Origin of the sequence: Mycobacterium basiliense (assembly GCF_900292015.1) — a bacterium.
Classification (GTDB): Bacteria; Actinomycetota; Actinomycetes; order Mycobacteriales; family Mycobacteriaceae; genus Mycobacterium; species Mycobacterium basiliense.
The window spans coordinates 748584-805805 of sequence record NZ_LR130759.1 but is presented as its reverse complement, the minus strand read 5'-3'; the positions used below and the strand labels follow the sequence as shown (position 1 = coordinate 805805).

At 64.5% G+C, this 57222-nt stretch carries 60 protein-coding genes (3 of these 60 only partly in view); 19 read left to right on the top strand and 41 right to left on the bottom strand.

Annotated features, from left to right (window positions below; genetic code table 11):
- The 3 genes in view from MB901379_RS03485 to MB901379_RS03475 are tightly spaced (at most 3 nt apart) and all read right to left on the bottom strand, a layout consistent with a single transcriptional unit that may run on beyond the window.
- On the bottom strand, positions 1-1658 hold the 5' portion of the coding sequence (locus tag MB901379_RS03485) for a xanthine dehydrogenase family protein molybdopterin-binding subunit (protein ID WP_158015383.1). It extends 520 nt beyond the left edge of the window; only the first 1658 of its 2178 coding nucleotides appear in the window; the start codon lies at positions 1656-1658; the stop codon falls past the left edge of the window.
- Positions 1655-2632: an FAD binding domain-containing protein gene (locus tag MB901379_RS03480; protein WP_158015382.1), complete on the bottom strand. Its 978-nt coding sequence runs from the start codon at positions 2630-2632 to the stop codon at positions 1655-1657. Before MB901379_RS03480 ends, MB901379_RS03485 begins: the two co-directional genes overlap by 4 nt.
- A 3-nt stretch (positions 2633-2635) precedes the next feature.
- Positions 2636-3223 carry a (2Fe-2S)-binding protein gene (locus MB901379_RS03475; RefSeq protein WP_158015381.1) on the bottom strand — a complete coding sequence of 196 codons (588 nt, stop codon included), beginning with the start codon at positions 3221-3223 and terminating at the stop codon, positions 2636-2638.
- Positions 3224-3622: 399 nt separating this feature from the next.
- Between MB901379_RS03475 and MB901379_RS03470 the strand changes: the two genes are divergently transcribed.
- Genes MB901379_RS03470 through cmaA2 form a run of 3 tightly spaced genes read left to right on the top strand, consistent with a single transcriptional unit; the run spans position 3623 to position 6020 of the window.
- Entirely contained in the window at positions 3623-4543 is a 921-nt protein-coding gene (locus MB901379_RS03470; RefSeq protein ID WP_158015380.1) for an HAD family hydrolase, read from the top strand.
- 45 nt (positions 4544-4588) lie between these two features.
- Entirely contained in the window at positions 4589-5089 is a 501-nt protein-coding gene (locus MB901379_RS03465) for an FAS1-like dehydratase domain-containing protein (protein ID WP_158015379.1), read from the top strand.
- A gap of 22 nt (positions 5090-5111) precedes the next feature.
- Complete coding sequence (gene cmaA2, locus MB901379_RS03460) at positions 5112-6020, top strand: cyclopropane mycolic acid synthase CmaA2 (protein ID WP_158015378.1); 909 nt, start codon at positions 5112-5114, stop codon at positions 6018-6020.
- A gap of 96 nt (positions 6021-6116) precedes the next feature.
- On the opposite strand, the gene MB901379_RS03455 is transcribed toward cmaA2, so the two are convergent.
- The 9 genes from MB901379_RS03455 to MB901379_RS03415 form a co-directional block, all read right to left on the bottom strand.
- Positions 6117-7199, bottom strand: a complete 1083-nt coding sequence (locus MB901379_RS03455) for a lysophospholipid acyltransferase family protein (RefSeq protein ID WP_158018912.1) — start codon at positions 7197-7199, stop codon at positions 6117-6119.
- A complete protein-coding gene (locus tag MB901379_RS03450; RefSeq protein ID WP_158018911.1) occupies positions 7200-8339 on the bottom strand; it encodes an SDR family oxidoreductase in 1140 nt (379 codons plus the stop codon).
- A gap of 83 nt (positions 8340-8422) precedes the next feature.
- Complete coding sequence (locus MB901379_RS03445; RefSeq protein ID WP_003402602.1) at positions 8423-8524, bottom strand: 30S ribosomal protein bS22; 102 nt, start codon at positions 8522-8524, stop codon at positions 8423-8425.
- A 198-nt stretch (positions 8525-8722) separates the two neighbouring features.
- Positions 8723-8956: a cell division/environmental response transcriptional regulator gene (locus MB901379_RS03440; RefSeq protein ID WP_158018910.1), complete on the bottom strand. Its 234-nt coding sequence runs from the start codon at positions 8954-8956 to the stop codon at positions 8723-8725.
- A 141-nt stretch (positions 8957-9097) separates the two neighbouring features.
- Positions 9098-9970 (bottom strand): pyrroline-5-carboxylate reductase, encoded by an 873-nt coding sequence (proC, locus tag MB901379_RS03435; RefSeq protein ID WP_174236972.1) that lies wholly within the window; start codon positions 9968-9970, stop codon positions 9098-9100.
- Between the two features lie 36 nt (positions 9971-10006).
- Positions 10007-10846 carry a thioesterase family protein gene (locus tag MB901379_RS03430; protein WP_158015376.1) on the bottom strand — a complete coding sequence of 280 codons (840 nt, stop codon included), beginning with the start codon at positions 10844-10846 and terminating at the stop codon, positions 10007-10009.
- Position 10847: 1 nt separating this feature from the next.
- Positions 10848-11690 carry a sugar phosphate isomerase/epimerase family protein gene (locus MB901379_RS03425; RefSeq protein ID WP_158018909.1) on the bottom strand — a complete coding sequence of 281 codons (843 nt, stop codon included), beginning with the start codon at positions 11688-11690 and terminating at the stop codon, positions 10848-10850.
- 15 nt (positions 11691-11705) lie between these two features.
- Complete coding sequence (locus tag MB901379_RS03420; protein ID WP_158015375.1) at positions 11706-12710, bottom strand: hypothetical protein; 1005 nt, start codon at positions 12708-12710, stop codon at positions 11706-11708.
- Entirely contained in the window at positions 12707-13741 is a 1035-nt protein-coding gene (locus MB901379_RS03415) for a Ppx/GppA phosphatase family protein (protein ID WP_174236971.1), read from the bottom strand. Before MB901379_RS03415 ends, MB901379_RS03420 begins: the two co-directional genes overlap by 4 nt.
- A 125-nt stretch (positions 13742-13866) precedes the next feature.
- Between MB901379_RS03415 and MB901379_RS03410 the strand changes: the two genes are divergently transcribed.
- Positions 13867-14661, top strand: coding sequence for a hypothetical protein (locus MB901379_RS03410; RefSeq protein ID WP_158015374.1), 795 nt, complete (start codon positions 13867-13869; stop codon positions 14659-14661).
- 11 nt (positions 14662-14672) lie between these two features.
- Here MB901379_RS03410 and MB901379_RS03405 read toward each other — a convergent pair whose 3' ends face one another.
- Positions 14673-15413: a FadR/GntR family transcriptional regulator gene (locus MB901379_RS03405; RefSeq protein WP_197717855.1), complete on the bottom strand. Its 741-nt coding sequence runs from the start codon at positions 15411-15413 to the stop codon at positions 14673-14675.
- Between the two features lie 94 nt (positions 15414-15507).
- Between MB901379_RS03405 and MB901379_RS03400 the strand changes: the two genes are divergently transcribed.
- From MB901379_RS03400 to MB901379_RS03390, 3 genes are read left to right on the top strand one after another with little or no spacing between them, the layout of a single operon-like run.
- Positions 15508-16497 carry a hypothetical protein gene (locus tag MB901379_RS03400; protein WP_158015372.1) on the top strand — a complete coding sequence of 330 codons (990 nt, stop codon included), beginning with the start codon at positions 15508-15510 and terminating at the stop codon, positions 16495-16497.
- On the top strand, positions 16494-16835 hold the full coding sequence (locus tag MB901379_RS03395) for a hypothetical protein (RefSeq protein ID WP_158015371.1): 342 nt from the start codon (positions 16494-16496) through the stop codon (positions 16833-16835). The genes MB901379_RS03400 and MB901379_RS03395 overlap by 4 nt, the downstream gene beginning before the upstream one ends.
- Positions 16832-18709, top strand: a complete 1878-nt coding sequence (locus tag MB901379_RS03390; protein ID WP_158015370.1) for a GMC family oxidoreductase — start codon at positions 16832-16834, stop codon at positions 18707-18709. The genes MB901379_RS03395 and MB901379_RS03390 overlap by 4 nt, the downstream gene beginning before the upstream one ends.
- A gap of 2 nt (positions 18710-18711) precedes the next feature.
- Here MB901379_RS03390 and regX read toward each other — a convergent pair whose 3' ends face one another.
- From regX to MB901379_RS03360, 6 genes are all read right to left on the bottom strand, one after another.
- A complete protein-coding gene (regX, locus tag MB901379_RS03385) occupies positions 18712-19395 on the bottom strand; it encodes a two-component sensory transduction protein RegX (protein ID WP_158015369.1) in 684 nt (227 codons plus the stop codon).
- 249 nt (positions 19396-19644) lie between these two features.
- Positions 19645-20883: a sensor histidine kinase gene (locus MB901379_RS03380; protein ID WP_158015368.1), complete on the bottom strand. Its 1239-nt coding sequence runs from the start codon at positions 20881-20883 to the stop codon at positions 19645-19647.
- 135 nt (positions 20884-21018) lie between these two features.
- Positions 21019-21774, bottom strand: coding sequence for a phosphoglyceromutase (locus MB901379_RS03375; RefSeq protein ID WP_158015367.1), 756 nt, complete (start codon positions 21772-21774; stop codon positions 21019-21021).
- A 13-nt stretch (positions 21775-21787) separates the two neighbouring features.
- Positions 21788-22321, bottom strand: coding sequence for a type III secretion system chaperone family protein (locus MB901379_RS03370; RefSeq protein ID WP_158015366.1), 534 nt, complete (start codon positions 22319-22321; stop codon positions 21788-21790).
- The gene (mshA, locus tag MB901379_RS03365) at positions 22321-23676 is read right to left on the bottom strand and encodes a D-inositol-3-phosphate glycosyltransferase (RefSeq protein WP_232021973.1); all 1356 of its coding nucleotides are present in this window, start codon (positions 23674-23676) and stop codon (positions 22321-22323) included. The genes MB901379_RS03370 and mshA overlap by 1 nt, the downstream gene beginning before the upstream one ends.
- 68 nt (positions 23677-23744) lie before the next feature.
- Complete coding sequence (locus tag MB901379_RS03360; protein ID WP_408632331.1) at positions 23745-25046, bottom strand: ROK family transcriptional regulator; 1302 nt, start codon at positions 25044-25046, stop codon at positions 23745-23747.
- A gap of 197 nt (positions 25047-25243) precedes the next feature.
- Between MB901379_RS03360 and MB901379_RS03355 the strand changes: the two genes are divergently transcribed.
- Positions 25244-26008: an SDR family NAD(P)-dependent oxidoreductase gene (locus MB901379_RS03355; RefSeq protein WP_158015365.1), complete on the top strand. Its 765-nt coding sequence runs from the start codon at positions 25244-25246 to the stop codon at positions 26006-26008.
- Here the strand turns inward: MB901379_RS03355 and MB901379_RS03350 are convergent.
- Both MB901379_RS03350 and MB901379_RS03345 read right to left on the bottom strand, forming a co-directional pair.
- The gene (locus MB901379_RS03350; RefSeq protein ID WP_197717854.1) at positions 25980-27317 is read right to left on the bottom strand and encodes a L,D-transpeptidase; all 1338 of its coding nucleotides are present in this window, start codon (positions 27315-27317) and stop codon (positions 25980-25982) included. The genes MB901379_RS03355 and MB901379_RS03350 overlap by 29 nt on opposite strands.
- 94 nt (positions 27318-27411) lie before the next feature.
- Positions 27412-28524 (bottom strand): UDP-N-acetylmuramate dehydrogenase, encoded by a 1113-nt coding sequence (locus tag MB901379_RS03345; RefSeq protein WP_158015363.1) that lies wholly within the window; start codon positions 28522-28524, stop codon positions 27412-27414.
- Between the two features lie 26 nt (positions 28525-28550).
- Between MB901379_RS03345 and MB901379_RS03340 the strand changes: the two genes are divergently transcribed.
- From MB901379_RS03340 to MB901379_RS03330, 3 genes are all read left to right on the top strand, one after another.
- Positions 28551-29075, top strand: a complete 525-nt coding sequence (locus MB901379_RS03340) for a DUF2505 domain-containing protein (protein ID WP_158015362.1) — start codon at positions 28551-28553, stop codon at positions 29073-29075.
- Positions 29076-29138: 63 nt separating this feature from the next.
- Positions 29139-29993 (top strand): carbon-nitrogen hydrolase family protein, encoded by an 855-nt coding sequence (locus tag MB901379_RS03335; protein WP_158015361.1) that lies wholly within the window; start codon positions 29139-29141, stop codon positions 29991-29993.
- Complete coding sequence (locus MB901379_RS03330) at positions 29990-31078, top strand: LmeA family phospholipid-binding protein (protein ID WP_174236970.1); 1089 nt, start codon at positions 29990-29992, stop codon at positions 31076-31078. Before MB901379_RS03335 ends, MB901379_RS03330 begins: the two co-directional genes overlap by 4 nt.
- An 18-nt stretch (positions 31079-31096) precedes the next feature.
- Here the strand turns inward: MB901379_RS03330 and deoC are convergent, their stop codons facing one another.
- The 6 genes from deoC to MB901379_RS03300 form a co-directional block, all read right to left on the bottom strand.
- Positions 31097-31780, bottom strand: coding sequence for a deoxyribose-phosphate aldolase (gene deoC / locus MB901379_RS03325; RefSeq protein WP_158015359.1), 684 nt, complete (start codon positions 31778-31780; stop codon positions 31097-31099).
- Complete coding sequence (locus MB901379_RS03320) at positions 31777-32259, bottom strand: DUF2599 domain-containing protein (protein WP_158015358.1); 483 nt, start codon at positions 32257-32259, stop codon at positions 31777-31779. The genes deoC and MB901379_RS03320 overlap by 4 nt, the downstream gene beginning before the upstream one ends.
- A gap of 4 nt (positions 32260-32263) precedes the next feature.
- Entirely contained in the window at positions 32264-32551 is a 288-nt protein-coding gene (locus tag MB901379_RS03315) for a DUF2516 family protein (protein ID WP_158015357.1), read from the bottom strand.
- A 144-nt stretch (positions 32552-32695) separates the two neighbouring features.
- The gene (hbhA, locus tag MB901379_RS03310) at positions 32696-33292 is read right to left on the bottom strand and encodes a heparin-binding hemagglutinin HbhA (RefSeq protein WP_158015356.1); all 597 of its coding nucleotides are present in this window, start codon (positions 33290-33292) and stop codon (positions 32696-32698) included.
- Positions 33293-33529: 237 nt separating this feature from the next.
- On the bottom strand, positions 33530-33955 hold the full coding sequence (locus MB901379_RS03305) for a helix-turn-helix domain-containing protein (RefSeq protein ID WP_158015355.1): 426 nt from the start codon (positions 33953-33955) through the stop codon (positions 33530-33532).
- A gap of 86 nt (positions 33956-34041) precedes the next feature.
- The gene (locus MB901379_RS03300; RefSeq protein ID WP_158015354.1) at positions 34042-35403 is read right to left on the bottom strand and encodes a DUF445 domain-containing protein; all 1362 of its coding nucleotides are present in this window, start codon (positions 35401-35403) and stop codon (positions 34042-34044) included.
- 149 nt (positions 35404-35552) lie between these two features.
- Between MB901379_RS03300 and MB901379_RS03295 the strand changes: the two genes are divergently transcribed.
- A complete protein-coding gene (locus MB901379_RS03295) occupies positions 35553-36257 on the top strand; it encodes a TetR/AcrR family transcriptional regulator (protein WP_158015353.1) in 705 nt (234 codons plus the stop codon).
- 124 nt (positions 36258-36381) lie between these two features.
- Positions 36382-37245 (top strand): cyclopropane mycolic acid synthase PcaA, encoded by an 864-nt coding sequence (gene pcaA / locus MB901379_RS03290; protein WP_158015352.1) that lies wholly within the window; start codon positions 36382-36384, stop codon positions 37243-37245.
- 26 nt (positions 37246-37271) lie between these two features.
- Here the strand turns inward: pcaA and MB901379_RS03285 are convergent, their stop codons facing one another.
- The 4 genes from MB901379_RS03285 to MB901379_RS03270 form a co-directional block, all read right to left on the bottom strand.
- Positions 37272-38132, bottom strand: coding sequence for a cyclopropane mycolic acid synthase family methyltransferase (locus tag MB901379_RS03285; protein WP_158015351.1), 861 nt, complete (start codon positions 38130-38132; stop codon positions 37272-37274).
- A gap of 127 nt (positions 38133-38259) precedes the next feature.
- Positions 38260-39123: a 3-hydroxybutyryl-CoA dehydrogenase gene (locus MB901379_RS03280; RefSeq protein WP_158015350.1), complete on the bottom strand. Its 864-nt coding sequence runs from the start codon at positions 39121-39123 to the stop codon at positions 38260-38262.
- A gap of 165 nt (positions 39124-39288) precedes the next feature.
- The gene (gene aceA, locus MB901379_RS03275; protein ID WP_158015349.1) at positions 39289-40575 is read right to left on the bottom strand and encodes an isocitrate lyase; all 1287 of its coding nucleotides are present in this window, start codon (positions 40573-40575) and stop codon (positions 39289-39291) included.
- 284 nt (positions 40576-40859) lie between these two features.
- Positions 40860-41654, bottom strand: coding sequence for an acyl-[acyl-carrier-protein] thioesterase (locus MB901379_RS03270; protein ID WP_158015348.1), 795 nt, complete (start codon positions 41652-41654; stop codon positions 40860-40862).
- A 161-nt stretch (positions 41655-41815) separates the two neighbouring features.
- On the opposite strand from MB901379_RS03270, the gene ramB reads away from it, so the two are divergent.
- Together ramB and MB901379_RS03260 are read left to right on the top strand one after the other, a co-directional pair.
- Complete coding sequence (ramB, locus tag MB901379_RS03265) at positions 41816-43240, top strand: acetate metabolism transcriptional regulator RamB (protein WP_158015347.1); 1425 nt, start codon at positions 41816-41818, stop codon at positions 43238-43240.
- Entirely contained in the window at positions 43237-43812 is a 576-nt protein-coding gene (locus MB901379_RS03260; protein WP_158015346.1) for a carboxymuconolactone decarboxylase family protein, read from the top strand. Before ramB ends, MB901379_RS03260 begins: the two co-directional genes overlap by 4 nt.
- Before the next feature lie 15 nt (positions 43813-43827).
- Here the strand turns inward: MB901379_RS03260 and MB901379_RS03255 are convergent, their stop codons facing one another.
- The 6 genes from MB901379_RS03255 to exaC all read right to left on the bottom strand — a co-directional run bounded on the left by MB901379_RS03255 (position 43828) and on the right by exaC (position 48490).
- The gene (locus MB901379_RS03255; protein ID WP_158015345.1) at positions 43828-44103 is read right to left on the bottom strand and encodes a hypothetical protein; all 276 of its coding nucleotides are present in this window, start codon (positions 44101-44103) and stop codon (positions 43828-43830) included.
- An 8-nt stretch (positions 44104-44111) separates the two neighbouring features.
- Positions 44112-45506, bottom strand: a complete 1395-nt coding sequence (lpdA, locus tag MB901379_RS03250) for a dihydrolipoyl dehydrogenase (RefSeq protein WP_158015344.1) — start codon at positions 45504-45506, stop codon at positions 44112-44114.
- A 72-nt stretch (positions 45507-45578) separates the two neighbouring features.
- Positions 45579-46172 carry a hypothetical protein gene (locus MB901379_RS03245; protein WP_158015343.1) on the bottom strand — a complete coding sequence of 198 codons (594 nt, stop codon included), beginning with the start codon at positions 46170-46172 and terminating at the stop codon, positions 45579-45581.
- Positions 46165-46443 (bottom strand): putative holin, encoded by a 279-nt coding sequence (locus tag MB901379_RS03240; protein ID WP_174236969.1) that lies wholly within the window; start codon positions 46441-46443, stop codon positions 46165-46167. The genes MB901379_RS03245 and MB901379_RS03240 overlap by 8 nt, the downstream gene beginning before the upstream one ends.
- Positions 46444-46463: 20 nt before the next feature.
- Complete coding sequence (locus MB901379_RS03235; RefSeq protein WP_158015342.1) at positions 46464-46967, bottom strand: DUF779 domain-containing protein; 504 nt, start codon at positions 46965-46967, stop codon at positions 46464-46466.
- Positions 46967-48490, bottom strand: a complete 1524-nt coding sequence (gene exaC / locus MB901379_RS03230; protein ID WP_158015341.1) for an acetaldehyde dehydrogenase ExaC — start codon at positions 48488-48490, stop codon at positions 46967-46969. The genes MB901379_RS03235 and exaC overlap by 1 nt, the downstream gene beginning before the upstream one ends.
- 211 nt (positions 48491-48701) lie before the next feature.
- Here exaC and MB901379_RS03225 point away from each other — a divergent pair, with 211 nt between their 5' ends.
- From MB901379_RS03225 to MB901379_RS03215, 3 genes are all read left to right on the top strand, one after another.
- On the top strand, positions 48702-50702 hold the full coding sequence (locus MB901379_RS03225) for a prolyl oligopeptidase family serine peptidase (RefSeq protein ID WP_158015340.1): 2001 nt from the start codon (positions 48702-48704) through the stop codon (positions 50700-50702).
- Positions 50703-50762: 60 nt separating this feature from the next.
- Positions 50763-51677, top strand: a complete 915-nt coding sequence (locus MB901379_RS03220) for a crotonase/enoyl-CoA hydratase family protein (RefSeq protein ID WP_158015339.1) — start codon at positions 50763-50765, stop codon at positions 51675-51677.
- A 66-nt stretch (positions 51678-51743) separates the two neighbouring features.
- Positions 51744-52205 carry a DUF5078 domain-containing protein gene (locus tag MB901379_RS03215; protein WP_158015338.1) on the top strand — a complete coding sequence of 154 codons (462 nt, stop codon included), beginning with the start codon at positions 51744-51746 and terminating at the stop codon, positions 52203-52205.
- A gap of 348 nt (positions 52206-52553) precedes the next feature.
- On the opposite strand, the gene MB901379_RS03210 is transcribed toward MB901379_RS03215, so the two are convergent.
- The 4 genes from MB901379_RS03210 to MB901379_RS24360 all read right to left on the bottom strand — a co-directional run.
- Complete coding sequence (locus MB901379_RS03210) at positions 52554-55448, bottom strand: MMPL/RND family transporter (protein WP_232022071.1); 2895 nt, start codon at positions 55446-55448, stop codon at positions 52554-52556.
- A 77-nt stretch (positions 55449-55525) separates the two neighbouring features.
- The gene (locus MB901379_RS03205) at positions 55526-55972 is read right to left on the bottom strand and encodes an MmpS family transport accessory protein (RefSeq protein WP_158015336.1); all 447 of its coding nucleotides are present in this window, start codon (positions 55970-55972) and stop codon (positions 55526-55528) included.
- Positions 55973-56227: 255 nt separating this feature from the next.
- Positions 56228-56914: a TetR family transcriptional regulator gene (locus tag MB901379_RS03200; RefSeq protein WP_158015335.1), complete on the bottom strand. Its 687-nt coding sequence runs from the start codon at positions 56912-56914 to the stop codon at positions 56228-56230.
- A 170-nt stretch (positions 56915-57084) separates the two neighbouring features.
- Positions 57085-57222, bottom strand: partial view of a hypothetical protein gene (locus MB901379_RS24360; RefSeq protein WP_232022180.1) — the 3' portion only. Its footprint extends 33 nt past the window's final position; the window shows 138 of its 171 coding nt (coding positions 34-171); its start codon lies off the right edge, out of view; the stop codon is at positions 57085-57087.
- A protein-coding gene (locus tag MB901379_RS03195) for an MmpS family protein (RefSeq protein ID WP_158018904.1) crosses the window boundary here: on the top strand, positions 57209-57222 show its start. The gene runs 406 nt beyond the window's last position; the window shows 14 of its 420 coding nt (coding positions 1-14); it begins with the start codon at positions 57209-57211; its stop codon lies beyond the right edge, outside the window. The two genes, MB901379_RS24360 and MB901379_RS03195, sit on opposite strands and share 47 nt — an antisense overlap.

Genomic DNA, 57222 nt, shown 5'->3' with positions numbered 1-57222 from the left:
GACTCGCCGCGCTCGGGCCCGGCCCCCGCCAGCGTGGAAAACATGTAGCCATCGGCGACCGCCACATTCTCCGGCCGCAGCCCGTTGAGTGGCGATCCCGGGTCGGTCACCGCGGCGCGAATGAACTTGTCGCGCAGCATATTTGCCGCGGTGAACACCGAAGAACCCACACTTGCCATGGTCCGCGATGCCGAGTGCGGCGGCGCCGGAGGGAAGTTGCTATCACCCAGGGCGAATCGCACCCGGCTCAACGGCATACCGAGGGCATCCGCTGCGACCTGCGTCATCGACGTGTAGGTGCCAGGCCCCATATCACTGGTTCCACTTTGCACCTCTGCAGTGCCGTCAGCGAAAACCCGTGCGATGGATGAGCATTCAGTCCGATAGGAGTAGTACGCCGCAGCCGCCACACCCATCCCGACCAGGGATTCGCCGTCGCGGGTGGCCCCGGCAACCGGATTGCGGCGGCCCCAACCGAAGTCCGCCGCCCCTCGGGTGAGACAGTCGGTGAGCCGCCTGGTGGAAAATGGTATTCCGTTGATCTGGTCAATATCGGTTTCGTTGCGCAGGCGCAACTCGATCGGGTCGATGGCCAGCCGATTCGCAAGATCGTCCATGCAGCACTCGAGGGCAAAGGCTCCGGTAACCGCGCCCGGCCCCCGCATGAACCATGGCTGGTTGATGTCCAGCGGCACAACGTGATACGTAGAACGCATGTTGGCCGAGCGGTAGACGAGCTGCGGGCTGCGGACCAATCCGTCCTCATAGGCGGCGTACCTGGCCGATTCCGTACGTCCCTCGTGGATGATGACATCGATGCGTCCGGATTGGTCCGCCCCGATCGTCAGCCGCTGCCGGCTGGCCGGTCGAAAACCGATTCCGCTGTGCATCTGCTGACGGGTCAGCACCAACTTGACGGGTCGTCGGATGCGCCGGGCGGCGAATGCGGTCAGCAATTGATGCGGCCAGGTCCGGGCGGCGCTGCCGAAGGCGCCACCAACGAACGGCGAGATCACGCGCACATTCTCGCGCGGCACCCCCATCGCGTCCGCATAGGACTGCTGCGCCGCGCTGATGTCTTGAACCTTGTCCCAAACAGTGAGCCGGTCGCCGTCCCACTTCGCGATGGTGGCTGGCAGTTCGACGGGTTCGTGATTGTTGCGGGCAATGCTGAACTCGAGGTCGGTCACCACCGAAGCACGACGAATCGCCGCATCCGGGGCACCGCGGACGTAGTCGCGGATATGACGCCCGGGCCGCGCAACCGCCTGCGGCGAATCGATGTCCGTCAGGTGCGCCCGAGGCGAATACCGGACATCGACCAGCGTCACCCCGTGGGCCGCCGCCTCGAGGGTCCTGGCAACCACCACGGCGACCGGCTGGCCAAAGAAGGCAACCTGGCGGATATCGAACGACAACTTGATCCCGGCGAAGTCGGTAAACACCGCAAGCACATCACCGTGTCGAAGTGCGGCACCGGTATCCACCCGCACCACGTCGCCGCACGCGACGGTGCTGCAGACCAGCGCGGCGTACACCATTCCGGGTAGCTGGTTGTCTGCGGCGTAACGAGCGTTGCCGGTGACCTTCAACGGGCCGTCCACCCGGCTAATCGGCTGGCCGCAGGCGGCCTGCGGGGCGGGAATCGCGTGCGTCATGGCATCGCCGCCACGGCTGCCAATTGTCGTTCGACAATCCGCTTGAGCAGGTCGACCTTGAATCCGTTCTCACTCAGCGGCTTTGCACCAGCGGCGGCCAGCGCGGCCACCCTGCGGAACAGGCCAGCACTGGGTGGCTGGCCCCGCAACGCCACCTCGATGGCCGGCAACCGCCACGGCACGGTCGCGACCCCACCAACGGCCACGCGGGCGCCACGTATTACATCGTCGGCCATGTCGAGTACCACCGCCGCCGAGGCCAGAGCGAACTGATAGGACTCGCGGTCACGAACCTTCAGATACCCCGACCGCCGCGCCTCGGACCCGATCGGCACCTCGACGGCGACGATCAGCTCGCCCGGGCCCAGGTTGTGCTCCCGGTGAGGTGATCGTCCCGGCTGGCGGAACAAATCCGCGAGCGCGAATCGCCGCTCCCCCGAGCGATCGCGGGTGACCACCACGGCGTCCAGCGCCAGCAACGCGACGGCGAGGTCTGAGGGGTGAGTCGCACAGCAGTGCTGGCTAGTGCCCAGTATCGCGTGCATGCGGTTTCTGCCCTCGATCGCCGCACAACCGGCATCGGGAGCCCGGCGGTTACATGCGGACGACATGTCGCGGAAGTAGAGGCATCTCGGGCGCTGCAGGAGATTGCCACCGATGGATGCCATATTGCGCAGCTGGGCCGACGCACTAAGTTCAAGGGCTTCACTGATCACGGGAACCCGTTGCCGGACAATTGGATGAGCGGCGAGGTCGGACATGCGAACGAGTGATCCGACGCGGATCATTCCCGGCTGCAGGTCGATGGAGTCGTACGGCAGGGCGTTGATGTCCACCAGTACATCGGGGCGTTCCACCGTTTCACGCATCAGGTCGACCAGCATGGTGCCGCCGGCGATGTAGCGGGCACCGGCGGCCCCAGCCCGCAACGCCGACTGCTCATCGACTGCCTTGATGTATCGAAAAGGAAACACGTGCTAGTGATTTCGCGCTGCGGCCGCAATCGCGTTGACGATGTTGGTGTATGCACCACAACGACAAATATTGCCGCTCATCCACTCTCGTATCTCGGCAGCAGAACCCGTGTGCCCTTCGGCGATACATCCGACGCCGGAGATGATCTGGCCCGACGTGCAATAGCCGCACTGAAACGCGTCCTCATCGATGAACGCCTGCTGCAGCGGATGGAGTCTGCCGTGTTCGGCGAGGCCTTCGATCGTGGTGATCTGCGCGCCGTCGTGCATGACCGCCAACGCAAGACAGGAGTTGATTCGGCGACCGTCGACCAGCACCGTACACGCGCCGCACGCGCCGTGGTCACAACCCTTCTTTGTGCCGGGCAATCCCGCTCGCTCTCTGAGCATGTCCAGCAGCGTGGTGCGGTTGTCGACCGCGATTTCTTGATGTTCACCGTTGATCTCCGCGCGCACGACGGCGGTGCGGCCGTGGTGATCGATGCGGCCGGAACCGGCAACGGTGGTAACCGCCGCCGCGGTGCCCCCGAGGGCAACGGAAGCTCCTACGAATGTCCTGCGGTTGACGCGCAACCGGGAGAAATCATCCACGAAATCACTGTAAGACGGCGGGTTGGCAATATGTCCGCCAATCCGCAATCCAAGCTCCCTCGTGGTGCGCGCCGGGCTCGCACCAGGGCTATGCCCTCGCCACGGTCCTGGTGTTTCACCGGCGCTTTCCTACCGGGTCTTCGTCGAATTGGCATTGACTCGATTGCACATGACCGTTATCCCGCTTTTCGCAGCCGCGCGATGGGCGCGTGATGGTTTGTATGGGCTGTGTTCGGTGGATCGGCGGCCAAGTGGCCTGCCCCGGTGGGTCGGCTTCTCACCAATGGATATCGAGTCCATACCGGGCGCGGCAGGTAAACCTCCCTAGCGCATTGCCAGATAGTGTTGATACCGGCCGCAGCACCGGCCACCGGCAGGCACCGCGATTAGGAGTTCGTGATGGTTTCCTCCGACCCGGCCAGTGCAGATCAGGCCGGTCGCGTCTCCCCGGCGGCGCCGGCCGACCAGCCGCTATCCAATCCCAGCGCTAGCCGGGCGCTCGATGACTTGGGGGCGAACGTCGCCGCCGGCCACGGCCGACAACCGCCCATCGACCTGACCGCCGCCGCATTTTTCGATGTGGACAACACGTTGGTGCAGGGTTCCTCTGCGGTGCACTTCGGCCGCGGTCTGGCCGCCCGCCACTACTTCACCTACCGCGACGTCCTTGGCTTCGTCTACGCCCAGGCCAAGTTCCAGCTGCTGGGCACCGAGAACAGCGAGGACGTGGCCGCGGGCCGGCGCAAGGCGCTGGCCTTCATCGAGGGCCGACCGGTCGACGAACTAGTCAGCTTGGGCGAAGAAATATACGACGAGATCATCGCCGATAAGATCTGGCCGGGAACTCGTGAACTCACCCAGATGCACCTCGATGCCGGCCAACAGGTCTGGCTGATCACCGCCACCCCCTACGAGCTCGCCGAGACCATAGCCCGCCGGCTCGGCCTGACCGGAGCCCTGGGCACCGTCGCCGAATCGGTTGACGGGGTATTCACCGGGCGGTTGGTGGGCGAGATCCTGCATGGCAGCGGCAAAGCGCACGCGGTGCGCTCGTTGGCCATCCGGGAAGGGCTCAACCTCAAACGTTGCACCGCCTATTCCGACAGCTACAACGACGTGCCCATGCTCTCGCTGGTAGGTACCGCGGTCGCCATCAACCCCGATGCCCGCCTACGTAGCCTGGCCCGCGAGCGGGGCTGGGAAATTCGGGATTTCCGAACCGCCCGTAAAGCCGCTCGGATCGGCGTTCCGTCGGCCCTGGCGCTGGGTGCGGCCGGCGGAGCATTGGCGGCTCTGGCGTCTCGGCGCCAATCACGCTGATAAGCTGCGCCGCTAGCGACTATTCGAGCGGAGAACGACAGCGGCATGACAACTCCTAAAGAAGCCCAAGGCCTAATCGGTAAGAACTACCGGGCACCGGACTACTTCGAGGTTGGGCGTGAGAAGATCCGGGAGTTCGCGGCGTCGATCAAAGATGAACACCCGTCGCACTACGAGGAGGCCGATGCCGTCGAAGCCGGCTACTCCGCGATAGTTGCCCCGCTGACGTTCCTGGCGGTCGCAGGCCGGCGCGTGCAATTGGAGATCTTCACCAAGTTCAACATCCCGATCAACATTGCCCGGGTCTTCCACCGCGACCAGAAGTTCCGCTTCTACCGGCCGATCGTGGCCGGGGACAGGTTGTATTTCCACACCTATCTGGATTCCGTCATCCAGTCCCACGGCACGGTGATCGCCGAGATCCGCAGCGAAGTTACAGACGCCGACGGCGAGCCCGTGGTCACCAGCACCGTCACTATGCTGGGTGAAGCAGCCCATCACGAGGCCGAAACCGATGCCACTGTGGCGGCGATTGCATCCATTTGAGTGGGAAAGTAGGGTCCGGTTAATGACGTCACGGGGTGAAACTTCTCTTCCGGAACAGCTCTCGCCGCCCGTCGAAGCTGTCCAGTCGCACTACGACCGTTCGAACGAGTTCTTCAAGCTCTTCCTCGACCCGTCGATGACCTACAGCTGCGCCTACTTCGAACGTCCGGACATGACGCTGGAGGAAGCTCAGTACGCAAAACGCAAGCTGGCACTCGACAAGCTCAACCTCGAACCCGGCATGACGCTGCTCGACATCGGCTGCGGCTGGGGTTCGACCATGCGCCACGCCGTCGCTGAGTACGACGTCAACGTAATCGGATTGACGCTGAGCGAGAATCAGCTCGCCCACGATCAGCAGAAGTTCGCCGAGATGGACAGCCCCCGTCGCAAAGAGGTCCGCTTGCAGGGCTGGGAGCAGTTCGATGAGCCGGTGGACCGCATCGTGTCCCTCGGCGCGTTCGAACACTTCGCCGACGGCGCCGGCGACGCCAGCTGGGACCGCTACGACCGGTTCTTCAAGATGTGCTACAACGTGATGCCCGCAGACGGCAGGATGCTGCTGCACACGATCATCGTTCCGGACGCCAAGGAAGCCCGAGAGCTTGGGTTGAAGGCGCCGATGAGCCTGTTGCGCTTCATCAAGTTCATCTTGACCGAGATTTTCCCCGGGGGTCGGTTGCCGCAGATACCTCAGGTCGACGAGTACTCGTCGCGGGCCGGTTTCAAGGTTGAGCGCTACCACCGGATCGGTGAGAACTACGTTCCGACGTTGAACGCTTGGGCGCACGCGCTGGAGGCCCAAAAGGAAAAGGCAATCGAGCTGCAGGGCCAGGAGATCTACGATATCTACATGCATTACCTGACTGGTTGCTCGGATCTGTTCCGCGACCACTACACCGACGTCTGCCAGTTCACGCTGGTGAAGTAGTCGCTTTTCGGGAACGTAACGCCGCTGCGAGTCCACCAAGGAATTCGCGGCGGCGTTACGCTGTCGACGCCCACTCGGTCAAGGTCAGCCGAAAAGTCAGCCGAAAAAGATGTTTCGCCGCCCGGCCAACAGCCGGTACAGCGTCTGCTGAATGGTCTCGCGCACCTGATCGGTCAACTCGAAGGTGACCATGGGGTCGTCAGCGTCGCTGGGCGAATATTCGGCGGTGTAAATCGGCTCGCCGAAGGCGATCCGCCATTTCGACGGCAGCGGCACCAGGCCGGCCGGCCCGGCCAACGGGAACAGCGGAGTGACTGGGAAGTACGGCAAGCCGAACAGGCGGGCCAGCAATTTAACATCGGTGAGCATCGGATATATCTCTTCCGAACCGATGATCGAGCACGGCACGATCGGCGCCTTGGTACGCAACGCCGCCGACACGAATCCGCCGCGGCCGAATCGCTGCAGCCGGTAACGGTCCTCGAAGCGCTTGCCCAGGCCCTTGTAACCCTCCGGGAAAACGGCGGTGAGCTCGCCGGAAGCGAGCAGTCGGTGGGCGTCGGTTGTACACGCCATGGTGTGCCCGGCCTTGCGAGCGGCCTCGCCGATCACGGGCAGATCGAACACCATGTCGGCGGCCAGCAGCCGCAGGTCCCGCTCGGCCGGATGCTCGTCGTGCACGGCCACCGACAACATCAACCCGTCGAACGGCAGCACCCCGGCGTGGTTGGCCACCACCAGCGCGGCACCCTCGCTTGGGATGTTTTCGATCCCGCTCACTTCGACGCGGAACCACGACTTGAAGAAAAATCTCAACAGGGGCCGAACAATTGCGTCATTGAAGTGCGGATCGAATCCGAATTCGTCAACGCTGTAGTCACCGATCAGCCGCTGACGCAGGAATCCGGCGACCGCGGCGACGCGCTGCGCAAGATCGTTGAGGGGCGGTTCGGCTGAAGAAGTCCCACCCGCTGCGCGCCGATGGTCATCGATCTCGCGGACAACCGCAGCAATCTGTTCGGCCGATGCTCGGCCATTCGGATCCGACAGCAGCGAGGGGTGTTGACGCGAGGCATCCGCACGCTGGCCGGCGCGGCGACGCGCCGTGGCACGGCCTCGATTAGCATGCAGGGGAATAACATTCGCTCTGGTCTCACCCGCCACGTGATCTACCCAAATCTATCTGCCCCCGGACCATGGAATTGGATTTCGGCTACCCCAACGCTGCGCTAGCGCTATGGCTCGACCCTCCCAGGAGCGTACCCGATGCGGGTCGATTATGGGAGTCAAGCCTCTACCACGAACGTAGTCATCGAACGCCTCGGCCGTCGACCACTTGGGCTGATAGCCCAACTCGTTGCACATCCTGGTGGTGTCCATGACGCGGCCGTAACTTAGGTAAGCAAATTGCTCGCGATTGATCTCGGTATAACGGTTAGCCCGTCTCAATGAATCGAGCGCCCATACTCCAAACCCCGGTACCGGCAACGGAATTCGGCCGGACCGACGTATCGCTTGGGACAACATAATGATGCCCTCGGCGCCAACGTTGAATGTCCCGGCCTTGCCGGCCAATGCCGCGCGCTCCAGCGCACCCAGCGCATCTTGCTCGTGCAACAACTGCAGTCGCGCATCGCGACCCAACATCGTGGGGACCAACGGTCCGGCCAAATAACGTGACAGCGTGGTATCCATCGCCGGGCCAATCATGTTGGCCAGCCGCAGAATGGTCACCGCAATATCGGACCGACGCCGACCCAGCCCGCGCGCATAGCCCTCGATATCGAGGCTGTCTTTGGCGAAACCCTCGCGAAACGGTCGACGGCTACTGCTGTCCTCGGTGAACACCACCGGATCATGCGGGCTCGACCCGTAGACCTCAGAGGTCGACTTCAACACGACGCGGCGCACCGACGGCGCCTTCTGGCACGCAGCGAACAGCTGCATGGCACCCATCACGTTGATTTCCTTCAGCGCCGCGCTGCCGCCCGAGCGTGGCGCGTAGGAGGCCGCCGCTGCGTGCACCACAGTGTCTACCCCGCCGTTGCGGATGACCTTTGCGATAAAAGGGTTACGAATGTCGGCGCGAACGAACTCGGCCCGCCCCATCCGACGCAGCATGTCTTTGCTCGGAGCGATCGCGTCCACCGCGATGACCGAGTCGATCGTCGGGTTCTGCGCCAGCCGGGCTGTCAAATAGCCGCCCAGAAAGCGGCATGCACCGGTGACCAGCACCACCTTGGGATCCTGCGCGCCATTGGCACCGCCGGCTCCGCCCCCACCGATGCCTCCAGCGCCGCCGCCGCGGCCGCTCGACAAATTCACCCCGATAGCCTAGCGGCGACGAGAGACGGAAGCGTTACAGCCTGGTGACGGTGGTTGGCGGCGAACTTCTCGGCGGCCTACTTGCCAAGTTTTCTGCGCTGCACCCGGGTGCGGCGAAGCAGCTTACGGTGCTTCTTCTTCGACATGCGCTTGCGCCGCTTCTTGATTACTGAACCCATGAACTCCGCTATCTGACCGTGACCGGCTTTAACAAATGACCCGGCCACTCTACCCAGCCCGCGGCATCGAACACCAAACCGGCGCCATACGAGCACTTCGTGACCGACTGACACCGTCCGATGCGCGCGCTCCAGCGGGGACGCCGGGCATACCGATGCCGGCCCGCCGTGGTCCGTGCGGACCGGGCGCCTTCTCGGTTAGCCAGCGAAGTACGAGGTCTGCAGCATGTCGTGCACGGCCTTGGCATGCACCCGGAAAGACCGCCCGACTCGAACCGCAGGCAGCTCCCCATTGTGCACCAGCCGGTACACGGTCATCTTCGAAACCCTCATCAGCGAGGCCACCTCGGCGACGGTGAGAAATTGTGTGCCGGCCTGCGGGCCTTCACTTGAACCGCTATCCCGCGCTGATGGCCCGTTGGTAGACGTCATCGCAAACCCAATCATGTCAGGCACGCGCAGTCCCAGCGGCTTCCCCTCCGCTGGCACCAACACGTGCATACAAAGAGGAGAATAGCGGGACTACTGGGGTTATTGGTACTGGTGGGGGACAATCAGTTCAAATTTTTTGAATTATTCCGATGTAATTCTTAGCTGCTCAGAGCGGCTTTTGGCGGCCTGAACTGCCGTGTCGACCGCCGCCCGGAAACCTTCCTTTTCGAGTTCGCGCAGCGCAGCGGCGGTCGTCCCGCCGGGTGAGGTAACCGACGCCCGCAGCTGCAACGCGGAGGTGTCCACCCGCGACCCCAACGGTCCACCGACGGGCCGCCGGTCTTCATCCATCCGCTCCAGCAGCATTGCCGCGGACCCAGCCATCGTCTGCGCCGCCAGTTCGGTAGCCACCTGACGACTCAAGCCCGCGGCGACACCGGCGTCGACCAGCGCCTCGACCAGCAGGAAGAAATACGCCGGACCCGAGCCGGACAACGCCGTCACCGCATCCATTTGCTGCTCGGGGACGGTCAACACAACACCGACCGACTCGAACAGCGCGGAAACCTCGGCCAGCTGTTCCGGGTTGACGAAACGGCCTTTGGCCAGCGCGGTAACTCCCGCACCCACCAACGCCGCCGCGTTGGGCATCGCTCGAATCACCGGGGTGCCCGCCGGCAGCTTGGCTTCGAAATACGAGGTGGTGACGCCCGCGGCAACCGTGACGTACACCTGCTCGCTGCTGTCACTTTCCGCCGCAGCGACCATCGCCGCCAGATCGCCCATCACGGCATCGACGTCGCCGGGTTTCACCGCGACAACGACAAACGCGGCGTTCTCCGCGGCATCACCGGCCGAGGTCACCAAGACCGAGTAGGTGCTAGCCAGGTACTTGGCGCGATCCGGCAGCCGCTCGGCCACCACCAGATCTTTAACCTGCCGCCCCGCCCGCAGCAGTCCCGACAGCAATGCCTCACCCATGCTGCCGCCCCCGATGATCGCAATTCTGGCCATGCCGGACAGCATCGCAGACGTCGCGAGGTCCCCGCGCTACCGGGCGGGCACCATCGCCAGCTGCCGTGACTGCACCACCAGGCGGCCCGCCTGATCCACGACGATGTGGTCCTCATCGAACCAGTCGTGCCCAATTTCGACACAGGTGCAGATGACCCGTAGCCATCCGTCCACCGGAACGGCCCTGAGGAAGGCCGTGAGCTGAACGGTGGGCGCCCAGCCGGTGCGGTCCACCGCCAACGTCACCGGCGCCGAGAGATCCCCACACATCAACGCAAACAGCGGGTCCGGAGCGACGCCGCGCGGGCGCGCCCACATCTGCAGGACCGGCGGCCGCCCATCGCCGGCCGGCCCCATGCTCGACAGCAACGGCCGGACATCGCAGCCTTCGCCCAGGTGCACCAGCCCGGCCAACGCATGGCCGGGGCCAATCGGCGCGACGTGCTCGTCGGGGTCAGGCGCCATCAGATCAACCACCGGATTGGCCGACAACAGCGGCGCGGTCGCGCCGGCAACATGGTGTTCTGGCTCGCCCAGCGTGACGACGGCGTGCACCGCGGTACGGTCACCCTGGGTCAGCTCGACATCGACCACACTGATTCGGCGCCCCCGCTTGCGCATCGACGTCACCAGCCGCATCGCTCCCGGATCCGGCGCCCACAGGAAGTTCGCCGACACGGCAACCGGCTGCACCACGGCCCCGCCGTGGGCGGTTCGTGCCGCATTGGCACACAGCGCCACCATCGCCCCACCATGAACCTTGGGCCCGATGGTCCAGTGCTCATTCAGCTCACCCTGAAAAACTCGGCATGCCGGACCAGCCGCACCGGGGTCGAGTTCGTGCAGCGTCATCGCGTCGGTAAATAGCGCGGCCATGTCAGCGCAACAGGTGGGTGCGGGCGAACTGCAGGGACTCCGCGAGCATGGCTTCGCGCTCACTGGCCGAACCCGCCGAGGACGTCGACACCTCGAGCACCGCCTGCCCGCTGAAACCGCCACCGGCCAGCATCTGACACACTTCGGCGGTGGGCTGCGTGCCGCGGCCAGGCACCAAGTGTTCGTCGGCGGGCAATCCGCTGCCGTCACACAAGTGCAGGTGCACCAACCCCGAGCCCATCCTGCGGGCCATGTCCAGCGCGTCCGTCCCTGCGGTCGAGGTGTGCGAGAGATCCAGCGTGTAGTGCGCGTGCTTGCCGTCCAGTGGGTCGTAGGACGGCGAAAACGCCGAAATCGCCGGACCAGGCCCACCACCACGCCGACGCATTCGTTCACGTGACTGACCCGCGCCAAAGAAGCGATCCGCACGAAACGGAAACATGTTTTCGACAGCCACCATCACCTCGCTGTTCGCCTCCAAGGCGGCAACCTGCTCGCTGAATCCCTCGGCATAGCGCCGTTGCCACCGAAACGGTGGATGCACCACCACCGTCTGGGCGCCCAGCTGTTCGGCGGCCTGCACGCTGCGATCCAGCTTTGTGATCGGATTGGCGCCCCACACCCGCTGCGAAATCAACAGGCAGGGCGCGTGCACAGACAACACCGGGACGCGGTAGCGGCGGGACAATCTCTTGACGGCGTCGATGTCTTGACTAACGGACTCGCTCCAGACCATTAGTTCGACACCGTCGTAGCCGAGCCTGGCCGCGTACTCGAACGCAGCCTCGGCCCGCAGTGGGTAGACCGAGGCAGTCGACAAACCGACTTTGATTGCTGGGCGCACTGTGGGTGGGGACACCTAGCCCGATTGCAACAGGGCCAGCGGCCCCAAGGTGATCAGCGCCCCCACCGCAACCGCAATCAACGTACTGGCGATGTCCTCCGTCTTGCGAACCACCCGCACCGCAACAACCAGGCCCAGGATCACCAACACTGACAGCACCAGCGCGACGATGCTGTTCCACCGCCATAGCTGGTCGAACGCGACGAAAAGGCCGGCGCCAAACACGACGGCCAGCAGCGACTGCAGCGCTACCAGCGTGGCCCGCCACAGCGCCGCGAGCTTGCCCGAGAGACCGCGCGCCCGCTGGGCTTTCGCGCCGTGCTCGCTATCGACGTCGTCCTCGTCGAACAACGTCGGGATCGCCTCGCCGCGCCGGCGAGCTACCTCGTCGGCGAGGGACTGCCCGCCGAACAGGGCCCGCTCCGAGGCCCCCTCGTCGGCCAGCAGGTAGGAACGCACGTACGCGGAGTCCTCTACGACCGCTTCCGCCTCGACCTCTTCAGCGTCCGCGGCATCGACGGAGGCATCGCCGTAGTGGCCCACCGGATCGGGACTCATCTCCTCGGCGCCGGACTGCTGTGCTGCGGCGTCGCCGTCTTCGGTGCGACGCAGCGGACGCGGGTACTCGCTGCGCTCGGGACCCGACTTGCGGGCCGTGACGGGATCGGACTTAGGCCAGCGTGGCTCGGGCTCAGACCAGTAGCCCACCGGGGCCACCTCTGCGGAGGCTGGTTCGGCGACGGGCTCAGGTTCTGCCGTGGCTTCGGCCGGCGGCGCGGCAACCTCAAGGCTTCCGCTGTCTGCCTCGGACTTGCTGGGCTCCGGCGCAGGCTTAGGCGACTCGTCACGGACGATCGGAATCTCACCGGTCAGCTCGGCGACGGTGACCGATTCGCTGTCGCCGCGGCGGCGCCGACGCCGCCGGGTGACCGCCGGGGCGCCGATAGTTCCATTCCTCGCCAGCAGTTCGGCCACCGAGATCTGCTTGGTTTCCTCCGTGTCGGAGTGTGGTCCGGTCATGCCTTGTTGCCTCTCGATCGGTTAGCAGCCTGCCGATCTCCTACCTGACCCCTAGCATCGCGCACCGAGTTGGCCACTGGCGAAGTTTCTGTGAAGGCCGTTGAGTCAGCCTCGCTGTCGAGTCGGCGCAAAATGACACCCTCCCGCAGCGCCCACGGACAGATATCCACCGCGTCGATCGACAGTGCTCGCATGCTTGCCTCCGCCACCAGGGCCCCTGCCACAATTTGCGGTGCCCGCTCAGCACTGACTCCTTCCAGTTCAGCACGGTCAGCGGTGGTCATCCTAGAGATGAATGATATGAGTTGCCTGAGGCCGTTGGCGGTAAGCGCCCTCGGTACCCGCGGCCCGGCCGCCGACGGCGCGGCCCCGGTGAGCCGCGCCAAGGAGCGAAAAGTTTTCGACGTGGCTACCCCCAGATCCGGGCTGCCGGCCTCCAAGAGGACCGCACTGGGTTCCGACAGCTCGGCGTCCAACCAATCCCGCAACATCGCCACCCGCCGGCGCCCGGGGGGATCGTCGGGCAACCATTCGCGGGTTAGCCGGCCGGCTCCAAGCGGCAGTGATAGTGCGACATCGGGCTCCTCGTCTACCCCGCTGGACAACTCGAGCGAGCCCCCGCCGATGTCCAGGTTGATGATGCGCCCCGCGCTCCATCCGAACCAGCGTCGCACCGCGAGAAAGGTCAGCCGGGACTCGTCCACCCCACCGAGCACCTTTAATTCGATGCCGGTCTCTTTACTCACCCGAGACAACACGTCATCGGAGTTCTCGGCTTCGCGCACCGCCGATGTCGCGAACGCCATCAACTCTGCACAACCGGAGCTAACCGCGATCTTGGCGAACTCGTCGATCGTGGAGACCAGCTTGTCGGCACCGCGTTTGGTGATCTTGCCCGAACTGTCGGTGGCCTCGGCGAGTCGCAGCGTGGCCTTCGTCGAACTCATCGGAGTCGGATGACCGCCGCGGTGGGCATCAACCACCAGCAGATGGACCGTGTTGCTGCCCACGTCCAGCACGCCCAATCGCACGGAATCAAACTAGTCGGGCCGCACGGCGGCTCGCTGCCCGACCCGCTGAGTAGCCCGGCAAACTCGCACGCGGACTCCGGGCGGGAGCCGCTCGCGGCTCCGCAACGTGGACTAACGTTGCACCTGTGGCAAACCCCAGCCCGAGGCCGACGCACCCGGGGCATGAGGTCGAATTGGACTTTCCCCGTGAGTGGATCGAGTTCTACGACCCCGGCAATCCCGAGCACCTGATCGCGGCCGACCTCACATGGTTGCTATCGCGTTGGACCTGCGTCTTTGGTACACCCGCCTGCCAGGGCACCGTGGCGGGCCGGCCCGACGATGGGTGTTGCTCGCACGGCGCGTTTCTGTCCGACGATGACGACCGTGCCCGGTTGGATGACGCGGTGAAAAAGCTGACCGACGACGATTGGCAGTTCCGCAGGAAAGGGCTGGGCCGCAAAGGCTACCTGGAACTCGACGAGCACGACGACCAACCTCAATACCGCACCCGCAAACACAAGGACGCATGCATCTTCCTGAACCGGCCCGGGTTCCCGACGGGCGCCGGATGCGCGCTGCACAGCAAAGCTCTCAAGCTGGGTGTACCACCGCTGACGATGAAACCCGATGTTTGCTGGCAGCTGCCGATTCGACGCAGCCAGGAGTGGGTGACCCGGCCCGACGGGTCGGAGATCCTCAAGACCACGGTGACCGAATATGACCGCCGCGGCTGGGGCTCCGGGGGGGCCGACCTGCACTGGTATTGCACCGGCGACCCGGCCACCCATGTCGGCGCCAAGCAGGTGTGGGAAAGCCTCGCCGACGAACTCACCGAGCTACTGGGCGCCAAGGCCTATGCCGAACTCGCGGCAATATGTAAGCGGCGCAACGGCCTGGGGCTGATCGCCGTGCACCCGGCGACCCGCGCGGCCGAATAGGGCCGCCGCCATCATCCGTCGCCGAGGTCGTCGGGCCGGTACGCGGCCCGATAGCACTGGACCATGCGCAGCGCGCTGGCATTCAGGTAAGCCGCTACCGCAGCGGCGCTGCCTTCAGTTTGCCGCGCAAGCACTGCCTCGTTGATTGCCTGCAGGCCGGCAACTACCGGATCGGCGCTCTCGTAGGCCCCGGTCAGCTCGTGCTCACGGCCGCCGAATGCATGCTCCACCCACCGATACAGCAAACCCAAGGCGCGGTTGCCGGTGCTGTGAATCAGCACCCGGAAGTAGGCCAGATCGGCGGCCTGTCGGGCCGCGGCGGTGTCGGCCCGGCGCACCATCTCCAGTGCGGTGCGCAAAGCCTCCACATCCTCGGTAGTACTGCGGTCGGCCGCCAGACGACCGATCAGTGGACCCAACGCCGCGCGGATCTCCAACAACTCCATCAGGAAGTCCGGCCCCAGCTTGCGCACCAGCGCCTCGACCACCGCGGGGTGGGTCAGTCCCTCCGGATCGCGCACGACGTTGCCGCTACCCTGCCGGGTCTCAATCAGGCCCATTTGCTGCAGCCGAGCCAAGCCCTGCCGTAACGACGTCCGGTTAACCCCCAACTGCTCGGCCAATTCCCGCTCGGGCGGCAACACCGAGCCCGGCGGGAAGGCCCCGTCCAGGATAGCGTCGGCGATCGACGTTGCGATTTGCTCGTCGACGCGCTGACGGTCGGGCGGCTGCAAAAAACTTGACTGGTTCATTGGCTCAACCAATATAGTGGATGGATCGGCCGGGGACATCCGCGGCCGCAGCCGCGCACCCCGGTCGGGCGGTGCGCGACCGGAGGTTAAACAAATGGACGACGAACTGCTGTCGGCGGCGACCCCGCGCTGGCGAGGCAAGACCGGACGCCTGGAAGTCTGGTACGCCACCCTGACGGATCCGCTAACGCGAGCGGGCCTCTGGATCCATTGCGAGACGGTGGCGCCGACGGCCGGTGGGGCTCCCTACGCGCACGGCTGGGTGACCTGGTTCCCACCGAAGGCTCCGCCGTGCACCGAACGGTTCGGACCCGCGCCGGTCCAGCCCGCCCGCGGCGCCGAGTGGTTCGACGCCGCGGGCGCGCGGGTGGCGCACGAGGTGTTGAGCGGACGGGCCGGGTCGCTGGCCTGGGACCTGTCCTGGAAGGACACCGGGGCTCCGCTCTGGACTTTTCCTCGCGCGAGCTGGGAGCGCGAGTTGCTGCCGGGCGCGCAGGTGGTGCTCGCCCCCACCGCCGACTTCACCGGCTCGTTGACCGTCGCCGACACCACCCACCGGATCACCGGCTGGCGCGGCGCTGTCGCGCATATCTATGGCCACGGCAACGCCCGGCGCTGGGGCTGGATCCACGCCGACCTCGGCGACGGCGAGGTATTGGAGGTCGTCACCGCGGTATCGCACAAGCCTGGACTGCGACGGCTCGCGCCGATGGCTTTCATCCGGTTCCGGCTGGGCGGAAACGACTGGCCCGCGGGCCCGGTGCCGTCCCTACGGATGCGCACAACCCTTGGCGCGCAGCACTGGCAACTGGAGGGCCGCATCGGCGGCCGCGACGTCCTGATCCGCGTCGATCAACCGCCGCAGCGGTCCGTGAGCCTGCAATACATCGACCCCGACGGGGGCAGGGCAGTGTGCACCAACACCGAGCAGGCCGACATCCACATCGAGATCAGCCGCGGCCATGGCAGTACCCGGGTGATTGACCGCAGCTGGTCGGTGCTGGGCAGCGGGCACACCGAGGTGGGCCTGCGCGATACCCGAGATCTCAAAGCCCCCGCCGTCAACGAAAGGGCATGTTCATGAGCTTTCTGCTGGACCCACCGCTGCTGTTCGCCTGCGGCGTGCTCATCGAGCGCCACCTGGAGGAAAATCGCCGCGATCTGGCCGAGGCCGCCGCCCTGGGCGTCTTCTTCGCCGGCTCGTTCGGGCTCTACCACAATGTGCCCGGGCTGGGATTCTTGTGGCGCCCGTTCCGTGCGCAAAACGGCCGTGACTTCATGTGGAACAGCGGCGTTTTCGACGTGAACACCGATGAAGCCCAGTGGCCGCTGCATGCGACGGCCGGAGGAATATTTGCAACATATCCGTTCTTCATCAAGCTCGGTCGGCGGCTCGGTCGCCGGCTGGCGACACGGGTATGAGCCGCCTCGCTCGGGCCGCGTTGGCCTCGTTTGGCGCCGCGCTGCTGCCCGAGGAACAAGGCGGACCGTCATCGGCGCAGTTCGTCGAACGCGTCGAGCGGTACCTGACGCAGATGCCGACCATCTCACGCCGGGCAGTGCGTGCCGGTTTGGCATCGGTGGCGGCTGCCAGCTACCTCACCACCGGCCGATCGCTGACGCGGCTTGACCCCGAGCGGCGCGCCCAGGTACTACGGCGTGTCACGGCCATCAATCCGGATGCCAGCGTGGCCGTGGAGGGCATCAAAGCGATCGTGCTACTTGCCAACGGCGCGGACACCTATGCGCAGGAGCTGCTTTCGCGCGCCCAAGAACACGACGCCGGCCGCCCGGATGCGGCGCTTAACGTCACGGCGTCGGCGGACAGCCCTACGGTGGTCACCACCGATGCGGTGATCGTCGGCTCTGGCGCCGGCGGCGCCATGGCGGCGCGCACGATGTGCACCGCCGGGCTGGATGTGGTGGTGCTCGAGGAGGGCCGACGCTGGACTGTCAACGAATTCCGTACCACCCACCCGATCGACCGCCTCGCCGGGCTATACCGCGGCGCCGGAGCCACCATCGCGTTGGGTCGCCCGGCGGTGATGCTGCCGATGGGCCGCGCGATCGGAGGCACCACGGTAGTCAATTCCGGCACCTGCTTTCGGCCGCCGATTGGCGTGCAACGCCGCTGGCGAGACGCGTTTGGCCTGGAATTGGCCGACCCGGACCGGCTGGCCGGCCACCTCGACGACGTGGAGACCACGCTGCAGGTCGCACCGGCGCCGCGCAGCGTCATGGGCCGCAACGGCAACCTGCTGCTCGACGCCGCGGAATCGCTGAGCTGGCAAGCCGCACCCATCCCCCGCAACGCGCCGGGCTGTGAAGGTTGCTGCCAGTGTGCGATCGGCTGCCCCCGCAACGCCAAATTCGGTGTGCACCTCAACGCGTTGCCTCAAGCCTGCGCCGCGGGCGCGCGGATCATTTCCGAGGCGCGTGCGGAACGGGTGCTGGTCGAGCACGGGCGCGCTCGCGGCGTGCGGGCACGCCGGCCCGACGGCACCGCATTCGATGTGCTCGCCGACACAGTCGTCATCGCCGCCGGCGCGACAGAGACACCAATGTTGTTGCAGCGTAGCGGTATTGGCGACCACCCGCGGCTGGGCCGAAACCTCGCGCTGCATCCGGCGACCATGCTGGCGGGGCGCTTCGACGAGGACGTTTACTCCTGGCGCGGCGTGCTGCAAAGCGCAGCCGTCCACGAGTTTCACGAGTCGGACGGCGTGCTGATCGAGGCCACCTCCACGCCGCCGGGCATGGGGTCAATGGTCTTCCCCGGCTACGGCGCCGAGCTGGTCAACTGGCTCGCCCAGGCACCGAAAATCGCGACATTCGGCGCGATGGTGGCCGATCAGGGGGCTGGCTCGGTGCAGTCCGTGCGCGGTGAGACGGTGGTGCGCTACCACATCGCCGAAGCCGACATAGCCAAGCTGAGGGTCGCCATGCTGGCCCTGGGGCGGTTGCTATTTGCCGCTGGGGCGGCCGAAGTACTCACCGGTCTGCCGGGCGCCGGAGTAGTCGCGTCACCAACGGCGCTTCAAGACCTGCTACGCCGCAACGACGCCAGGAGCCTGCATCTGGCCGCCTTCCATCCGACCGGCACCGCGGCCGCCGGCGCCGACTCGCAGATCTGTCCTGTCGATGCGACCGGCCGGTTGCGCGGTGTCGACGGCGTGTGGGTCGCCGACGCGTCGATTCTGCCCAGCTGCCCGGAGGTCAACCCGCAGGTGTCGATCATGGCGTTGGCGCTGGCGGTCGCCGACGAGGTGGTCAGGGCCCGATCCGGCTCCGGATAGCCCTAGCCCTCCAGCTTGTACCCCAGGCCCCGCACGGTGACCAGGTGGACCGGATTGGCCGGGTCGGCCTCGATCTTGGACCGCAGCCGCTTGACGTGGACATCGAGCGTCTTAGTGTCGCCGACGTAGTCCGCGCCCCAGACCCGGTCGATCAACTGTCCTCGGGTCAGCACCCGCCCGCTGTTGCGCATTAGATACTCGAGCAGATCAAATTCCTTGAGCGGCAAAGTGATTGCGTCACCGTTTACCGAAACGACATGGCGTTCGACATCCATCCGCACCGGCCCGGACTCCAGCACGCCATCACTGACCTCGGAATCGTCGTCGCCGCCCCGCCGCAGCACCGCCCTGATGCGGGCGATCAACTCACGCGCCGAATAGGGTTTTGTCACGTAGTCGTCGGCACCCAACTCCAGTCCGACCACTTTGTCGATCTCGCTATCGCGGGCGGTCACCATGATCACCGGCACGCTGGACCGCGCGCGCAGCTGCTTGCACACATCGGTGCCCGACATTCCCGGAAGCATCAGGTCCAACAGCACGATGTCGGCTCCGGCCCGGTCGAATTCGGCCAGCGCAGACGGCCCATCGGTCACCACCGTGGCCTCAAAGCCCTCCTTACGCAGCAGAAACGCCAGCGGGTCGGCCAATGACTCCTCGTCCTCCACGATCAGCACACTGGTCATCAGCGCCGCTCCTTCTCATCGCTGCGCTCTGCAGCGTCGTCGGCGCGGGTCATCAGCGCCGCTCCTTCTCATCGCTGCGCTCTGCAGCGTCGTCGGCGCGGGTCATCAGCGCCGCTCCTTCTCATCGCTGCGCTCTGCAGCGTCGTCGGCGCGGGTCATCAGCGCCACTCCTTCTCATCGCTGCGCTCTGCAGCGTCGTCGGCGCGGGTCATCAGCGCCACTCCTTCTCATCGCTGCGCTCTGCGCGGGTCATCGACTTAGCTCTTCCTCTCGTTGTGACCTATTGGGCCGCACATCGCGTCCCCGCGGTTGCTCCGGCTGCTCGCCGTCGCCCGTCTGCGATGGACCCGCCGGAATGGCGGGGATGGACAAGGTGAACGTGGATCCGGTTCCCGGCTTGCTCCACACACCAATGCTGCCATTGTGGTTGGCCGCAACATGTTTGACGATGGCCAGCCCCAGTCCACTGCCACCGGTGGCCCGCGAGCGGGCCTTGTCACCCCGGAAGAACCTTTCGAAGACTCGCTCCTGGTCTTCGAGCGCGATCCCGATACCCCGGTCGGTGACCGCAATCTCAACATTTTCACCACGACGGCGGCGGCTGATCGATACCGGCGAGCCCGGTGAGGAGTAGGCGATCGCATTGGAAACCAGGTTCGCCAGCGCGGTGACCAGCAGGGTTTGGTCCCCCGATACGCGCAACCCACTGGGCGCATCGGTGCGCACCTCGATGTCGGCATTGTCGGCGGCCACCTTGTGGCGTGAAATCGCCTCGGAAACAATGGTATCGACGTCAACGTCGGTCACATTGTGTAGCCGTTCGGCGCCCTGCAGCCGGGACAGCTCGATCAGCTCCGCAACCATGTCTCCCAGTCGATTCGCCTCAATCAGCACCTTCTCGGCGAAGCGTCGAACTGTTTCGGAGTCGTCCGACGACGCCAGCAGGGCTTCGGCAAGAAGTGCCATGGCGCCCACCGGCGTCTTGAGTTCGTGACTGACATTGGCCACGAAGTCACGCCTGGTCGCCTCCATCCGCGCATAGTCAGACTGGTCATGAACGAAGACGACGGCGAACCGTCGGTCCTCCTCGCTCAGCAACCGTGCCTGTCCATGCACCGACAGACCTGCCCTGCCACCGGCGCGCTTGCCCGGTGACAAATCGAACTCAACGTCGTCACCGCCCAACGCGCGCCGCGCGGCCTTCCAGGCTTGGTCGTCGAGCTGCCGGTCCCGCACCAGGCCCAGCTCCTTGGCCCGATCGTTGAGGTAGACAACGTCACGATGGCTGTCTACCACGGCGGCGCCCATCGGCATCAACGCCACGATTCGCTGCAGCATCTGCGCCACGGTGATCCCGGTCCACTCGGCGGCCGCTCGTTCGCGGCGTCGCACGACCCGCTGTGACAGCCGAGTTCCGACCGCAACACCTATGGCCAGCGCCAGCGCGGACAAGACCCCGGCCAGCAACAGTGCCGAGAACACAGTCACATACAAAATCCTACAAATCGGGTGAACGCACCCCTAGCGGGGCGAGGCCAAAATAGAACAAGTCACACCATCCGCTACAGGTGTTCCGCTGTCGTTCACACGCTGTTCAGCAAACGGCCCTACCGGAGCCGGAAATCAGCCCTTCGCCGCACCTTGACTTGCCACCGCGGCGGCACCGGCGGCCGCCGCTTCCGGGTCCAAATAGGTACCACCGGGCACCGCCGGCCGCAGCCGCTCGTCCAGGTCGTAGCGCAACGGAATTCCGGTCGGGATGTTGAGTCCGACGATGTCGTCATCCGACATCTGGTCGAGATGCTTGACCAACGCGCGCAACGAATTGCCGTGCGCAACGACCAGGACCGTCTTACCGTCCCGTAGGTCGCCGACAATGACGTCGGTGAAGTAGGGCAGAAACCGCGCCACCACGTCGGCCAGGCACTCCGTCAGCGGCCCACCGCCGATGTTGGCGTACCGGGGATCCGCGTCCTGACTGAATTCGCTGCCCTTCTCGATCGGCGGCGGCGGCGTGTCGTAGCTGCGTCGCCACGCCATGAACTGCTCTTCCCCGTAGCGAGCCTTGGTCTCGGCCTTGTCCAAGCCCTGCAGGGCGCCGTAATGGCGTTCGTTCAGCCGCCAACTGCGCCGCACCGGAATCCAGAGCCGGTCGGCGCTGTCCAGGGCCAGATGTGCGGTGGTGATGGCGCGCCGCAGCAGCGACGTGTACAGCACGTCCGGCAGCAGCTGCTGTTCGGCCAGCAGCTCACCGCTGCGGACCGCTTCGGCGCGGCCCTTCTCGGTCAGGTCAACGTCCACCCAGCCGGTGAACAGGTTACGAGCGTTCCAGTCGCTCTCGCCGTGGCGAAGCAGCACCAATGTGCCGGTATCTCCCATGCCGGCAAGTCTCTCACGCGCCGCCGTTGTCCTCTTGGCCATCCTCGTCGATCAAGTGGGCGAACGCCTCCAGGTTTTTCAGCGACTCGCCTCGAGATACCCGCCACTCCCACTCTTTTTGGATCGAGGACCGAAAACCCAACTCCAGCAACGTATTGAAGTCCGAATCGACCGCCTCGAGCACCTGCCCAAGCACCCGGTCGATCTCGGCGGAGTCCACCGACGCCAAGGACATCCGGCCCACCAAGTAGATGTCACCGACGTTGTCCAGCGTGTACGCCATCCCGTAGAGCCGTCGGTTGCGTTTGAGGAGGAACCGATAGACGCCCTCGTGGTTTTCGTCCGGCTTGCGACACACGAATGCTTCCAGGCGGACCGAATGTTCACCGATGCTCAGAATCGTGTTGGTCTTGAGCTTGCGTTCGCCGGGCAACTCCACGATCAGACCCGGTAGCCCGCCGTGCGCGCCCGGGTATTCGGTGTATGTCAGCCCGCTGGCCTCGAGCACCTCAACGATCACGTCGTGCACGGTCCGCGGTGTAGCCATTACGCGCCCACTCCGCGGCGGGCCGTCCAGCGCCGCGGTTTGCGGACCGCCACCGGGTCGCGCACCCGGCGACGATGCCCGGACGTGAAGTCGCCAATCGCGCGTCGATAGCTCGCCAGCAGCGCATCGGTGGTGTTTTCCCAGGAGAATCCGGCCGCATGCCTGGCGGCCGCACCGCGCATCACCTGGCCCTGGGGGCCGGCAGTGAGTCGCAGCAACTGGTCGATTGCGTCCGCCCACTGACCGACCTCGTGCCCCGACACCAAAGCCCCGGTGACCCCGTCGCGCACCGCTACCGGCAACCCGCCCACCGCGGCGGCCACCACCGGTGTGCCGCAGGCTTGCGCCTCGACCGCCACCAGGCCGAAGGATTCGGAATAGCTCGGCACCGCAACCAAATCGGCCGCGTGGAACACCGTAGCCAACTCGGCACGGGATTGAGGCGGCAAGAAACTCACCCGCTCGGTGATGCCGAGTTCAGCGGCCAGCTCGACCAGGCCGTCCGGCGAGGCCAACCCGCTGCCTGAGGGGCCTCCGGCAATCACGACTCGCACCCCTGGCAACTGGGCGGCGGCCCGCAGCACAATATCGGGTGCTTTGAGCGGCTGAATTCGTCCGACGAAGGCCACTACCGGCTCATCGAGCGGCAGCCCCAGCGCGGCCCGCGCCGCCGTTCGGTCCCCGGGGCGGAACACGTCCAGGTCGACACCGGGATGGACGACATCGATCCGTGCCGGATCGGCCCGGTGAAGCGATATCAGCTGCCGGGCTTCGTCGTCGGTGTTGACGATGAGCCGGTCCGCCTCGTCGACAACCTGCTGTTCGCCGACCGTGCGCAGCGGCGGCTCCGGTGTGTCACCTGCGGCCAGCGCAGCGTTTTTCACCGCAGCAAGCGTGTGTGCGGTATGCACCAACGGCACCGCCCAGCGGTCTCGGGCCAGCCAGCCGACCTGACCGGACAACCAGTAGTGCGAATGCACGATGTCGTAGTAGCCCGGCTCGTGGGCAGCTTCGGCGCGCAGCACTCCGGCCGCAAAAGCGCACAACTGCGTGGGCAGGTCGTACTTGTTCAGACCTTCGAAAGGTCCCGCGACCACGTTGCGCACCAGCACCCCGGGCGCCACCCGCACCACCGGAGGATCGGCGGAGGACGTCGCCCGGGTGAAAACCTCGACCTCAATACCCCGCCGGGCCAGGTGCAACGCGCTCTGCAGCACATAGACGTTCATCCCGCCGGCATCGCCGGTGCCCGGTTGGGCCAACGGAGAGGTATGCACCGCCACCAGCGCAACCCGGCGCGGGTTCTGCGGACCAGTATTGTCGCCGGTGAGCGGGGAACCATCAGTCTGCCGCACACTGTCATCTTTACAGGACGGACTTTGAGAACTGGCCAACGCACGCGAACTGCGCACGTTAGGGCCCACTAAGCGAGCGCCTCGGCTTCGGCGTCGGGCAGCCGGGCGTCCAACGCCCCACTACGTCGCAACGCGCCCAGCGGGTCGGCATACAACCCACCCAGCGACACAATGCCGGCCCCCGCTTCCTGCACCCGGTTGCCGAACGCCGTGACTCGGATTTCACGCGGGGCCAGCACCGATCGCGCCGCAAAGGCCTCCCTGACCTGCTCCATCGCTTCGGGGTATTCGGTGAAGGCCTGACCTCCCACCACCAGCTCGTCGGGATTGAGGAGGTCACGCAGCAGCGCGACGGTCTCACCGAGCACGCGGGCCCGCTCCGTCAGCAGTTGCACAGCGCGAGGGTTGCCCGCCCGCGCCACCCTGAGCAAGTCAGTGATGGCGGTGATCGACCCATTCGTCCGGGTAGCAGACGCAGCGGGCAGGATCCGCAGTCGGCGAGCGGCGACCAGCACGGCCTCGTCGCTGACCGTGGACTCCAGCTGGCCGCTGCCGCCGAGCAGCTCGGAGTGCGCGGGCAGGCCGGCGATGGTGCCCGGGCCGCTGGTCGGGCAGTGCACTCGTCCGCCGATCACCAGCGCATAACCCACCGTTTCCCGGGCGTAGACATACAAGCTGGTAGAGGAACTCGCCGTGAAGCGCCGCATACCGAGTAACAGTTCGGCCCCGGCCATGGCATCCACGTGCGATGCCACCGAGACGGGCAGGCCCAACGTGTCGGCCAGTACCGGGCCCACCGGGGCTTGCCGCCAGCCCAGCCGCGGGTGGTCGACGTGCCCGGTTGCGTCGTCAACGGTGCCACCGATGGCCACCCCGACCCACAACGCGCGACGCCGGTGCCAGCGCTTCAGATATCTGCCGGCGCTCTGGGCCAGCGATTTCAGTGCGGTCCCTGCTGGGCTGAGCGGCGTCGGCGTCTCAACTGTGTCCAGCGTGTTGCCGAACAGGTCGGTGGCCACGATGCTGGTGGTGCGCGCGCCGATGTGGATGCCCAGCGTCACGAACCGCTCATGGTTTACCTCCACCGGCACCCGCGGTCGCCCGATGGCCCCCGCGATCGCCAAGTCGGCGCGCTCCCGCAGCAGACCGGCGTCCAGCAGCGCGATCACCTGGCGGTTCACCGTCGCAATGCTCAGCGACGTAACATTGGCGATGACGTCACGACCGACCGGTCCGCGCAATCGAACGGCCCGGAAGACGGATGCCGCCGCGGAGTCCGCCAGATGCAGTGACGGCGGCACGACCTGACGGTACGCCCGCATCTTGCCGTTACGGGTGGGCAAATGGGTGGTGAGGGTAGTCGAGTGCACTGGCGTCCTTTGAGCGAAACTTATTGGCGAATTCCGAATTCAACTGGCCGGGTCCTGGGCCACGCTCACTGACCTGGGTCAGACGTGGCGAAGTTCGCGGCAACAACAAGCACACGCGCAAAGACTTGCGGGCGTCGCGTTGAACAAGGCGCTGCGGTACACACCGAGAATTTAGCACGTTTATTAGAGTGATCCCGATGACGAGTGCTGACGCTACAAAGCCAGTGGCGGTGGTGACGGGCGCCAGTTCCGGAATCGGCGAGGCTACCGCCAGAACGCTTGCTGCCCAAGGGTTTCACGTGATCGTGGTGGCACGCCGCGCGGACCGGATTGCCGCCCTGGCCGACCAGATCGGCGGCACCCCGATTGTGGCCGATGTCACTGACGACGCTGCCGTGGCGACCCTGGCGGACGGATTGAGCCGCGTGGATGTCTTGGTCAACAACGCCGGTGGCGCCAAGGGGCTGGAACCGGTAGCCGACGCAGATCTCGAACATTGGCGCTGGATGTGGGAGACGAACGTGCTCGGCACGCTGCGCGTGACCCGTGCGCTACTACCCAAGCTGATCGACTCCGGCGATGGGCTGATCGTGACGGTCACCTCGATTGCGGCGCTGGAGGTCTACGACGGCGGCGCCGGCTACACGGCCGCCAAGCATGGCCAGGGCGCGCTGCACCGCACCCTTCGGGGTGAACTGCTGGGAAAGCCGGTCCGGCTCACCGAGATCGCTCCGGGCGCGGTCGAGACCGAGTTTTCGCTGGTCCGCTTCGACGGCGATGAGCAACGCGCGGACGCGGTCTACTCGGGCATGACTCCCCTGGTCGCCGAAGACGTGGCCGAGGTGATCGGGTTCGTGGCATCGCGACCGTCGCACGTCAACCTCGACCAGATCATCATCCGGCCGCGCGATCAGGCGTCAGCGACCCGTAGGGCTAACCACCCGGCCCACTCGACGCGGTAGTGCTCGGGGTGGTCGGCGTACCCGACAGGCTGGGCGCGGTGGAGGGGGTGGCCGGCGCGGTAACCGGGATCTGCGTTCCCGGTGGACGCGCCGTCGGCGGCGGGAGCGCCGACATTGACACCCAGGTGTCCCAGTCCACGGCCCAGTCCCAGATATCGCCGTCGGAGTAGGACAGCTGGATCGTGCTGCCGGTCACCTCGACCGGGTCACCGTAGATCGCCGAGTGGTAGTACTCCTCGGCATTGCCCGTCGACAGGTTGATGCACCCGTTGGTGACGTTGGTGTTGCCCTGCGCCCCGGCGCTCATCGGGTTGGCGTGGATGAACTCACCATTGTTGGAGATCCGCACCGCCCAGCGCTCATGAACGTTGCTGTAGCCGGCGGCCGGGTTGGACATGTAGAAGTCCGCGTACTTTTCGGTGACGACGTGGATGCCGTTGCGTGTGACGTTGCGGGCCAGATCGGCCTCACCGTAGCTGCACGGGAAGTCCATGATGACTCCCTCGTCGGTGACGACCTGGATGCGGTGCGACGGGACCGAGGCCTTGACGATCTGGCGTCGACCGATCTGGATGTTCAACGACATGTCCTGCAACCCGTACGCGCCGTCGCCGAACGGCAGGCCATAGAACTTGGCGTCGACGGCCACGGTGGTTCCCGCGGGGTAGTACTCGCGCGGACGCCAGTGCACCCGAGCGCCCTGCGCCTCATCGGGCAACCACGCCCAACTGCCTTCGACCGGCGGGTTGGTGGTCACGGTGAGCGCGCGCTCGACGGTGGCCTTGTCGCTGATCGGCGAGTCGAACTGAATGATGATCGGCGCCGCGATACCGACGGTCTGACCGTCGGCCAACTGGAATCCGCCGTCGATCTTCTTGGCCGGCGTCACGGTGGTGAACTTGCCGCCCACGGGCACAGCCTTGCCGTCGTGGCCGACGGCCATCCCGGTCCACGTGTAGGTGGTGTCGTACCCCAGCGGCTCAGTGACGGTGTAGACCGTGCGGTCCTGGTTGTATGCGCCCGCAACGACCTTGCCGGACGCATTGGTCAGGGCAACGCGCTGGAACCAGCCATTGCCGACCTCGACGCTGACCGGCGCGATCGGCACCACATCGGCGGCGGAATCCGCGGGTCGGAAGGTCAGCCGTGGCGCCTCGGGCGCCTTCTCCTCGGCCTTCTTGATGACATCGCCAGCACAGGCCGCCAACACATTTGGCGCCAGCACCCCGGCCCCGAGGGCCATCAAAGCCATGCGCCTGTTGATCGGCCCCTGACTTTTGGGTGCGCTGGATGTGTTCACGGAAATCAAAGATACCGGGCGAAATTGCGCGCAAACGGCAGCAGAGAAGCCCGGCACGGGTCGCAGCACGGGGCACCGGGGAGCTTTCGGCCAAAAGTAGCAGCTACAACGCGCAACCAACGAGGACTGGTTCTGGTTTCAATGTGATACCAAACACATCACAAACCCCGTCGCGAACGGTTCTGGCCAAGACCATCACGTCGGCGGCGGTGGCATCGCCGCGGTTGGTCACAGCCAGCGCGTGCTTGGTGGACAGTCGGCAGGCGGCGGCTGCTCCGGTCAGGGCGGGATCCGGATATCCCTTGCCGAACCCGGCCCGCTCCACCAGCCAGCCGGCGGCCAGCTTGACCCCGTTCGGGGCCGGCCAGTGCGGCACCGGCTCGTCCGTCTCGGCCGCTAGCCGCTGGTAGACCTCGGGCGGGACCACCGGGTTGGTGAAAAAGGAGCCCACGCTCCAGGTGTCATGATCGGCAGCGTCGAGAACCATTCCTTTCCCCGCCCGCAGGGTCAACACCGCCTCACGGACGGCCCGGGGTTCGGCGCGTTGGCCGCTGGCGACCCCCAGGACGGAAGTCAGCTCGCCATAGCGCAGCGGTGCACTGCGGCCCGACGCATCCAATGCGAACTCCACTTCCAAAACCACAGCGGACAACCCGAGCCCCGCAGCTTGCTTGAACACGCTGGTGCGGTAGCCGAAACGCAGTTCGTCGGCGGGGACCCAGCGCACCTCGCCGTTGCGTCGATCCAACAGCCGGACCCGGGTAATGACGTCGGACACTTCGACGCCGTACGCCCCCACGTTCTGCACCGGCGTGGCTCCCGCCGACCCCGGGATGCCGGAGAGGCATTCCAGACCACCGAGACCATGCTCGATCGCCGCGACCACCACCTCGTCCCACACCGCACCCGCCTCGGCCCGCACCAGGTTGCCGTCGATAGTGATCGCGTCGAGGGCCAGCCGCACCGCGGTGAGATTGGTCAGGCCGTCACCGATCACCAGGTTGGAGCCGCCAGCAAACACCAGCAGCGGGTCACCCTGCGCGCGTCGCGCCTGCTCGTCGAGCTGTGTCAGCACACCGACCACCTGATCGGTGCTGTCGCAGGTAATCAACCGTCTTGCCACCGGCCCCACCCGCAACGTGGTCAACGGCGCCAGCGGCACCGACTCGGCGACGCGCGCACCGGCATAGGGCGCACCGGCATCGCTCCGTTTCATGGCCCGTAACGGTAGCCTGACCAGCTATGCCGCGTTCATTCGACATGTCGGCCGACTACGAGGGCAGCGTCAAAGAAGTTCTTCAGGCGTTCGGTGAGGAGGCCTACTGGCGGGCCAGGCTCGCAGAAACCCCGGTCGACGTCGCAACCTTGGAGTCGATGCGAGTGGGGGGTGCCACCGGGGAGGACGGCACCGTCGAGGTGGTCACCCTGCAGACGGTGCATAGCCACAATCTGCCGGGTCTGGTCACCCAGTTGCATCGCGGAGATCTCTGCGTGCGCCGCGAAGAGACCTGGGGCCCGGTCAACGACGGCACCGCAACCGCGTCCATCGCCGGATCCATCGTCGATGCTCCGGTAAATCTGTGGGGCACCGCCGTGCTGTCCCCAGCCGCCAATTCGGGCGGCTCCCGGCTCACCGTGCGCCTCACCATCCAGGTGCGGATCCCTCTCATCGGCGGCAAGTTGGAGCGGATGATCGGTGCCGAATTGGCTCAGCTAGTGACGATGGAACAGCGCTTCACCACCGAGTGGATCGCAAGCCAGCCCTGACGCTTCATGTTTGGCGGGAGCGGTCGCAGCGGCGCCGACGGCTCGGCCCCTAAGCTGGCGTCTATGCGAATCGCGCTGGCGCAAATCCTCAGCGGCACCGACCCGACAGCAAATCTGCGGCTAGTGCGCGAGTACGCAGGGCGGGCCGCCGCCTCGGGCGCCAAGCTGGTGGTGTTCCCGGAGGCGACCATGTGCCGGTTCGGCGCCCCACTGGCACCGATCGCGGAGCCCTTGGACGGGCCCTGGGCCAACGGCGTGCGTGGCATCGCCGCCGAAGCCGGTATCACCGTGGTGGCAGGCATGTTCACGCCGGCCGACGACGGCCGGGTAACGAATACGCTGATCGCCGCCGCACCCGCCGCGTCCAATCAGTCTCACGCCCACTATCACAAGATCCACCTCTACGACGCGTTCGGCTTCGCCGAGTCACGTACCGTCGCACCGGGCAACGAACCGGTATTGATCACCGTCGACGGGGTCCGGGTGGGGCTGACGATTTGCTATGACATTCGTTTCCCAGCGCTCTACACCGAACTGGCTCGGCGCGGCGCCCAGCTCATCGCGGTCTGCGCGTCGTGGGGCTCGGGGCCCGGCAAACTCGACCAGTGGACGTTGCTGGCCAGGGCCAGAGCATTGGACTCGATGTCCTATGTCGCGGCGGCGGGTCAGGCTGATCCGGCCCGCTCGTCGTCGCCGGCATGCGCGGACGTCGCCGCCGGCTCGGGCGCCCCGACCGGAGTCGGGGGCAGCCTGGTGGTATCTCCGCTGGGCGAGGTGATCGCTTCGGCCGGGTCTGAGCCGCAACTGGTCCTCGCCGATATTGAGACCGACAGCGTTGCCAGGGCACGCGAGAACATCGCCGTGCTGCGCAACCAGTCAAGCTTTGCTCGACTTGATGAGGCAGAATCGCGTAGGTGACGAACCCGCAAGGGCCACCCAACGAAGGCCCGTCAACATGGTCGCGTCCCAGCAATCAAGGTCCTACCCCGGCAAGCGGATGGGACCCGCACGGTCGGCCACCGGTGCCGGCTGACCCATCGAGCGGACAATTGCGTCCCGGCCAACCCGACGCTGGCCAACCCGACGCCGGCCACGGGCACGAACTCCCAACCATGGCTAGCCAAGCACCGCAGCAGACGGAGCCGTTGACGGCGGCCAATGCCAGTGCGCAGCGAGCCGGCTCCACAGCTCCGCACACATCGCGCACCGACAAGACGACGCCGGTGGCGACCCCGGCAGACGAGCCGTTGGTAGCGCCGACCAAACGGCGCTCGCGGCGCGACCCGTTGTCCCTTTTCCTGATCTTGATCATCGTGCTGTCACTCGTCGTCGCCGGGCTGATCACGGGCGAGCTTTACGCTCGGCACGTCGCCAACAGCAAGGTCGCCGCAGCGGTTGCATGTGAGGTGAAGGACCAGGCCACCGCGTCATTCGGTGTCGCACCCCTACTGCTCTGGCAGCTGGCCACCCGCCACTTCACCAATATCAGCGTCGAGACCGCCGGCAACCAGGTGCGCGACGCCAAAGGCATGAAGATCCAGATCACGATCCAGGATGTCCGGCTCAAGAGCACCCCGAACTCCAAGGGAACGGTCGGCGCACTCGATGCCACCATCAGCTGGACATCGGAAGGCATCAAGGAATCGGTGCAAAACGCGATTCCGATACTCGGCGAGTTCGTCACCAACAGCGTGGTAACCCACCCCACCGACGGCACCATCGAATTGAAGGGCATGCTCAACGACATCATCGCCAAGCCGGTGGTGTCCGGCAACGGCCTGCAGCTGCAAATCCAGAGTTTCAACACCCTGGGCTTCTCGCTGCCGAAGGAGGCGGTGCAGTCGACGCTGAACGACTTCACCGCGGACCTGACCAGGAACTATCCGTTGGGCATTCACGCCGACAGCGTGCAGGTCACGTCGACCGGCGTGATAAGCCACTTTTCCACCCGCGACGCGACCATCCCATCCGGCAGCCAGAATCCCTGTTTCGCCAATATCTGATCGGCGGACACCCGCGGGTCAGTCCTGGCTGAGCCCGTCCAGCACCGAACGGGTCGCGGACAGGCCAAGCCGGGTGGCGCCGGCACGCAGCATCGCGACCGCTTGGACTGCGGTGCGGATGCCGCCACTGGCCTTGACCCCCAGCCGCGCGCCGACGGTGTCGGCCATCAATTCGACGGCACGTAACGTTGCGCCGCCCGCCGGATGGAACCCGGTCGACGTCTTGACGAAGTCGGCACCGGCGCGCTCGGCGATGCGGCACACCCGGATCAGCATGTGCTCGCCCGCCTGGTCCAGTAGCACCGCCGATTCCACGATCACCTTCAGCGCCACCCCGGTCGCGGCGACACGAACCGCCTCGATGTCGGACCGCACCGCATCGAGGTCGCCGGCCAGCACGGCGCCCACATCGACCACCATGTCGACCTCAACCGCCCCGGAGTCAATCGCCTGGGCCGCCTCGTACGCCTTGACCCCGGATAGATGCTTGCCCGACGGAAAACCCACCACCGTGGCCACCCGCACATCGCCGGCCGCGACGGCGGCCGGCACCATCGACGGCGAAACGCACACCGCATAGACGCCGAGTTCGGTGGCCTCAGCGACCAGTGCGGCCACCTCGGCGCGGGTGGCCTCGGGCTTCAGCAGAGTGTGGTCGACCAAGGCCGCCAGTTGTTGGCGGGTTGGTGGGCTCGCCGTCAACGCCGGCCCCCGCCGGGCGCCGGCAGCGCCGACTCGTCTGGAAATTCCGCCTCTTCGGGGCCACCAGGATTGCAGCCGGATGCCAGCATCTCGGAGCCATCGACAACCGGCCGCCACGGCTCAAGATTCCAGCTGGCCTTGCCGGGCTCGGCGATCTCGGCGAACAGCCAGTGGCAGAGAAACTGCGCACGCATGCCCGGGGTATCGGCCTCCGGCGACAGCGCCAGCACCTCGGTCCACGCCTCCTCGGCGTCGCCCACGGCGTCGAACTGGCGCGCAGCCGCGCGCCCGGACGCTGTCGGATAGACGCGCAGGCTAGTCAACCCCCCCGCCGGAATCCAGCTTGTGTGGGCGACGAACGGCGGCGAATACAACGGGCCACCGGGGTTCGCGACGTCAGCACCCGGATCGGCGCCGGCAGGAGCCACACCCAGCACCGCGACCACCGCTGCCGCCGGCGCGGCCAACAGAGCCTTCATCCGGCTAGCGCGACTTACCCTGAATTTCGAGAAGCTTCGGGCGCACGTCGACCAAATAAACGCCCGCAGCACATGCGGCTATCGCCATCCCCAGCACACCGAAGACAAAACCCAGGATGGAGGTCAACGCCACCGCCGCGCCGAGGATCAGCAACCAGACGGGCTTGGTCAGCTTGTCTGCGGCGGTATAGGCGTCCGGCCGCTGCATCGCTGCATGCACAAAGGCGTAGACCGCCGTGACCAAGACAGCGACCTGCAAGACTAAGAGGACGGTACCTACGAGGTGGCTCACCCTTAAAGACTATGCGGGCATCGGCCAAAACGTCGACTCCGCCGACTCGGCCCGCGCAAAAACGTCGACTCCGAGCCACCTTGCGGTGACCCGGAGTCGAGTTCAACGGTCCGAGCTCAGCTCGGGGCGTCAATGTACTTCTGATTACTTCTGGGTGACCTTCTTGGCCGGTGCCTTCTTGGCGGGCGCCTTCTTGGCGGGGGCCTTCTTGGCGGCCGGGGCCTTCTTAGCCGGAGCCTTCTTGGCGACCTCGACCTTCTTGGGCAGCTCGATGCCGACCAGCTTGGCCGCACGCTCACCCACCGCGCGGGTCTGCGAAGCGACCGTGCCCAGTGCCTCCTGGGTCAGCTCGACGGCCTGGTCGACGTAACCCTCGGCACGAGCCGAAGCGTCCTCGAAGGCCGGCTGGCTGCGCAACCGCTCCAGGGCGGCCTCGCCGCGCTGCACCAGCTCGTTGTACCGACCGGTTGCGGCCTCGAGGTAGCCCTCGGCGGCTTTGCGCAGCTCGTCGGTGGTGAAGCGCTCACGCAGCTCGGTGAACTGCTCGGGCAGGTCCTCCTGCAATTTGGTCAGGCGGGCACGGCGCTCCTCGACCCGGCTGCGGGTTTCGGTGCGAGTCTCCTCGGCGCGTTCACGCAGGTTGGAGATCAAGTCGTTGACGGTGGCCAGGGCCAAGTCGGCGGCGCCGAGCGCGGCCAACAACGGGGCCCTCAGGTCCTCAATGTTCGTGTTTTCAGCCATGGTGTTTCCTTTCATGGATTGTTTCGTTATCTGAGTTAGTGCGGTATGCGTAAAAGCTGGGCAAGCATGGCACGCGACTTGACGGGAACCTCCTCATTCGTCGGGTCGGTTGATTGTCGAGTTGGCCTGTCAGAACGCCTAACTGTTACCGGTCGCAGGTGTTGCCGCCGCGCACCAGACCGTCACGTACCCCGTTAACGATGTCGTTGCGTAGTGGGTAACCCAACAGCCGCCGGTCTAGACGTCATCGTCTTTGTCGGATGTGTTCGAACACTCCTCACTAGTGGCTTCGTTCTGCTGAGTAAACGACGCGTAGATGTCCAGCAGAATTTGCTTTTGACGCTCGGTGATGGCCGTGTCGGTGATGATGGCGTCACGCACCTGGCTGGGTTCACTTGGCTCAAGAATCCCGGCGCGCACATACAAGACCTCGGCGGAAACCCGCAGCGCCTTTGCGATCTGGGCCAACACATCGGCGGATGGCTTGCGCAGTCCGCGCTCCACCTGGCTCAGATACGGGTTGCTTACACCGGACCGTTCGGCGAGTTGCCGCATAGAGACCTGGGCTGTCTCGCGTTGGGTCCGAATGAAGCTTCCGATGTCGGAGGCCACATCGGAGGCCCGGGTGGACACCTTAGCGCCCAGCTTCTCCTCCGACGACATCGGTGTACTCCTAAGCGTCATTCTGGCCGTTTACGCCCACCAGCGTACGACCGGGTGCTTGCTATTGCAAGCGTCTTGTTAGCACCCTAGAACAGCAGCTGGGCGACCGCGTAGATGGCCAACCCGGCCAAGGACCCGACAACGGTGCCGTTGATCCGGATGAACTGCAGGTCACGGCCCACGTGTAGTTCGATCCGCCGGCTGGCCTCCTCAGCATCCCAGCGCTCGATCGTCTCGGTAATGATCGCTGTGATCTCCACCCCATACTGCGAAACAAGATGCTGGGCGGCCCGCACCATCCAGCCGTCCACTTTGTCGCGCAGCTCCGCATCGTCGCGCAGTGATTCCCCAATCCTGACCACCGTGTCGGCAATGCGGGTGCGCAAGGCGCTGGACGGATCGTCGACACCCTCGAGCACCAGGCGTTTGAGCGTCGCCCATGCCGTCGCGGCGGCGTTGGCGACCTCGTCACGCGCCATGAGCTGCTCCTTGATCGCATCGGCGCGCGCGATGGTGGCCTGATCGTGTTGCAGGTCGTCGGCGAATTCGAAGAGGAACCGGGTCGCCGAACGGCGCAATTCGTGATTGGGATTGCGCCGCACCTTGTCGGTGAAGTCCATCAACTCCCGGTGTATGCGGTCGCCGACCAAATGGTCGATGAAGCGGGGAGACCAGGTCGGCGAGTCGCGCTCGACCACGCGCTGAATGACCACTCCCGCGTTCAACGACCACTGAAACGCCCGATCGGCCAGCAGCTGGATCAACGCCTCCTGCCGGTTTTCCGCCAGTACGGTTTGTAGCAGTCGCCCCACTGGCGGACCCCACTGCGGCTCAGCAATGCGGCGCACGATCATCCGGTCGATCACCTGCTGGACGTCCTCATCGCGGAGCAGCTCCACCAGCACCCGCAGCACCGTCGCCGTCTCGGCCGCAACGCGCTCGGCGTGGGCGGGATCGGCCAGCCACTTACCCAGCCGGCTGGGCACTTGGGCGTCAAGCAGCTTGGTCTCCACCACCGGCCCGGACAGGAAGTTCTCCCGAACGAACGTGCCCAGCCCCTCGCCAAGCTGATCCTTCTTGCGCTTGATGATGGCGGTGTGCGGGATGGGAATGCCCAACGGATGCTTGAACAGTGCCGTCACGGCGAACCAGTCGGCCAGGGCCCCCACCATCCCGGCCTCCGCGGCCGCGCCGACGTAACCGACCCACGGGGGCGCGGTGCCGTAGGACTGCACCCAGCGGCAGACAAGAAACACGACGCTGGCGCCGAACAGAAAACTCAGCGCGACCAGTTTCATCCGGCGCAGCGCCACCCGCCGCTCTGCGTCTGCTTCCGGGTCGGCCCCGGCAAAGGATTCCGCCAAGGACGGCCGGTGCGCGACGGTCGAGGGCATGCCCACTTCATGCCGCGGCGGTGAGCCCGACGTGTCGACTCTGTGTGCCACCACACCATCATCCGCTATTACTGCGACCGGTTTGGCGACCAGTTAATGTGACTGCACCCTTTCGAGGACCCCGCGCGCGAGCGGCGCATGCGCCATGAGGGTCCTCACAAGCCGTAGTATCAGGGGCGTCTAGTGAATGGGAATCGGCGAAGGTGGCAGAGCATATCCCGGCTGTGACAGGAAAAACGGATGGTCGAAAGCGCCGCTGGCACCAGCACAAGGTGGAGCGGCGCAACGAGCTGGTTGACGGCACGATCGTTGCTATTCGCCGGCACGGCCGCTTCCTCAGCATGGACGAGATAGCAGCGGAGATCGGCGTCTCCAAGACGGTGCTGTACCGCTATTTCGTCGACAAGAACGACCTGACGACCGCGGTAATGATGCGCTTCACGCAAACCACCTTGATTCCCAACATGGCCGCGGCGCTGTCGGCCGATCTAGACGGTTTCGAGCTGACCCGCGAAATCATTCGGGGCTATGTAGAAACGGTGGCGGCCGAACCGGAGCCATACCGGTTCGTGATGGCCAACAGCTCGGCCAGCAAGAGCAAGGTCATTGCCGATTCGGAGCGGATCATCGCCCGCATGCTCGCGGTGATGATGCGCCGCCGCATGCACGAGGCCGGTATGGACACCGGCGGTGTGGAGCCATGGGCGTATCTGATTGTCGGCGGCGTACAACTGGCCACCCACTCCTGGATGTCAGACCCAGGGATGACCAGCGATGAATTGATCGACTATCTGACGATGCTGAGTTGGAGCGCGCTGTGCGGCATCGTCGAGGCGGGCGGGTCGTTGGAGAAATTCCGCGAGCAGCCGCATCCGTCGCCCATCGTGCCGCCCCGGGAACGGGATTAACGGTGGCCCAGCCCAGGCGCGGCGAGGCGAGGCCTTTCCAGCGGCTAGCATGCTAGTGGGCATCCCGGGGGGACCGGCCAGGGTGCGCTGAGCTTAACCCTGTGAAAGAGAAAGGCTCCACACTATGTCCGTGCAGCTCACGCCCCATTTTGGCAATGTACAGCACCACTACGACCTCTCTGACGACTTCTTCCGACTGTTTCTCGACCCCAGTCAGACCTACAGCTGTGCGTATTTCGAACGCGAGGACATGACCCTGGAAGAGGCGCAGCTCGCCAAGGTCGACCTGTCGTTGGGCAAGCTCGGGCTCGAGCCTGGGATGACACTGCTGGACATCGGCTGCGGCTGGGGAGCCACGATGCGGCGCGCGATCGAGAAGTATGACGTCAATGTCGTGGGTCTGACGCTGTCCGAGAACCAGGCGGCCCACGTTCAGCAAATGTTCGACAAGATGGACACCCCGCGAAGCACTCGGGTGCTTTTGGAAGGCTGGGAAAAGTTCGACGAACCCGTCGACCGCATCGTCTCAATCGGCGCCTTCGAGCACTTTGGCCGCCAGCGGTATCCACGATTCTTCAAGATGGCCTACCAGGTGTTGCCCGAGGACGGCGTGATGCTGCTGCACACCATTGCCCGCCCCACCTTCAAAGAGGCCCGGGCCAAGGGCCTGCCGCTGACCCACGAAATCGTGCACTTCACCCAATTCATCCTCGCCGAGATCTTCCCCGGCGGCTGGTTGCCCACGATCCCGACCGTGGAAGAGCACGCCGCGGCGGCCGGCTTCAAGGTGACCCGGATCCAGTCGTTGCAGCAACACTATGCACGGACTCTGCAGTTGTGGGCCGCCGCGCTGGAAGCAAACCGGGAAAAGGCGATCGCTCTCCAATCGGAGAAGGTCTACGACCGCTACATGAAGTACCTCACTGGGTGCGCGAAGCTCTTCCGTCAGGGCTACACCGACATCGATCAGTTCACTTTGGAGAAGTAGCCCAGACGAGAGAGCGACCGCGGGGTCTACTTGGTCAGGGTGAACTGCCCGATGTTGCTGATGCCCTTGCGGAAGAAGTTTTCACATCCGGTCAGGTAGTGCATGTACTTGTCGTAGATCTCTTCGGACTGGATAGCGATGGCCTGCTCACGGGCGGCCTCGAGATTGGCCGCCCAGATGTGCAGCGTCCGCTCGTAATGCTTCTGCAGCAATTGCACTTTTTCGACGCTGAACCCGGCGTTCTGTGCGAATTCGAAAATATCTTCCTGAGCTGGCAACTGTCCGCCCGGAAAAATCTCGCGACCAATGAAGCGCATGAATCGGACATCACTCATCGTCACTTCGATGCCCATCTCGTGCATCTGCCTCTGGGTATACGTAAGAATCGTGTGCAGGAGCATCCGGCCGTCGTCGGGAAGTATGTTGTAGGCGCGCTCGAAGAAGGCGGCATACCGCTCCATCTTGAACGCTTCGAAGGCGCCGATGGTCACGATTCGGTCGACCTTGTCCTCGAACTCTTCCCAACCCTGCAGTCGCACCTCGACGGTGCGCTCGGTCGGGATCTTGGCCATTTTGGCCTTGCTGTACTCAAATTGATTGCGACTCAACGTAATACCGATGACGTTCACGTCGTACTTCTCGACCGCCCGCTGCAGCGCGCCACCCCAGCCGCAGCCGATGTCGAGCAAAGTCATACCGGGTTCAAGGTTCAGCTTGCCCAGCGCCAGGTCGAACTTGGCATTTGACGCCTCTTCAAGCGTCATGTCATCGCGCTCGAAGTAGGCGCAGGTGTACGCCATCGTCGGGTCGAGAAATAACGCGAAGAACTCGTCCGAAACGTCGTAGATTGATTGCGACTCTTCGTAAAAAGGCCTCAGCTGAGTCATACCGGATAGCTACCTCTCATCTATTGATCGCGGAAATAGTACCCGATGTTCAGGTCCTATACGATCACGTCATTGCTGCTGTCAACGTGTGTTCTCTAAACACTACGCATGTGCGGTTGCCGAGACTTCAGTATGTATAGAAGCCCTGACCCGACTTCTTACCCAATAGCCCCGCCTCCACCATCCGCAACAACAACGGCGGTGGCCCATAGTGTGGTTCCTTGAATTCTTCGAACATCTTGTCCGCGATGAGCTTGAGGGTGTCCAGGCCAACAAGATCGGAGAGCCGCAGCGGCCCCATGGGATGGGACAAACCGGCAACAACGGCCTTGTCGACATCTTCGACCGTGGCAAACCCGGCCTCAACCATCCGGATCGCGGACAGTAGATAGGGCACCAGCAGCGCGTTGACCACGAAACCGGACCGGTCCGAACAGCGCACGACCTGCTTTCCCAAGACCGCGCTGGCAAACTCCTCGGTACGGGTGGCAGCGGCTTCGTCAGTGACCAGCGTGCTGACCAACTCGACCAGCGGCAGCACCGGCACCGGGTTGAAGAAGTGCAGACCCAGCACTCGCTGCGGATTCTTGGTAGCCGCGGCGATCTTCATGATCGGGATGCTCGAGGTATTCGACGCCAACACCGCCGCAGGATCCGCAATGACCCCGTCCAGCTCCGCGAACACCTTGGTCTTAACGGCCTCGTCCTCGACGATCGCCTCGATCACCAACTGCCGGTCGGCCATGTCCTTCAGGTCGGTGGTGAAGGTCAATTTACCGAGGGCACGGTCGCGCTCACGTTCGGTCACCTTGCCCGCACTGACCCCACGCTCGAGCGATTTCACGATGCGGTTGCGTCCCGCGGTGATCAGCGCCTCGGTCGTCTCGAACACCGTCACATCAACGCCCGCACGCACGGAGACCTCGGCGATGCCGGCTCCCATTTGTCCGGCGCCGACAACCCCTACCCGCTGGATTGCTGCGTCGCTCACTGTCTGTTCTCTCTCTCGCGGATCGTATTGAGATGCATTGCAATAGGCCCCGCCCAGGTTGGCTGGGCGGGGCCTACGCTGTCAACTTCTCTCGCGAGCAGACGCAGACTCGCATCAACTGGGCTGCAGAAGTGCGATTCTGCGTCTGCTCGGCGAGCGGTCAGCTCAGTGGAACTGGCCCTCTTCGGTCGAGCCGGCCAACGCCGTGGTCGACGAACTCGGGTCCACCGTGGTGGCGATGCGGTCGAAGTAACCCGCACCGACCTCACGCTGGTGCTTGGTCGCGGTGTAACCACGCTCCTCGGCGGCGAACTCGCGCTCCTGCAATTCGACATACGCGCTCATCTGGTTGCGCGCGTAGCCGTAGGCGAGATCGAACATCGAGTAATTCAGCGCGTGGAAGCCGGCCAGCGTGATGAACTGGAACTTGAAGCCCATCGCACCCAGCTCCCTCTGGAACTTCGCGATGGTGGCGTCATCGAGGTGCTTCTTCCAGTTGAACGACGGCGAACAGTTGTAGGCGAGCATCTGGTCGGGGAACTCGGCCTTGACGCCCTCGGCGAACTGCTTGGCCAACGCGAGGTCAGGCGTACCGGTCTCCATCCAGATGAGGTCGGCGAACGGCGCGTAGGCCTTGGCCCGGGCAATGCAGGGCTCCAGGCCGTTCTTAATCCGGTAGAAGCCCTCCTTGGTCCGCTCGCCGGTGATAAACGGCCGGTCGCGCTCGTCGACGTCGGAGGTGATCAGCGTGGCCGCCTCGGCGTCGGTGCGCGCGATGACCACGGTAGGCACATCGGCGACGTCGGCCGCCAACCGCGCCGAGGTCAGCGTGCGGATGTGCTGCTGGGTCGGGATTAGCACCTTGCCACCCAGGTGGCCGCACTTCTTCTCCGACGCCAGCTGGTCCTCCCAGTGTGAGCCGGCGACGCCGGCGGCAATCATGGCCTTCTGCAGCTCGTAGACGTTGAGCGCGCCACCGAAGCCGGCCTCGCCGTCGGCGACGATCGGCACCAACCAGTTGTCCACCGAGCGGTCGTTCTCGACCTTGGCGATCTCATCGGCACGCAGCAGCGCGTTGTTGATGCGGCGCACGACCTGCGGCACCGAGTTCGCCGGGTAGAGGCTCTGGTCCGGGTAGGTGTGACCGGACAGGTTCGCGTCACCGGCGACCTGCCAACCCGACAAGTAGATGGCCTTCAGGCCGGCGCGCACCTGCTGGACAGCCATGTTGCCGGTCAGCGCGCCCAGCGCGTTGACGAAGTCCATCTCATGCAGCTGCTCCCACAGCACCTCGGCGCCGCGGCGGGCCAGGGTGTGCTCTTCGACGACATGGCCCTGGAGGGCAACGACGTCCTGGGGGGTGTAGGTGCGGGTAACGCCCTTCCACCGCGGGTTGTGGTCCCAATCGTGCTTTATCTGCTCAGCGCTTTTCGGGGTGCCAACGACAGACATTGGACTGCTCCTTAACTGTCACTACATTGCTGAATATTGCTGAATTCGCTGAGACCACACCGCTGTCCAAGCGGCCGAGCGGGCTCAACTTCACTCGTGTGCTAACACGACCATGACATAGCCGATTCCCGCCGGTCCACCCATTTCACTTGCAAATTTCGGCTATGACTTCCAGCCAATTTGCAAAGTTTGCGAAGATACCAATCTACTGAACCGTTTCAGAATCTACCCGCCAGTAACTAAAATCCGCAGGTCAGCGGTGATTTACCGGGACGCTTGTCCGGTTAAAGGGCGAAGAGCGCGGCGACGGCTTTGGTCTCGTCGCCGACCGCATATGTGAGCGTTGTAACAGTACGGTCGGCAAGCCCCGGACCGAACTTGTCGGTGGAGCCGGCCGGGTGAACGTGGGAGATGATCTCGAGCTTGTCGCCCAGCGCGACCGGCGCCTCGTGCTCGATGGTCGCCCGCAGCGGAGCCTGCAGCAGTTCGGCGTGACAGGCCAGGTAGTCCTCGATCACGCTCCAGTACACCGAGTTGTTCATGTGGTCGAACAAGTCGATATCGGTGACCCGTACCGGGAACTCATGTATTTCGGTCGCATCATCACGGTTACCCGGCTTCAGGTAACCCTTCCAGCGCAGCCGATCCACGCTGGTGGTCTTGTGCAGAGCGGCCAGGAAGTCGTCGGCGATGCGGGCGGGCATCTCGGTTTCCTTATTGACGTGGATCCAGAATGCCTCCGACTCGATGAGCCCACCTTTGCGGGCGTCTATGCGAACGCGCATCTCACACCAGCGGTTGGAGCTGCCCGAACACCACCGCCGACACCGCAGCATGTCCTGGAACTCGATCGGGCGGATCAGGTCGACCATGGTGCGGCGGACTATCCACAGTGGATGGGTTTCTTCGAAGCCCATTTCACGCAACTGGTCCTGGCCGATGTCCTGTATGTGGCGGCAAGCCGCATCCAACCGGAGCCGTCCCGTGCGGTCGATGTCGCCGACCCGCAGCGGCCACTCACGATCGAACACCGAGGGATGGCCGTCTGGCACCGGCATCAGATTCTTATCCAGGCTCACGGCCTATTCCCCGTCTCATTCTCGTGAACCCCAGGTCTGCCCTGAGAGCCTAGCTGCGAATAATGCCAACGACACCTGGAAAACACCAATCGGGTGCCCATCTCAACGGTCATGCAAACTATGCGAATCATGTCTTCACAGGCCCGCGTACGCTCAGGTGAGTGAGCAAGACGTTCGTCGGTTCGCGCGTCCGCCAGCTACGTAGCGAGCGCGGTTTCAGCCAGGCCGGACTGGCTCAAATGCTGGACATTTCGCCGAGCTACCTCAACCAGATCGAGCACGACGTCCGCCCGCTGACCGTGGCCGTGCTGTTGCGCATCACCGAGATGTTTGGCGTGGACGCGACCTTCTTCGCCCCCCAGGACGACACGCGGCTGGTCGCCGAGCTGCGCGAGGTGACCATGGATCGCGACCTAGACATTGATGTCGACGCGCCCGAAGTCGCCGAAATGGTTGCCGCCCATCCCGTGCTGGCCCGGGCCATGGTTAATCTGCACCGGCGATACCGGATCACCACCGCCCAGCTGGCGGCGGCCACCGAAGAGCGCTACTCCGACGGTAGCGGCACCGGGTCGATCTCCATGCCGCATGAAGAGGTCCGCGACTACTTCTACCAACGCCAGAACTATCTGCATGAGCTGGACGCCGCCGCCGAAGACCTGACCATCCAGATGCGAATGCACCATGGCGACCTGGGCAGCGAGCTGACCCGCCGACTCACCGAGGTGCACGGAGTGCGGATCACCAAACGGATCGACCTCGGCGATACCGTGCTACACCGCTACGACCCAAAGGCCAAGACACTGGAAATCAGCAATCACCTCGCCTCGGGTCAGCAGGTCTTCAAGATGGCCGCCGAACTGGCCTATCTCGAGTTCGGCGAGCTGATCGACGCCATGGTCACCGACGGCAAGTTCACCAGTGCGGAATCGCGCACGCTGGCCCGCCTCGGGCTGGCCAACTACTTCGCCGCGGCAGCGGTGTTGCCCTACCGCCAGTTCCACGATGTCGCAGAGAATTTCCGCTACGACGTCGAGCGTCTTTCGGCGTTCTACTCGGTGAGCTACGAGACCATCGCGCACCGGCTCTCCACGCTGCAGCGCCCCTCGATGCGCGGGGTGCCGTTCTCGTTCATCCGGGTCGACCGGGCGGGCAATATGTCAAAGCGACAGTCGGCCACCGGTTTTCACTTCTCCTCCAGCGGAGGAACCTGCCCATTGTGGAACGTGTACGAGACATTTGCCAATCCAGGCAAAATCCTGGTGCAGATAGCCCAGATGCCCGACGGCCGCAACTATATGTGGGTGGCCCGTACCGTGGAGCGACGCGCGGCCCGGTATGGTCAGCCCGGTAAGACCTTCGCGATCGGGCTGGGCTGCGAGCTTCGCCACGCGCACCGGCTCGTCTACTCGGAAGGACTCGATTTGTCCGGCGACCCGAACGTTGCAGCCACACCGATCGGCGCCGGTTGTCGAGTCTGCGAACGCGACAATTGCCCGCAACGAGCATTCCCCGCTCTCGGGCGCGCGCTCGATCTCGACGAACATCGCAGCACCGTGTCCCCCTACCTAGTGAAACAACCATGAGCGGCGAGGCGGACGGCCAGCTCGCCCGGATTCCGTCGGGCCGGCTACGCCAGCTGGGACCGATCAACTGGGTGCTCGCGAAGCTGGGCGCCCGCGCGGTGCGGGCGCCGGAGATGCATCTGTTCACCACCCTGGGCTATCGCCAGTCGCTGTTCTGGGCCTGGCTGATCTATGGCGGCCGGCTGCTGCAGGGGCGGCTACCCCGGATCGATACCGAGTTGGTGATCCTGCGCGTCGCGCATCTGCGCTCGTGTGAGTACGAGCTGCAACACCATCGCCGGATGGCGCGCGCCGCCGGGCTGGATGCCCAAACGCAGGCGACGATCTTCGCCTGGCCGGAGGTTCCCCAGGGGGACGGGCCGCGAAAGGTATTGAGTGCCCGGCAACAGGCGCTGTTGACGGCGACCGACGAGTTGATCACCGACCGTTCGATCAGCGCGGAAACCTGGGAGCAGCTGGCAGCTCACCTCAATCGACAACGGTTGATCGAATTCTGCATGCTGGCAACGCAATACGACGGGCTGGCCGCTACGATCAGCGCACTCGACATCCCGTTGGACAACCCGCGATAGCCGGCCACAACATCGTCAGAAATATAGGTCGGCCAGGACCGCCAACGTCATCACCACGGGCAGAATCGGCAGGCCAAAGGCAAACGCAGACCACGCCGACTTGCCGCGCCAGCGCATCGCCATACCCACCACCGCTGCGCCAATCGCCAGCACGACGGACAGCAGCAGCACCGCCAGGCTCCAATTGCTCACCGTCGTGACGTCGTCACCGATCGAAATCGCCACCAGCCATAGGACGTAGCCGGCAGCCACGCCGCCAGCGGCAGCTAGCACGGTCTCGGCGCGGAGCATCTAGGCGCTCAGAAGTTGATCATGTGGCCGGTCAGGCCGTGGAAACACTCCTGCAGTGCCTCTGACATGGTCGGGTGCGTGTGCACGTTGCGGGCCAGCTCGTTGGCCGTGAGGTCCCACTTCTGCGCCAGGGTCAACTCCGGCAACAGCTCGGACACATCGTGACCAACCAGATGCCCACCCAGCAGCTCGCCGTGTTTGGCGTCGGCCACCAGTTTGGCGAAACCGCTGGGGTCGCCCAGACCGTGCGCCTTGCCGTTGGCGGTAAACGGGAATTTGGCGACCACGACGTCATAGCCTTCGTCGCGGGCCTGCTGCTCGGTCAGCCCGAAGCTGGCCACCTGCGGCTGGCAGAACGTGGCACGCGGCAACATGCGGTAGTCGCCGAGGGCCAAAGTCTCTGCGCCGGCGATGGTTTCGGCCGCCACAACTCCCATGGCCTCTGCGACGTGGGCCAACATCAGCTGCCCGGTGACATCGCCAATGGCGTAGATGTGCGGAACACTGGTCTGCATATAGTCACCGATGCCGATGGCTTTGCGGTCGGTGAGCGCAACGCCGGCCTTGTCCAGTCCGTAACCCTCGACGTTGGGCGCAAAACCGATGGCCTGCAACACCCTCTCGGTCTTGATCTCGTCGGACTTTCCGTCCTTGCTCACCACCACCGTCACCTCAGAGCCGTTGTCGGAGATGGACTCCACCTTGGTGCCGGTGAGGATCTTGACGCCCAACTTCTTGAACTGCCGCTCGATCTCCTTGGACACTTCGGCGTCCTCGTTGGGCAGGGCACGCGGCAGGAATTCCACAATGGTGACGTCGACACCGTAGTTCTTCAGCACATAGCCGAACTCCATACCGATGGCACCGGCTCCGGCGATAACGATCGACTTCGGCAACTCCCGCGACAGGATCTGTTCCTCGTAGGTGACCACGTTGGCCGATAGCGATGTGCCCGGGACCAGCCGGGTGCTGCTGCCGGTAGCGATGATGGCGTTGTCGAACGTCACCGTTTCGGTGCCGCCGTCATTCAGGTCGACTGCCAGCGTGTGGGCGTCGGTAAATTTGCCGTACCCGTGGATCTCGGTGATCTTGTTCTTCTTCATCAAGAAGTGCACGCCGGCGACGCGGCCATCGGCCACCTTGCGACTGCGGTCGAAGGCGACTCCATAGTCGAAGGTGGCCTCACCGCTGATACCAAATGTCTTAGCGTCCTTGGTGAAGATGTGGGCCAGTTCGGCGTTGCGCAGCAATGCCTTGGACGGGATGCACCCGACGTTGAGGCAGACCCCACCCCAGTACTTCGGCTCGACGATTGCGGTGTTCAGTCCGAGCTGCGCGGAACGAATAGCGGCCACGTATCCCCCGGGACCGGCTCCGAGGACGACGACGTCATAGTGAGTCACGGCACCTACCCTAGTGGTCAGGCGCCCGGAGGGCGTGGGCCTACCCCGGGCCACTAACCAACAGCGGGCACCTCAATAGGGGATGACGCCGATCAGACAGCGGCTGGCGTGCTCACAGAAGTAGGAGCCGTAGAGTGGCGCCGCCGCCGCGACAGAGGCGAACGGCGAGGACATCACGGCCAGCGACAAGGCCGTGACCATTGGCCTCCCCTGCACCATTGACAGCATCAGGCCGCCCACGGTGCACACCACCACATAGACCAACACCACAAACACCGAAGGTGTCTTATCGATGGTGTGGAACCACCAGTAGAACAAGCTGAGCCCGACCTCGGCGGCGGCGAACCAAACGCCGAGAACTACCAGCAGGAGCTTCCACCACTTGAGGTAGACATAACGCCCGGGCACGGTGACCGACTGCACGTGGGTGGCCGCCGCGTCGGACCCCGGATCCTGGTCGGCAGCGGTGTCGGTCAGTGCCTCGGGTTCGGCCGCCGGCTTCTTCGAATCCGTCGCTACCCCCGCCAACGACACGACCGGTCTTGAGTCGGTGTCGAAGTCGGGCACGAAGGGCACCGACTGCACCCCGGTGTCGAAGTCCGGGACGAACGGCTCGGTGCCCGGGCTCGATTCGTCGCGATCTTGGTCAAGGTCTTTGTCAGCCACTGGAAGCCACCTGGATCGCCACCAGCAGACCGAACCAACCCGGGGCCAACGCGAGGATGAACGCACCCAACAACGTCACCCACCGCCGCCCCGAGAAGAGAATTACCAGCATCCCGAGCACGCTGGGAACCCCCACCACCAAAGCGATGACGACATCCGGCCGGATCCTGCTATGGACCAGCACCGTGGACGCCAGCCCGGCCAGCATCCCGACAGCACAACCGACCAGCATGGCGCTGGTCAGCAGCCACGCACGCGGAAGGGGGATCACGTTTTACGACCTTACTGCGGTTACCGGCGGGTGGCCCGGCACGCTCCCGGCGCGTTGTCGGCGACGACCTCACCTCGTATCGGCGGGCGTGCTCCACGCTCATAGGCGGCGCCGGTGATCACCGGTACCGCTTCCAGCAGCGCTTTCTCTTCGTCGGTGAAGACCCGGCCGCGACTGAGGAAGCGCAGACCCTCGGGCGCTTCCAGGCTGAACCCGCTGCCGCGCCCAGGCACGACATCGATCACCAATTGGGTGTGCTTGTCACCCAGGTAGTGGGCCTGATACTGCGGGCCCGAGATCCATACCGGCACGCCGTCTGCGCCGATGTCCAGCACGCCCAGCAAGACGTCGCGATCGCCGACCAGAAAGTCCCCGCGTGGATAGCACATCGGCGACGACCCGTCGCAGCATCCACCGGACTGGTGGAACATCACCGGCCCATGGCGGCCCTGCAGTCGGCCAAGCAGTTCGGCGGCGGCGGCGGTGATCACCACCCCGGGTGGGGCGGTGCGCGACGCGCCCATCAGAACAGCCCGAGCGCCTTGTCGGAGTAGGACACCAGGAGGTTCTTGGTCTGCTGGTAGTGCTCGAGGGCCATCTGGTGACCTTCCCTGCCAAAACCGGACTGCTTGTATCCGCCGAACGCCGCGTGCGGCGGATACACGTGATAACAGTTCACCCACACCCGCCCGGCCTTGATGTCGCGCCCGGCGCGGTGGGCGGTGTTGCCGTCGCGACTCCACACGCCCGCGCCCAAACCGTAGAGGGTGTCGTTGGCGATGCCCATCGCGTCCTGGTAGTCGGCGAACGGCGTGACTGCGACGACGGGCCCGAAAATCTCCTCTTGGAAAATCCGCATTGTGTTGGTCCCGCTGAAGATGGTCGGCTGGATGTAGTAGCCACCGGATAGATCCCCGCCCAGTTCGGCACGCTCACCGCCGGTGATGAGTTTGGCGCCTTCCTCCTTGCCGATCTCGATGTAGGACAGCACCTTTTCGAGCTGGTCGTTGGAGGCCTGGGAGCCCAGCATCGTCTCGGTGTCCAGCGGATCACCCTGCCGAACCGCTTTGGTTCGGATCGCCGCCAGTTCGAGAAACTCGTCGTGAATGTCGGCTTGGATCAGACTGCGCGACGGGCAGGTGCACACCTCGCCCTGGTTGAGGGCGAACATGGTGAATCCCTCCAGGGCCTTGTCCTGGAAATCGTCGTTGGCCGCCATCACGTCGGAGAAGAAGATGTTGGGGCTCTTGCCGCCGAGCTCCAGGGTGACCGGGATCAAGTTCTGTGAGGCGTACTGCATGATCAGTCGCCCGGTGGTGGTTTCCCCGGTGAACGCGACCTTGGCAATTCGGTTGCTCGACGCCAGCGGTTTGCCGGCCTCGGCGCCGAACCCATTGACGACGTTGACCACGCCGGGCGGCAGCAGATCACCGATCAGCGACATCAGGTACAGCACCGATGCCGGGGTCTGCTCCGCAGGTTTGAGCACCACCGTATTACCGGCCGCCAACGCCGGCGCCAATTTCCAGGCGCCCATCAGGATCGGGAAGTTCCACGGGATAATCTGCCCGACCACCCCGAGCGGCTCATGGAAGTGGTAGGCGACCGTCTCTTCGTCGATCTGCGACAGCGACCCCTCCTGAGCCCGAATCGCGGCGGCGAAGTACCGGAAGTGGTCCGCCGCCAGCGGGATGTCGGCGGCGACGGCCTCTCGGATCGGTTTTCCGTTGTCCCAGACTTCGGCAACGGCCAGCGCGGCTCTGTTCTCGTCGATACGGTCGGCGATCTTGTTCAGGATCGCGGCGCGCTCGGCGGGCGCCGTCTTGCCCCACCCGGGGGCCGCAGCGTGGGCTGCGTCCAGGGCCTTCTCGATGTCGGCTTCGTCAGAGCGCGGTATCTCGCAGAACGGTTGGCCGGTCACCGGGGTCAGGTTTTCGAAGTAGCGGCCTTGGGCCGGCGCGACCCACTCACCACCGATGAAGTTTCCGTAGCGGGATTCGAACGACATCAGTGCCCCGGCGGAACCCGGACGTGACAAGACAGGCATCTTCGGCTCCTAGATAGATCACGTAATACAGCTCACACTACCGCTGGGGCCACAATGGTTTCTCATGGCTTCTGCGACTTCTGCGTCTTCTGCGTCTTCTGCGTCTTCTGCGTCTTCTGCGACATCTGCGTCTTCTGCGTCTTCTGCGACTTCTGCGTCTTCTGCGACATCTGCGACATCTGCAGCCGTCCCCGACAATAGCGACCCGTACTTGTGGCTCGAGAATGTCACCGGCGAGGAGGCGCTGAATTGGGTCCGTGCACGAAACGAACTGACCACCGCCGAGTTCTGCGGTGGTCAGTTCGAAGCGGAGTTCGAACGGATGCGTACCGAGGCGCTAGAGGTACTCGATACCGACACCCGAATTCCGTATGTGGTGCGGCGCGGAGAGTACCTGTACAACTTCTGGCGTGACGCCGCCAACCCCCGCGGGCTGTGGCGGCGCACCAGACTGGAGAGCTACCGTACCGACTCCCCCGAATGGGACGTGCTGATCGACGTCGATGAGCTGGGGCGTGCTGACGACGAAAAATGGGTGTGGGCCGGCGCCCGTGTCATCGAACCCGATTACAGTCGCGCCCTGATCGCGCTGTCCCGCGGCGGCTCCGACGCTTGCATCATACGTGAATTCGACATGTTGACACGCGAATTCGTTATCGACGGGTTCGAGCTTGCCGAAGCCAAGTCCCGGGTGACTTGGGAAGACCCGGATACCGTGTTGGTGAGCACGGACTTCGGTGCCGATTCGCTCACCGAATCCGGCTACCCACGTGTGGTCAAGCGGTGGCGCCGGGGAACCCCGCTGGACGACGCCGACACCGTCTTCGAGGGCACCCGCAGCGACGTGAGCGTCGCCGCGTCGGTGGATCGGACGCCCGGTTACCAGCGCACCATGATTTCCCGCGCAACCGACTTCTGGAACGACGAGGTGTACGAACTACGGGGCACGGAGCTAATCCGGATTGACGCACCGACCGATGCCGGCGTGTCGGTGCACCGCGATTGGTTGTTGATCGAGCTACGCACCGACTGGGCATTGGGCACCACCACCTACACCGCGGGGTCCCTGCTGGTCACTGACTACAACGAATTCCTGGCCGGCACTGCGCAATTGCTCGTGGTTTTCGAACCCGATGAACACACCGCGCTCAACCACTACGCCTGGACTCAAGGTCGCTTGCTGATCGTCACGTTGGCCGACGTCGCCAGCCGCGTCGAAATTGTCACCCCAGGCAGCTGGCGGCGTGAACCGCTCTCCGGCATCCCTGCCGCGACCAACACCGTGATCGTTGCCGCCGACGACAAGAGTGACGAATTCTTCCTCGATTCAAGCGGTTTCGACACCCCATCACGGCTAATGCGCGGCACCGGCATTGGAGAACTCGAGCAGATCAAGTCGGCACCGTCCTTTTTTGATGACGAAAACATCACGGTTACACAGCATTTCGCAGCATCCGCGGACGGCACATCGATTCCGTACTTTGTGGTCGGCCACGCCGACGCGCAGGGTCCCGGCCCCACCCTGCTGTACGGCTACGGTGGATTTGAGACATCGAATACCCCTGGTTACAGTGGCGTGCTCGGTCGACTATGGCTGGCCCGCGGCGGAACCTACGCATTGGCCAATATCCGCGGCGGGGGCGAGTACGGACCCGGCTGGCACACCCAGGCCATGCGTGCGGGCCGGCACAAAGTGGCTGAGGATTTCGTCGCGGTGGCCGACGACTTGGTAAACCGCGGCATCACCACAGTGGCCCAGTTGGGCGCGCAGGGCGGCAGCAACGGTGGGTTGCTGATGGGGATCATGCTGACCAAATTCCCGGAGAAATTCGGCGCCCTGGTCTGCAGCGTGCCGCTACTGGACATGAAGCGCTACCACCTGCTGCTGGCCGGGGCGTCCTGGATGGCCGAATACGGCGATCCCGAGAACCCGGAGGACTGGCAGTTCATCGCCGAATACTCGCCCTACCAAAATATTTCGGCCGACCGAAAGTATCCGCCGATCCTGATGACCACGTCGACTCGCGACGATCGCGTGCACCCGGGTCATGCCCGCAAGATGACCGCCGCCCTACAAGCGCTCGACCATGAGGTCTGGTACTACGAAAACATCGAGGGTGGACACGGCGGCGCTGCCGACAACGAGCAGCTGGCCTTCAAGGCGGCCCTGAGCTACTCGTTCCTGCACCGGAAGCTGGGCGCCCGGCAATAGCCGATGCCCCGTCGCGGGTGGCGCTTGACACCGTAGTCCGCCACCCGCTTCGCTTCGGCTATGCCGACACCCAAATTCGAGACGCTGCTCTATTCGACGGCCGGCCCGGTCGCCACGGTCACGTTGAATCGCCCCGAACACCTCAACACGATCGTTCCGCCCATGCCCGACGAGATCGAGGCCGCCATCGGCCTGGCCGAGCGCGACCAGAACATCAAAGTCATCGTGCTGCGCGGCGCCGGCCGCGCCTTCTGCGGCGGTTACGACTTCGGCGGCGGCTTCCAACACTGGGGCGAAGGCATGATGACCAACGGGCAGTGGGATCCGGGGAAAGACTTCGCGATGGTCAGCACCCGCGAGACTGGACCGACCCAGAAATTCATGGCGATCTGGCGGGCGTCCAAGCCGGTGATCGCCCAGGTGCACGGCTGGTGCGTCGGCGGAGCCAGCGACTACGCGCTGTGCGCGGATATCGTGATCGCCAGCGACGACGCCGTGATCGGAACCCCGTACAGCCGGATGTGGGGGGCGTATCTGACCGGGATGTGGCTATACCGGCTAAGCCTGGCCAAGGTCAAATGGCACTCACTGACGGGCCGGCCACTCACCGGCGTCCAGGCCGCCGAGGTCGAGCTGATCAACGAGGCGGTGCCGTTCGAGAGGCTCGAGGCGCGGGTGGCCGAGATCGCCGCCGAGCTGGCACAGATCCCGTTGTCGCAACTGCGGGCGCAGAAGCTCATCGTCAACCAGGCCTACGAGAACATGGGCCTGGCATCCACCCAGACACTGGGCGGCATTCTCGATGGCCTGATGCGCAACACCCCCGACGCGCTGGACTTCATCAACACCGCCGAGACGCAGGGGGTGCGGGCCGCCGTCGAGCGCCGCGACGGCCCATTCGGCGACTACAGCCAGGCCCCCCCAGAGCTGAGACCCGATCCCACACACGTGATTGTCCCTGATAGCGATGGATAGTGAGATGGACTATGGACCTGCTCATCGGCTCCACGCCGACGCTGTGAAAGTGCTACGGTAGCGACTATGTCTCGGCTGAGTTCCGGCCTGCGTGCAGGCGCCGTTTTTTTCGCTCTTCTGATAAGTCTGAGCCTCGCCGCTGCGACCTTCCCGAAGACCGCGGTAGCCGACTCCACCGAAGACTTTCCGATTCCGCGCCGGATCATCGCCACCACCTGCGATGCGGAACAAATACTGGCGGCCACCAGGGATACCAGCCCGGTGTACTACGAGCGATACATGATCGACTACAACAACCACCAGCAGTATCAGCAGGCCACCCAGGACAAGGCACATTGGTTCTTCTCGCTGTCGCCGGCGGACCGCAGGGAATATTCCGAACACTTCTACGACGGGATCGACCCGCTGTGGTGGGGCTGGCGCAACCACATGAAGATCTTCTTCAACAACAAAGGCGTTGTGGCCAAGTCCACCGAGGTGTGCAACGGATATCCGGCCGGCGACATGTCGGTGTGGAACTGGGGCTAGCAGCGCGGATTGGCCCAGAGCGGCCCTAGCGCATTGATATCCGTGCGACGTGGACGACAGTGGGCGCGTTCGGCTCTGCGGCGAGTCGAGCCAAGTCCCGGTATCTGAAATCGGCGGCCAGGCGTGCGTTTTCGCGGAGCCGCCGCACCCAAGGACCCCACCTCGGTGGTGTGGATGAGGGGGTGGACTCGACTCGGAAGCGACCGAAGGGCGATTCTGATACCGGTGGAGTCGCTAAGGCGAGGTATGTGCTGGGCCATTGCGCGGACGAACTGAACCGACTGACCGTGCACGGCGCCTGATCGAGCCCGGCTGGCTCGCCATCACGGCGCCGGAGCTCGCGAACCGTCAGTAGTGCGGCGTGCTCGCGGGGAACCGATCGGTGATCGCACCGTCCGCCGCGTCACCCGAGGCACCGTTTGGGGGCAGCAGCAACGCACGAACCAGCGGACGCGGACCGTAGGGCCGAAGCAGCTGACTGGCAGGCCGCGTGCGCACTTGTTGCGGCCACCAGAACCAACGACCCATCAGCGCCGCGATAGAGGGGGTCATGAAGGAGCGCACGACCAACGTGTCGAACAACAGCCCTAGCCCGATGGTGGTGCCAACCTGCCCGATCACCCTCAAGTCGCTGAATACGAACGAGGCCATGGTGGCGGCGAACACCAACCCCGCAGAGGTCACCACCCCACCGGTGCCGGCCATGGCGCGGATGATGCCGGTCTTCAATCCGGCGCCAATCTCTTCCTTGAAGCGGGAGACCAACAACAAGTTGTAGTCCGATCCCACCGCCAACAGCAGAATCACCGACATCGCCAGCACCATCCAGTGCAGCTCGATGCCAAGAATGTCCTGCCAGACCAGCACGGAAAGCCCAAAAGAGGCGCCTAGCGAAAGCAATACGGTGCCCACAATCACCATCGCGGCGACCAGACTTCGAGTGATGATCAGCATGATGATCAGGATCAAACTGGCCGCGGCGATACCTGCGATCATCAGGTCCCACTTCGACCCGTCGCGCATGTCCTTGTAGACCGAGGCGGTGCCGGCCAGATAGATCTTGGCGCCCTCCAACGGGGTTCCCTTGATGGCTTCCTTCGCCTCTTTCATGATCGGCTCAACATGCGCGATGCCTTCGGGGGTCGCCGGATCACCGTCGTGGGAAATAATGAAGCGGACCGCGTGCCCGTCCGGTGACAGGAACATCTTTAGACCGCGCTTGAAATCGGGATTGTCGAAGACTTCCGGCGGTATGTAGAACGAGTCGTCATTCCTGGCAGCGTCAAAAGCCTTCCCCATTGCGGTCGAGTTTTCGCTCATCTCGTCCATCTGGTCATACAGCGACGACATCGAACTGTGCATGGTCAGCACCATCGTTTTCATCGTCTTCATGGTCGCGATCTGCACGGGCAGCTGGGCGAGCATCTGCGGCATCAAGATGTCCAGCTGATCCATCTGGTAAGAGAGCGCCGTCAGCTTCTCGGTGAGCTGATCCAAACCGTCCAGTGCATCGAATATCGACCTGAATGACCAGCAGATGGGGATATCGTAGCAATGCTTTTCCCAGTAGAAATAGCTGCGAATGGGGCGCCAGAAATCATCGAAATCGGCGATATGGTCCCGCAATTCATCGGTAATGTCCACCATATCGTGGGTCAATCCGTCGATGCGGTGCGTGGTGGCAACCATCTGGCTCATGATGTCGTACATGCGCCCCAGGGTGTCGATCGTTTCCTGCATCGCAGCGGCCTGGGTCAACATGTCGGCCATCCGCTGTTTCATGTACTGCATGTTCTCGACCTGCACCGTGTTTTGCATGCTCATCTGAAATGGAATCGACGTGTGCTCGATCGGCTTGCCGAGTGGCCGTGTTATCGCCTGCACCCGCGCAATACCGGGCAGATGAAACACTCCTTTAGCGATACGGTCGATCACCAGCATGTCCGCCGGATTACGCATGTCGTGGTCGGTCTCGACCATTAACAATTCCGGATTCATTCTGGCCTGTGAAAAATGGCGGTCCGCTGCCGCATAGCCTACGTTGGCCGGCGTCGAGGGCGGCAGATACTTCTTGCTGTCGTAGCTCGTCCGGTATCCCGGCAGGGCAAGCAGCCCAATGAGAGCGATCGCGACCGACACCGCCAAAATGGGTCCAGGCCAGCGGACGATTGCGGTGCCCACCCGACGCCAGCCACGTGTCCGCATCTTCCGCTTCGGGTCGAACAGCTTGAAGAAGCTACCGACCACCAGGACAGCCGGTCCCAGCGTCAGCGCGGCCATCACCGCGATCAGCATTCCGACTGCGCACGGAGCGCCCAGGGTTTGGAAATACGGGAGCTGGGTGAAGCTCAGGCAGTACATGGCGCCCGCGATGGTGAGACCAGAGCCCAAGACGACGTGGGCGGTCCCGTGAAACATTGTGTAGTAGGCCGTTTCTCGGTCTTCACCTTGGCCGCGCGCCTCTTGGTATCGGCCAAGGACAAAGATCGCATAGTCCGTTCCGGCGGCTATGGCCAGCAGGACCAGCAGATTAACCGCAAATGTGGACAGCCCAATGATGTTGTTGTGAGCCAGGAACGAAACGACACCCCGCGCCGCCATCAACTCCACCCCGACCGTCATCAGAACTAAGAGCACCGTGACGACGGAGCGATAGACAAACAGCAGCATTACGAAGATCACCAGAATGGTGACCGCGGTTACCCGCTGAATACTCTTGTCGCCGGCCGAGGACTGATCGGAAGTGAGCGCGGCCGCGCCGGTGACGTACGCGTGGACCCCCGGCGGCGCCGGTGTCTCGCCGACGATCCTGCGCACCGACTCGACTGACTCGTTGGCCAGGGTCTCGCCCTGATTTCCGGACAGATAGATCTGAACATAAGCGGCCTTGCCGTCCGGGCTTTGGGAGCCGGCCGCCGTGAGCGGATCACCCCAGAAGTCCTGGATGTGCTGCACATGCTTCTTGTCCGCAGCAAGCTTGCGGATGAGCTCGTCGTAGTAGTGATGAGCATCGTCCCCAAGCGGCCGATCGCCTTCCAGCACGATCATGATCGAACTGTCGGTATCGAACTCGTTGAAGACCTTGCCAACGCGCTTCATCGCCATCATCGACTCAGCGTTGGTCGGGCTCAACGACACCGTGTGCTGCTTGCCGACCTCTTCCAGCGATGGGACGAACATGGTGAGCACGACGACGAACCCGATCCAGAACACCACAATCGGCACCGCGAAGCGGTGAACCATCCGGGCAAATGAGGGCAACTTGACGGCGTTGTTCGTCGCGTTCTCCGCCCCGTTTCCCGGCGCCCGCTGCCTTTCGCTCATGCTGACTTCACCAGGCAGAAGGTCTGGGCGTTCACTTCGTTCTCAAACCTTTCGTCCTTGACTTCGCCGTTCACGATGATGCGGCAACCAATCTGATCGGTGTTGCCCTGCGCTACCACGTTGACGCTCACCGAGGGCAGCGTGGTGGTGACCGCCAGCCTCCAGGGCAGCGGCACGTTACTGACCCGCTGCGGTTGCGCCTCGATGTCCAGGTAGTTGATGTTGGCGATAGTCCCGGGCGGACCGAAGACTTCATAAACGACGTGCTTGGGGTTGAACGGTTTAATGTCATCGGAAGCGCCGCTGGTAATCGGGACGTTGTCGTGGACGCCGAAGAAGCCGCGGAGCCGATTGACACTGAATGCCGCGACCGCAACCACTATCACAATGACAATCGCAATCCATGCTCGCTTCAACGAGTTGGCAAGCGAAATCTTTGCCACTCAATCACCTTTCGCTAGCCGGGCAAAGGTACGTCCACTTGTGCACTTCAGCCATCGCACGGTCTCGCATTGGGTCAGACAATAGAGCTTCCGCGTCACAAACCTGTAGCGTTCGCAAATTGCCGTCCTTCGCGCCCATGCCACCCGATGGTTTGGTGTGCTAAGGATCCTAAACGCACCCACGGTGAGCCGCAGGACTCTGGGCATGCGACTTTTGCGGGCAAAGTCGCCCGGGCCAACTCGCCGGTCTGCGGTTCACGGCAATTCCGCCGTCAGGCCGTAGCAGGTAGCGGTGAGTAGGCGAGTGAGCGCGGAGGCGAAATCAAGGTTCCATTCGGGCGGCAGAACGTCGGGCTCCTCGGCATAGGCATCGGTGAGTCGCTCCGGCGGGTTGGCGATCTGCCACAGGGTGGCCGCCAGGGAGTAGGCGGCCAGCAGGATGTCAAATGCCCCGGAACGCCGGAGCGCCGGCAACGCGTTCTCGATGGCATCCGCCAGCGCGATCACGGCGGCCGTACTGGTGCGCTTTACCTCGACCACCCGGTCGACATCCACTTCGTGTTCGAGATGCAGGTGCAGGTTGGCCAGCAGGTCACAGAACAGCGGATCGGCGGCCAGCCCGTCAGCCAGTACCCCGGCCACCCGCGACTGCGTCATCGGACCGGGTTCGCCCAATCGTTCGCACACCGTATTCGACCAGCGCACCCACCCCTCGGCGGCGAGGTGCAGCAGCACTTCTTTGTGAGAGGTGAAATAGCGGCGCACCGCCGAGTAGTGAATCCCGGCACGGTTGGCAACCGCGGTCAACGTCACCGACGCCACGCCGCTTTCCTTCGCCAGCGAACGTGCGGCTTCGACGAGAGCGGCGGCACGCTGGCGTTTCTTCTCTTCGGTCCGGGCGCGACGAAAGGTGAGTTGCGTCACCGCCAGAGGATAACGCACACCGCGTGATTTGCGAGCGGAAAATCATCCGAGTAGCGTGCCCGTTACGCACGTGATATGCGTTACAGTCTCAGACTGAGGGAAGGGGTCGGCAATTCCATCCGTCGCCATGATTTACTTAGGTAAGGCTTGGTTGCGCTCCCGACATGGCGTCGCCCGTTGAGGTGACTTCAGGCGCCCCACCAATGTGCCAGGTCGGGATCGCCGGTCAGATGGGCTTCGAAGGCTTCGAATCGCGAGGCGTCGGCCGCCCATAGCAACACCATCCGGGTGAAGGGAACTGAGATTTTCAGGGTGCTGTCGCGGAC

Bases quoted from the DNA above. Each gene is read 5' to 3' on its own strand.
- MB901379_RS03255 (WP_158015345.1), bottom strand. From the start codon at position 44,103: ATGCTCCGCGCCGAGACCGTGCTAGCTGCCGCTGGCGGCGTGGCTGCC.
- MB901379_RS03445 (WP_003402602.1), bottom strand. From the start codon at position 8,524: ATGGGTTCAGTAATCAAGAAGCGGCGCAAGCGCATGTCGAAGAAGAAG.
- aceA (WP_158015349.1), bottom strand. From the start codon at position 40,575: ATGTCTGTCGTTGGCACCCCGAAAAGCGCTGAGCAGATAAAGCACGAT.
- MB901379_RS03215 (WP_158015338.1), top strand. From the start codon at position 51,744: ATGTCTCGGCTGAGTTCCGGCCTGCGTGCAGGCGCCGTTTTTTTCGCT.
- proC (WP_174236972.1), bottom strand. From the start codon at position 9,970: ATGGCCAGAATTGCGATCATCGGGGGCGGCAGCATGGGTGAGGCATTG.
- MB901379_RS03400 (WP_158015372.1), top strand. From the start codon at position 15,508: ATGGACGACGAACTGCTGTCGGCGGCGACCCCGCGCTGGCGAGGCAAG.
- hbhA (WP_158015356.1), bottom strand. From the start codon at position 33,292: ATGGCTGAAAACACGAACATTGAGGACCTGAGGGCCCCGTTGTTGGCC.
- MB901379_RS03390 (WP_158015370.1), top strand. From the start codon at position 16,832: ATGAGCCGCCTCGCTCGGGCCGCGTTGGCCTCGTTTGGCGCCGCGCTG.
- MB901379_RS03355 (WP_158015365.1), top strand. From the start codon at position 25,244: ATGACGAGTGCTGACGCTACAAAGCCAGTGGCGGTGGTGACGGGCGCC.
- MB901379_RS03235 (WP_158015342.1), bottom strand. From the start codon at position 46,967: ATGGGCGCGTCGCGCACCGCCCCACCCGGGGTGGTGATCACCGCCGCC.
- MB901379_RS03345 (WP_158015363.1), bottom strand. From the start codon at position 28,524: ATGAAACGGAGCGATGCCGGTGCGCCCTATGCCGGTGCGCGCGTCGCC.
- MB901379_RS03430 (WP_158015376.1), bottom strand. From the start codon at position 10,846: ATGGCCGCGCTATTTACCGACGCGATGACGCTGCACGAACTCGACCCC.
- MB901379_RS03420 (WP_158015375.1), bottom strand. From the start codon at position 12,710: ATGACCGGACCACACTCCGACACGGAGGAAACCAAGCAGATCTCGGTG.
- exaC (WP_158015341.1), bottom strand. From the start codon at position 48,490: ATGCCTGTCTTGTCACGTCCGGGTTCCGCCGGGGCACTGATGTCGTTC.
- MB901379_RS03395 (WP_158015371.1), top strand. From the start codon at position 16,494: ATGAGCTTTCTGCTGGACCCACCGCTGCTGTTCGCCTGCGGCGTGCTC.
- MB901379_RS03465 (WP_158015379.1), top strand. From the start codon at position 4,589: ATGACAACTCCTAAAGAAGCCCAAGGCCTAATCGGTAAGAACTACCGG.
- MB901379_RS03335 (WP_158015361.1), top strand. From the start codon at position 29,139: ATGCGAATCGCGCTGGCGCAAATCCTCAGCGGCACCGACCCGACAGCA.
- MB901379_RS03405 (WP_197717855.1), bottom strand. From the start codon at position 15,413: ATGAACCAGTCAAGTTTTTTGCAGCCGCCCGACCGTCAGCGCGTCGAC.
- MB901379_RS03305 (WP_158015355.1), bottom strand. From the start codon at position 33,955: ATGTCGTCGGAGGAGAAGCTGGGCGCTAAGGTGTCCACCCGGGCCTCC.
- regX (WP_158015369.1), bottom strand. From the start codon at position 19,395: ATGACCAGTGTGCTGATCGTGGAGGACGAGGAGTCATTGGCCGACCCG.
- MB901379_RS03370 (WP_158015366.1), bottom strand. From the start codon at position 22,321: ATGGCTACACCGCGGACCGTGCACGACGTGATCGTTGAGGTGCTCGAG.
- pcaA (WP_158015352.1), top strand. From the start codon at position 36,382: ATGTCCGTGCAGCTCACGCCCCATTTTGGCAATGTACAGCACCACTAC.
- MB901379_RS03260 (WP_158015346.1), top strand. From the start codon at position 43,237: ATGAGCGGCGAGGCGGACGGCCAGCTCGCCCGGATTCCGTCGGGCCGG.
- MB901379_RS03210 (WP_232022071.1), bottom strand. From the start codon at position 55,448: ATGGTTCACCGCTTCGCGGTGCCGATTGTGGTGTTCTGGATCGGGTTC.
- MB901379_RS03470 (WP_158015380.1), top strand. From the start codon at position 3,623: ATGGTTTCCTCCGACCCGGCCAGTGCAGATCAGGCCGGTCGCGTCTCC.
- MB901379_RS03340 (WP_158015362.1), top strand. From the start codon at position 28,551: ATGCCGCGTTCATTCGACATGTCGGCCGACTACGAGGGCAGCGTCAAA.
- MB901379_RS03375 (WP_158015367.1), bottom strand. From the start codon at position 21,774: ATGGGAGATACCGGCACATTGGTGCTGCTTCGCCACGGCGAGAGCGAC.
- MB901379_RS03220 (WP_158015339.1), top strand. From the start codon at position 50,763: ATGCCGACACCCAAATTCGAGACGCTGCTCTATTCGACGGCCGGCCCG.
- MB901379_RS03320 (WP_158015358.1), bottom strand. From the start codon at position 32,259: ATGAAGGCTCTGTTGGCCGCGCCGGCGGCAGCGGTGGTCGCGGTGCTG.
- MB901379_RS03285 (WP_158015351.1), bottom strand. From the start codon at position 38,132: ATGACTCAGCTGAGGCCTTTTTACGAAGAGTCGCAATCAATCTACGAC.
- MB901379_RS03440 (WP_158018910.1), bottom strand. From the start codon at position 8,956: ATGACGTCTACCAACGGGCCATCAGCGCGGGATAGCGGTTCAAGTGAA.
- cmaA2 (WP_158015378.1), top strand. From the start codon at position 5,112: ATGACGTCACGGGGTGAAACTTCTCTTCCGGAACAGCTCTCGCCGCCC.